This is a genomic window from Pseudomonas sp. CGJS7 (genome assembly GCF_036961695.1).
Genome location: NZ_JBAMDI010000090.1, coordinates 1 through 46,398, shown reverse-complemented (window position 1 = coordinate 46,398; position 46,398 = coordinate 1). Strand labels below are relative to the sequence as shown.

Sequence of the window (46,398 nt, the reverse complement as noted above, 5' to 3'; positions counted from 1 at the left end):
CCGGGCTGGAAGAGCTGTCGGCGCGGGTGCGCGCGGCCTCGGCGGCGCACTGAACCGTACCTACGTATCGGCTACGTACACGCCGATGCGCTTGGGCGATAATGCCCGGATGCCTGTCTGTCCCGTGATCCCGCGCCGCCGTAGTCGTTCCGCCCCGTCCGTCCCGCCGGGCCGGGCCGTGGCCGCGCCGGAGTCCGCTTCGTGCCGATGAACGCCAGCGCGCCAGCGCCGCGCGAGCCGGCCGCCGCCGCGAATTCGGTCAGCGTGGTGCTGTGCGCCTACAACGGCGTGCGCTTCCTGCCCGAACAACTCGACAGCCTGCTCGCCCAGACCCGCCGCCCGGACCGGATCGTCCTGGCCGACGACGCCTCCACCGACGCCACCTGGGCGTTGCTGCAAGCCTTCGCCGAACGCGCCGGCGCGCTCGGCGTCCAGGTCGAGACCCATCGCAACCCGGCCAACCTCGGTTACCTGCGCAATTTCGAAAGCGCCTTGCAGCGCGCGGGCGAGGGCATCGTTTTCCTCAGCGACCAGGACGACGTCTGGCATCCGGACAAGATCGAGCGCTTCCTGGAACAGTTCCAGCGCCGGCCTTCGCTGGGCCTGCTGCACAGCGACTCGCGCCTGGTCGACGCCGACGGCGCCGACCTGGGCGAGCGCATGTTCGGCATCCTCGGCGTATCCGCGGGTGAGCTCGAAGCCTTGCACGGCGGCCGCGGCTTCGAGGTGCTGGTCCGCCGCAACATCGTCACCGGCGCGACCATGGCCGTGCGCCAGGAACTGTTGCGCCACGTGTTTCCGATTCCCGCCAACTGGGTCCACGACGAATGGATCGCGCTGCTGGCCTCGGCCATCGGCGAGATCGACAGCCTGGAATCGCCGTCGATCGACTACCGCCAGCACGGCGCCAACCAGATCGGCGCGCGCCGCCGCACCCTGGCCGAGCGCCTCGGCGGCAGCCGCGAACGCTTGCAGCAGATGCAGGGACTGGTCGGCAAGTTCGAAACCCTGTGCGCCTTCATCGAACGCCACGACCCGCCGATTCCCGCCGACAAGCGCGCGGTGATCGTCGAACGCCTGAACCACCTGCGCCTGCGCCTGGCGATGCCGGGCAACCCGCTTCGGCGCTTGCCGCTGGTGCTGGAAGAATGGCGCCACGGCCGTTACCGACGCTTCGCCAGCGGCACCCGCTCGCTGGTCTGCGACGTGCTGGGGCTGCGCTGATGAGCGCCGCGCAAACCGGCGGCGATGTCTGCGCCGCGATCGTCGCCTATCACCCGCAGATCGAGCTGTTGGATCAAGTGATCGCCGCGGTCCAGCACCAGGTCGGCCGGGTCATGGTGTTCGACAACGCCAGTCCCGGCGAGACCCTGGACCGGTATTTCGAAGCCTTGCGCCAGCGCGGCGTCGAGGTGTTCCGCTCCGACCGCAACGTCGGCCTGGGCAGCGCGATCAACCACGCCGCGCGCGCCGCGCGCGCGGCCGGGTTCGCCCAGATTCTGTTGATGGATCAGGACAGCATCGTCGATCCGGGCATGGTCGAAACCCTGCAGCGGCATCTGCGCGAGTTGCAGGCCCAAGGCCCCGTCGCCGCGGTAGGGCCGCAGTTCCGCGATCAGCGCACCGGCGAAGTCGCGCCGTTCGTGCGGATCGCCTTCCCGATGAACCGCAAGCTGTTCGGCGGGCCGGGGCAGGTGGTGGAATGCGATTTCCTGATCACCTCCGGCACGTTGTTGCCGCTGGAGGTGCTCGATACGGTCGGCGGCATGGACGAAGGCTTGTTCATCGACAACGTCGACGTCGAATGGAGCGCGCGCGCGCGTTATCGCGGCTACGCGCTGTACGGGATCTGCGATGCGCGCATGCAGCACCGGATCGGCGATCTGGTGCCGATCACCGGCCTGCTGCCTTCCTACAAGCGCGTGGTCCACAGCCCGACCCGGCTGTATTACATGATGCGCAACCGGGTGCTGCTGTACCGCCGCGCGGAAGTGCCGCGGCGCTGGGCGGCGCAGGATTTTCCGCGCCTGCTGCTGAAATTCTTCGGCACCGCGGTGTTCCTCAAGCCGCGCCGGGAGTATCTGCGCGCGATGCTGGGCGGGCTGCGCGACGGCATCGCCGGCCGCGACGGCCCGATGCCGCCCAAGCGCCCGCGCGGGGGCTGAGCGCGGCGGCGGCTTTGCCGATCCGGCGATTCGGGCTGAACCAATGCCCAATCGCGGGGTCCGATTCGGCATCGTCCACCCCGGGCGGCGCGGACGCGCCCTGCGGACGCCTGCGCTAGACTTCTCCGCGACTCCCCGTACGGCACCCCTGTGGCCCGAATCGATTACGACGAAGACGAGCACGACGACAGCGACGACCACGGCAGCGCGCCGAGCTGGCGCCGCCGTCTGGTGACCTGGGCCCTGGCCGCGGCCGGTCTGGGCCTGGGCTTCCTGATTCCCTACACGCTCTATCTCAATCACGAAGTCGGCGAACGCTTCGGCCAATTGCAGTGGCAGATTCCCACCCGCGTGTACGCGCGGCCGCTGGAACTCACCGCGGGCCTGGCGCTGGATCCGGCGACGCTGAAGACCGAGCTGGACGCGGCGTCCTACCGCGAAGACGGCGGCGAGCGCCCGGGCACCTACGCCCGCGAAGGCGGCCGCTTCACCATCGCCAGCCGCGGCTTCAACGACGTCGACGGCACCGTGCAACCGCGCCGGATCGAAGCGGTGGTCTCCGGCGGCCGCGTCGCCAGCGTGCGCGACCTGACCACGCGCAAGGCGATCCGGGTCGCGCGCCTGGACCCGGCGCGCATCGCCACCCTGTACGGGCAGAAGCAGGAAGAACGCCGGCTGGTGCGGATCGAAGAAGTGCCCGAGTTGCTGGTCACCGGCCTGCAGGCGGTCGAAGACCGCGACTTCAACAGCCACTTCGGCATCGACATCAGCGGCATGATCCGCGCCGCGTTCAAGAACGTCGCCGCCGGCCGCGCCAAGCAGGGCGCCAGCACCCTGACCCAGCAGCTCGCCCGCAGCGGCCTGCTCGGCATCGGCCAGGAACAAACCCTGACCCGCAAGGGCAAGGAAATCATCTACGCGCTGTTGATCGAGGCGCGTTACGACAAGCGCACGATTCTTGAGGCGTACTTCAACCAGGTGTATCTGGGCCAGCGCGGCTCGCAGGCCATCCACGGCGTCGCCGCGGCCTCGGAGTTCTGGTTCGGCCGCGATCTGCGCGATCTCAACACCGAACAGATCGCGCTGTTGATCGGCATCGTCCGCGGCCCGTCGTATTACGACCCGCGGCGCAATCCCGAGCGCGCCCTGGGTCGGCGCAACTTCGTCCTCGGCGAGATGCTCGAAACCGGGCTGATCAAACAGGAAGAACACGACCGCGCGATCAAGACCCCGCTGGAAATCACCCAGAACCCCGGCAACATCGCCGCCAACCGTTTCCCCGCCTACGTCGATCTGATCCGCCGGCAACTGGCGCGCGACTATCCGGCCGACGCGCTGGCCGGCGCCGGCCTGAGCGTGATGAGCGGCATGTCGCCCTCGGCGCAGGCGCAGGCCGAAGGCGCGGTGACGCGCACGCTCAAGAACCTGGACAACAAGCGCCGCCCGCCGTTGCAGGCCGGTCTGGTGGTCACCGACGTGCACAACGGCGAAGTGGTCGCGGTGGTCGGCGCGCGCGAATTCGCCCAGCACGGTTTCAACCGCGCGGTAGAAGCGCAGCGGCCGGTGGGTTCGCTGCTCAAGCCGTTCGTGTACCTGCTGGCGTTGGCGCGGCCGAGCGAATTCAATCTGTCCTCGTGGGTCGACGATTCGCCGGTGACGGTGAAGCTGGGCCGCGGCCGCAACTGGAATCCCGGCAACTCCGACGGCCGCAGCCACGGCCTGGTGCGGATGATCGATGCGCTGGCGATGTCCTACAACCAGGCCACGGTGCGCATCGGCATGCAGGTCACGCCGGAAAGCGTCGCCGAACTGGTGCAGAAGCTGGCCGGCATCCAGGCGCCGAACAATCCCTCGCTGATTCTCGGCGCGGTCGATCAAAGCCCGTATGCGATGGCGCAGCTGTATCAGTTCCTCGCCTCCGGCGGCGAAGTGCAGCCGCTGCATGCGGTGCGCGGCGTGCTCGGCGCCGACGGCAAGGCGGTCAAGCGCTACGACAAAGAACCCGCGCCGGCGCAGGAAGGCGACGCGATCGCCGCGCGCCTGATCACCATCGCCCTGCAGCACGCGATCACCAACGGCACCGGCCGGCAATTGGTCGGCGACGGCCTCGGCCGCTTGTCGCCCGCCGGCAAGACCGGCACCAGCAACGACGGCCGCGACAGCTGGTTCGCCGGCTGGACTGGCGATCATCTGGCGGTGATCTGGGTCGGCAACGATCAGAACCAGGCCACCGGCCTGTACGGCGGCACCGGCGCGATGCGGGTGTGGTCGGCGATGTTCTCGCGCCTGCCGACCGCCGCGTTGAAGGTCACCGACAAGGGCCTGGACTGGCAGTCGGTGATCGGCACCAACACCACCGACGCCAGCTGCGCCGGCGCGCGCCGCTTCCCGTTCGTCGCCGGCTTCGCCCCGGAATACGCGCCGTGCCCGGCGCCGCAAGCGGAAGCCGAGCAATCCAGCGGCGGTTGGCGCGAGTGGTTCGGCATCGGCAGGGACAAGGACGAACCCGCGCGCGAACCGGCGCCTTCGACCAATCCCCCGTCCCCGGAGCAGTAAGCCATGAACCGCAGTTCCCTCCACGGCGCCGCCGTCCGCGGCGCCGCGCTCGCGGCCTTGACCGTATTGGCCGCGTGCACGGTCGCCCCGCCGCAACCGGCCGCGTTGGCCGAAGCCGCTTTCAACGGCGAAGCCGCGGTCGCCAAGGTCCGCGCCGCCGGCGGCGCGAATGCGCGCGAGCTGGATGTGCAGCCCTTGCGCGACACCCAGGTCGAAGACCTGCGTCAGCGCGCCACCGCATTGGAAAAGACCCGCAAATACGCCGAAGCCGCGGCCGCGCTGGATCAGGCGCTGCAGATCAACGCCTCCGATCCGGCCTTGCTGCAGGAACGCGCCGAAGCCGCGCTGTTGCTGCACCGCCTCGACGATGCCGAGCGTTTCGCTCGCCAGGCCTTCGACGGCGGCTCCAAGGTCGGGCCGTTGTGCCGCCGGCATTGGGCGGCGATCGCGCAAGCGCGGCAAGGCAAGCTCGACGGCGTGCTGGCGGCGATGAAATTGGCCCAGCGCCAGGACCATTACGACGCGCTGGTGCCGCAACGCACCCAGGCGATGGCCGCGCAGAAACAGGCGCAGGCGCAGATCGACACCTGCACCGTGGCCGCGCCGGCGCGTTACTGAGCCCTGCATGGAACCCAGCCGCTTAGGCGTAGCCAGCCGCGCCGCGCTGAGCGAAGGCGGCGATCTGGCCCGCAACATCGCCGCGTTCGCGCCGCGCGCGGCGCAGCAAGAGCTGTCGGTGGCGATCGCCGACGCGTTCGAATCGCGCTCGACCTTGCTCGCCGAAGCCGGCACCGGCACCGGCAAGACCTTCGCCTATCTGGTGCCGGCGCTGCTGTCGGGGCTGAAGACCATCGTCTCCACCGGCACCCGAGCGCTGCAGGATCAGCTGTACCACCGCGACTTGCCGCGGGTGCGCGACGCGCTCGGCGTCGGCCTGAAGACCGCGCTGCTGAAAGGCCGCGCCAATTATCTGTGCAAGTACCGCACCGAACAGGCCAAGGGCGAGCCGCGCTTCACCAGCCGCGAATACGCCGCGCAGTTCCAGCGCATCGTCAGTTGGTCCGGCCGCACCCGCATGGGCGATCTGGCCGAGCTGGAGGCGCTGGCGGAAGATTCGCCGCTGCTGCCGATGGTGACTTCCACCGCCGAGAACTGCCTGGGCAGCGAATGCCCGATGTACGCCGACTGCTTCGTGGTGCAGGCGCGCCAGCGCGCGCAGGCGGCCGATCTGGTGGTGGTGAACCATCACTTGCTGCTGGCCGATCTGGCGCTCAAGCAGGAAGGCTTCGGCGAAATCCTGCCGGGCGCGCAGGCCTTCGTGGTCGACGAGGCGCATCAGCTGCCGGAACTGGCCGGGCAATTTTTCGGCGACGCGATCAGCGCGCGGCCGCTGGTGGAACTGGCCCGCGACGCGGTCGGCGAATGCAAGAACGTCACCGGCGCGCTGGCGAGCCTGCAGGTGCCCGCGCGCGATCTCGAACAAGCCGTGCGCGGGCTGCGCGCGGCGATGGACGATCTGCCGGTGCGCGCCACCCGTCGCCGCGCCGCCGAACTGCCGGCGGTGGAAGCGGCCTTCGACACCCTGGAAGCCGCGTTGCGGGCGATGCAGGCGGCGCTGGAACCGATGCGCGCCGCCGCGCCGGGTTTCGACAGCTGCCATGCCCGCGCCAAGGACTTCGAAACCAAACTGCGGCGCTGGCGCGGCGCGCCGGTCGCGATGGTGGCGCAGGACAGCGAAGACGACGATTTCACCCCCAAGCCGCGCCGCACCGAGGCCGATGCGGCCGCCGAAGCGGAACCAGCGGCGAGTACCGACGAAGCGACGCCGCCCGCGGCGCCCGACAACAGCGTGCTCTGGTACGAACTGACCGCGCGCGGCTTCCGCCTCAGCCGCACCCCGCTGGACGTCGCCGGCCCCTTGGCCGATCACCGCGAACGCTCGCGCGCGGCCTGGGTGTTCACCTCGGCGACCTTGGCGGTCGGCGGGCATTTCCAGCATTACGCGCAGAAACTGGGCTTGAACGAACCTAAGACCCTGCTCGCGCCGAGCCCGTTCGATTGGGCTCATCAAGCCTTGCTGTACCAACCGCCGGGCCTGCCCGATCCGGTGGTGCGCCACTACAACGAGAGCATGGTCGACAAGCTGCGGCCGATCCTGGAAGCCTCCGGCGGCCGCGCGTTCGTGCTGTTCGCCTCGCACCGTGCGCTGCGCGAAGCCGCCGAGCTGTTGAAGGGCGGCCCGTGGCCGCTGTTCGTCCAGGGCGAAGCGCCGCGGCATGTGTTGCTGGAGCGCTTCCGCGCCTCGGGCAACGGCGTGCTGCTGGGCGCGGCCAGTTTCCGCGAAGGCGTGGACGTGGCCGGCGAAGCCTTGAGCGTGGTGGTGATCGACAAACTGCCTTTCGCCGCGCCCGACGACCCGGTGTTCGAAGCGCGCCTGGACGCGATCCGCCGCGGCGGCGGCAACCCGTTCCGCGACGAGCAACTGCCGCAGGCGGTGATCGCGCTCAAACAGGGCGCCGGCCGCCTGATCCGCAGCGAAACCGACCGCGGCGTGCTGGTGCTGTGCGACCCGCGCCTGACCTCCAAGAGCTACGGCAAGACCTTCCTGGACTCGCTGCCGCCGCTGCCGCGCACCCGCCGGATCGAGGCGGTGGCCGATTTCTTCGCCGGACGCCCGGTGGTACTAGAATCGGCGGCATCGGCCGCTGGGTCCGACGACGACTACTACTACCGCTGACAGCGAGGCCGCGGCCATGAGCGAACGCGAAGGTTCCGAACCGTCCCCGACCGACCCGGCGGCGCCCGCGCGCAAACCGCGTGTGCACGGTCTGGGCGGGGTGTTCTTCAAGGCCCGCGATCCGTCGGCGCTGTCGGCGTGGTACGCCCGGCATCTGGACGTGGGCTCGCAAGAGGGCGGTTGCGCGCTGTTCTCGTGGAAACGCGAGGACACCGGCGCCGACGCGTTCACGGTGTGGGCGCCGTTCGCCGAGACCACCGAGTATTTCGAGCCCAGCGACAAGCCCTACATGCTCAATTTCCAAGTCGACGACTTGGCCGCGACCTTGCGCGCGCTGCGCGAAGAAGGGTGTCGGGTGTTGGATCGTTACGAGGAAAGCGAGCAGGGCAAGTTCGGTTATGTGGTCGATCCGGAGGGCGGGTTGATCGAGTTGTGGCAGGCCAATCCGAACGATCCGGCGGTGGTGGGGGAGTGACTCATCGTGCTGAAGCCGAATATCCAGAGACTTCAGCGCCATCCCGCCAGAACGTCATTCCCGCGAAGGCGGGAATCCAAAAACTTCAGCGTCATCCTTCCAGTTCGTCATTCCCGCGAACGCGGGAATCCAGCGACTTCAAACGTTCTCGCACGAAAGGCCCTGGATTCCCGCGTCCGCGGGAATGACGGGCAAAGGCGAAGGCAAAAGCCGCGACCGAATCCATAGTCACGCAACACCCAACGCAACACCAAAACCCCAATGAACCTCCTAGCTTTCGAAACCTCCACCGAAGCCTGCTCCGTCGCCCTGTGGCTGGACGGCGAAGTGCGCGAGCGCCACGAACTCGCCCCGCGCCGCCACGCCGAACTCTCGCTGCCCTGGGCCGAGCAACTGCTGTCGGAGGCCGGAATCAAACGCAGCCAACTCGACGCCATCGCCATCGGCCGCGGCCCCGGCGCCTTCACCGGCGTGCGTCTGGCCATCGCCATCGCCCAAGGCATCGCCTTGGCGTTGGACAAGCCGATCGTGCCGGTGTCGACCCTGGCGGTGCTGGCGATGCGCGCGCACGGCTTGAGCGAGCCCGCGCAAGCAAACGCCCGCGTCTTCGCCGCGATCGACGCGCGCATGGGCGAGGTCTACACCGCCGCGTTCGAACTGCGCGACGGCGACGCGATCGCATTGAGCGAGGAAGCCGTCTTGGCGCCGAACGAGGCGATCGTTCCCGGCCAGGACAACGGCTGGTTCGGCGTCGGCACCGGTTTCGCCGCCGCCGAAGGCGCGTTGGCTCAAGCGCAACGCACCCGCTTTGTCGCCATCGACCCGGCCGCGCTGCCGCACGCCGCCGATCTCGCCCGACTGGCCGCGCTCGCCTATGCGCGCGGCGAAGTGGTCGCGCCCGAACGAGTCGAGCCGGCTTATCTGCGCAACAACGTCGCCCTGACCATAGCCGAACAGATCGCCCTGCGAGCGAAATCGAAATAACCGAAGACTTCCCTCCTTCGGGGCGAACACAATCAAGCGGCAACGGATTGTTGCCTTTTTATTGGTTACGCGGATCGGTTGCTCAGCCGAGCAACACGCAAAGGTCATTTCACGCCGAAGTCGGACAAGGACCAGAACGGCGAATTCATCGGTTGCTTTTCGAGCGCGGCCCAGGAACACTGGCATTTCGAGAACGGCAGCGCTGGATAGATTCGATTCGGCGTCATGCCGAAGTGCTTGCGATGTGCTGCGAGCGATGGCAGGGTTTTTTTGCTCTGAACAGCGTAACGGTCAGTTTGTTGCGCGACGCGATGAGATGCGGGTCAGGTTGATTTGCGAAATCCACGCGGCGAGGGCGGTTGCGGATGCCAATGAATTGGTTGCCTTGGGCGGTGATGGGGTATGTGTTCGCATTCGGTCTGGCGACTCCGATGCTGATGGAGTTGCCGTCCCGGCTGGCTAGCGGACGCATCAATCGCCGCGGCTTCCGCGGCCGCGCGGTCACTCCCGGCATGGGGTTGGGTCTGGTGTTCGCGCTACAGGTGCTCGGCTTCGTTTGTTGGTTCGTGGCTTGCCTTGTGCCGATCATGTTGTCCGCGTCGATGAACCGGTTGTACGCGCCGGCTTTCTGGTTCGGTACGCCGTTCATGCTCGGCGTGATCCTGATCGCGCTGATACGCATTAACAGCAAGCGCCGTCGTCGCCGGTAACGGCGACGGATATTGACCAAAAAATTGCGAAGCGCCATCGAGCGACACGGCCGCCGGGGCAGGTATCGTTGGGAAAGCCGCGCTGAGAAAGTAACGCGACATTCGTCGGCCGCACTCACCAGGAAGGAGAGACCCCGCATGGACACATCGGTAGACACGGCGATCGGATCGCCGAGGCGGCGACATGATTAAGCTGTCGCGCAACCACGCCAATCGCACCGGTGGCGGCGCGGTCGAACGGGTGTTCCGATCGGGCATCCACAACGTGTTGCTGATCGTCGGAGTGCTGTCGCTCGGGTTCTTCGTCTATAACGTCGTGGACGTTTTTTCGTTGCGCTGGGAAGCGCGATTGTTGGATCGGCAACGGGTTTGCGAGCCGCGATACAGGGGCGGCTGCCGGTATCTGTACACGGTGGAGATGGGCGGGCAGACCAAGCACCGATATGCCGTGCCGGGCAATGTCTTCGACGCGGCCGATGAAACCCCGGGCAACTCGATCAGCAAGACTGGCTTGGGCTTCCACTACCAGGTCAATGGCGTTAACAAGACCTGGGGCCTGGCGCCGTACTTCGCCAGATTCGGGCTGCTGGGCGCGCTCCTGATCGGCTTGTGGAGCTGGCATCGCATCGCCGAAATACTGGCGCGGCGGAAAAAGTATCCGCTGACGTAAGCGACCACGGCATCGCCAACGTTCGCGGTGCGCGCCGCAGCGGGCTTACTCGTCGACCAAAGACCCGCCCGGCAAGAAATTCCAGGTCCGGGTCACATGCAGAATGTCCGGATTTTCCTCGGTCTTCGGCAACGGCGGATACGGTTCGGCCAATTTGGCGATGCGGATCGCCGAGGCGTCCAGCAACGCGATGCCGCTGCTGCGCACGATGTCGGCGCGCTCGACGCTACCGTTGCGGCGCACCGCCACGCTGATTACCACTTGCCCGGCCAGATGCCGGCGCCGCGCTTCGTCGGGGTAGTTGAGGTTGCCGACCCGTTCGACCCGGTCGACCCAGCCGCGCAGGTAGCCGGCCCAGGCGTATTCGGTGGTGCTGGCGGAAACGAACTTGCGGGTCGGGCGCTTGGCGTAGCGCTCCGAGCGCATGTGGATCTCGGCGGCCAGCCGGGCCATTTCGATGTCGTGTTCGATCTTGCGTTCGCCCGGCGGCAGCGGCCGCTCGGTCGGGGTCTGGGTGGCGCGGTCGCGCGCGGTCACGGTCTCGCCGCGGGTGCTGCTGACCACCCGCGCGACCGGTTCGGGTTGCGCGGTCGGCGATTGCGCGCGCAGCGCCATCTGGGCCACGCCGGCTTCGGCCTGCGGCGCCGGACCGGACTGGTTGTCGCGCGGGCGGGTGCTCTTGTCGTGCTCGCCGCCGCCCTGGTTGTTGGCCTGGGCCAGGAAGTCGGCCTGCTTGGGCGTCAGCGCGGTCTGGGTCTGGGTCAGGATCACGTCGAGGGTCGGCACCACCGGCGCGGCTTTCTCCAGGGTGTAGCCGACCCCGAGCAGGAAGATGCCGTGCACGACCACCGACAGCACGATGGTGGCGCTGAAGCGCTGCGGCTCGGCCAGGCCGCCGCCGGGCAGGGGAGGCGCCACCGAACTCATGCGGCGCGGGCGGCGGTCAGGCGGGCTTCGATCGCGTCGAACAGCAGGCCGGCGATGTTGAGGCCGAATTGTTCGTCCAGTTCGCGGATGCAGGTCGGGCTGGTGACGTTGAGTTCGGTCATGTAGTCGCCGATCACGTCCAGGCCCACGAACAGCATGCCGCGGCGTTTCATCTCCGGGCCGACCTCGTGGGCGATCCAGCGGTCGCGCTCGCTCAGCGGCCGGCCTTCGCCGCGGCCGCCGGCGGCGAGGTTGCCGCGGAATTCGTCGCCCTGCGGAATCCGCGCCAGGGCGTAGTCCACCGGCACGCCGTCGACCAGCAGGATGCGTTTGTCGCCGTCGCTGATCTGCGGCAGGAACTTCTGCGCCATGACCAGGTGCCGGCCGCCGTCGCCGAGGGTTTCCAGGATCACGTTGAGGTTGGCCTCGCCGGCGCTGGCGCGGAAGATCGAGCGCCCGCCCATCCCGTCCAGCGGCTTGAGCACGGCCTGGCCGTGTTCGTGGACGAAGGCCTTGAGCTCGGCCGCGTCGCGGCTGACCAGGGTGTCGATGCAGCACTGCGGGAACAGCAGCGCGGCCAGCTTCTCGTTGTAGTCGCGCAGGCCCTGCGGGTCGTTGACCACGAACGCGCCGGCGCGCTGGGCGACCGAGAGGATCTGGGTGTCGTGCAGGTACTCGGCGTCGACCGGCGGATCCTTGCGCATCAGGATCACATGCGCAGCGCCGAGCTCGATTTGTGACGAGCCTCCCAATTCGTACCAGCCGGCTTTGTCGTCGCGCACCCGCAGCGACGCCAGATTCGCTACGGCTTTTCCGCCGCGCAGGCTCAAACCGCCGGGTTTGACGTACCACAGCCGATGTCCGCGCCGCTGGCCTTCCAGTAGCATGGCGAAAGTTGAGTCCTTGGCGATCTTGATCGACCCGATCGGGTCCATCACGACGACGATGTCCAACGGCATGGGAACGGAATCCTCAAAGATTGACGTGATGGTAGCAGGCGGGTCGCCGGTATCTGTCATGATGGCGGGGTCGCAAACGGTCGCGCTGCGTCCATTTGCGACACGCAACGAACAAGTCATCGCCACAGGCCTGGGGTGAGGATACGCAGGCCGATGGAAGCGGTCGCCGGCATGATGTGATGTCCGGCAAATGCGCTCCGTGATGGCGATGCGTTGCGTATTCAGTTTCCCGGCACGGAACGCGCGCTTGACAGTCCGCGTGCGGCTTGGAATAAAGACGGCTTCGCAACGCCTGGGGATTCACGGCGTTTGCAATGGGGGATACAAAGAATGCTCGACGAGGTTCGTAGCGGCAGCCTCGATGGTCTCAGGGTCATGGTGATCGACGATTCCAAGACCATCCGTCGAACCGCCGAGACGCTGTTGAAGCGCGAAGGATGCGAGGTGGTCACGGCCATCGACGGATTCGAAGCGTTGGCGAAGATCGCCGATCAGCAGCCGCAGATCATTTTCGTGGATATCATGATGCCGCGTCTGGACGGCTATCAGACCTGTGCGCTCATCAAGAACAATCAGTTGTTCAAGGGCACGCCGGTCATCATGCTTTCGTCCAAGGACGGTCTGTTCGACAAGGCGAGGGGTCGCATCGTCGGCTCCGAGCAATACCTGACCAAGCCTTTTACGCGCGAGGAACTCCTCGACGCGATTCGCAAGCACGTACACGCCTGACCGGGGGGTAGGGCACACCATGGCACGCATCCTGCTTATCGAGGACTCGCCGACGGACACCGCGGTACTGACTCAGCTGTTGCAGCGCAACGGCCATGAAGTTTTCGCCGCGGGCAGCGCCGAGGACGGGATCGAGACCGCCAAGCGGGAACGGCCGGACCTGGTGATGATGGACGTGGTGTTGCCGGGCATGAACGGGTTCCAGGCCACGCGCGCGCTCAGTCGCGATGCGCAGACCAAGGAAATCCCGGTCCTGATCGTCAGCACCAAAGGGATGGAAGCCGATCGCGTCTGGGGCATGCGCCAGGGCGCGCGCGACTACATCGTCAAACCGCCGCGCGAGGACGAGCTGATCGCGCGGATCAAAGAATTGCTGGGTAACTGACACGATGACCCTGAAGACGCCGTTCGATGTGCTGAGCGATTACGAGCGCCGCTCTCTGGCGCACGTACCCGGTCTGCCCGAACAGCTCGATGCGCCCGGCCTGTGGCGCGGCGTGGGCTACCGCATCGGCGGGCGCCGGCTGGCCTCGACCTTCACCGAAGTGGTGGAAATCCTGTCCCTGCCGCAGGTCACCCAGGTGCCCGGCGCGCAGGCCTGGATGCTGGGGCTGGCCAATGTGCGCGGCAGCCTGCTGCCGATCGTCGACCTCAAGCAGTTCCTGGAAGGCGAGCGCACCGTGCTGCACGAAGGCCAGCGCATCCTGCTGGTGCGCCAGCCCGGCGGCGATGTGGCGGTGCTGATCGATGAGCTCTACGGCCAGCGCAGCTTCCACGACCAGCAACAAGTCGGCCTCGACGACGACAGCGCCCAGCGCATGGTCGAAGGCCGTTACGCCCATTTCGTCGATCGCGCCTACCTGATCGACGGCCAGCCCTGGGGCATCTTCAGCCTCGACCGGCTGGCGCGCACTCCCGAATTCCGACAAGCAGCGGCCTGAAGCCGCTCCCTTAATCCAGCACGCAAACGCACGTACACCTGAGGTTTCCGAACCATGAGCACTGTGATGGACAACGCCGGCAAGAGCCGCCTACTGGGCGCCAATACCTGGCTGATCGTGCTGGGCCTATCGGTGTTGGTGTTCGGCCTCAACACAGGCTACGCGACCTGGAAGGCGGCCCGTCTGGGCGGCGCCAGCTCGGCGGCCTCGCGCTTGCAGGTCAACTCGCAGAAGCTCGCGGTGCAAGGCCGCGAAGCGGTCGGCGGCAACAAGGACACCTTCGCCGAGTTCAAGAAGACCAAGGCGGCGATCGACTCCGACATCCAGCAGCTCAACGACAACTTCGGCAGCACCGCCGGCGTGTCCGGCCCGATCGGCGTGGTCAGCAAGAACTGGGAGCCGATGGGCAAGAGCGCCGATCAGGTGATCGCCTCCGAGCAGGCGGTGCTGGCCCTGGCCTTGAACGCCGACAGCTTCTCCGGCCGCGTGCCGCAGCTGCAGGCGCGCCTGGACGAACTGGTCCGGGCGATGTCCGCCTCCGGTTCGCCGTCCTCGCAGGTCTATATCGCCCTGCGCCAGGTGGTGCTGTCGGCGACCATGGCCCGGCGCATCACCGAAATCCGCGCCGGCGGCAGCGGCGCCGGCATGGCCGGCGAAGCGCTCGGCCGCGACGCGATCGTGTTCGGCAACATCCTCACCGGCCTGCGCAAGGGCGACGCCTCCTTCGGCGTCAACGCGCTGTCCAACGGCGGCGCGCTGGCCGCGCTGGGTCAGGCCGAGGCGCTGTGGCTGGAAATGAAGAAGGACCTGGACGCCATCTCCGGCAGCTCCAAGAACCTGTTCCAGGCCCAGGCGGCGGCCGAATCGATCACCGGCGGCTCGGACAAGATGCTGGCCGAGAGCGAATCGCTGTTCAGCGCCTTCACCTCGTTCGGCTCGGTCCGCGACACCAGCGTGTTCGGCAACATCTGGGTCTCGATCATCTCCGGCCTGGCCGCGCTGGTCGCGATCGCCGGCTTGCTGTTCTCGTTGAACTACGCCCAGCAGCGCCGCTACCAGACCACCAAAGAACTCAACGATCGTAACCAGGAAGCCATCATGCGGCTGCTGGACGAAATGGGTTCGCTCGCAGAAGGCGACCTGACGGTAAAGGCGACGGTCACCGAAGACATGACCGGCGCGATCGCCGACTCGATCAACTTCGCCGTCGAGCAGCTGCGCAGCCTGGTGCAGACCATTACCGACACCTCGGTGCAGGTCGCCTCCAGCGCCCAGGAAACCCAGGCCACCGCCATGCATCTGGCCGAGGCCGCCGAACACCAGGCGCAAGAGATCAACTCGGCCTCCGACCGCATCAGCGAAATCGCGGCCTCGATCAACCAGGTGTCGAAGAACTCGGCCGAGTCGGCCGACGTGGCGCAGCGCTCGGTGCAGATCGCGACCAAGGGCGCGGGCGTGGTGCGGCAGACGATTCAAGGCATGGACTCGATTCGCGATCAGATCCAGGAGACCTCCAAGCGAATCAAGCGCCTGGGCGAGAGCTCGCAGGAAATCGGCTCGATCGTCGAACTGATCAACGACATCTCCGAACAGACCAACATCCTGGCGTTGAACGCGGCGATTCAAGCCGCGTCCGCCGGCGAAGCGGGCCGCGGGTTCGCGGTGGTGGCCGACGAAGTGCAACGACTCGCCGAACGCGCGTCCAACGCGACCAAGCGAATCGAGACGTTGGTCCAGACAATTCAGTCCGACACCAACGAAGCTGTGAGCTCGATGGAACAGACGACCTCCGAAGTGGTCGCCGGTGCGCGATTGGCCGAAGACGCCGGTACCGCGCTGGGCGAGATCGAAAAGGTGTCGTCGGATCTGTCGAACCTGATTCAAGGCATTTCCAGCGCGGCCCAGCAGCAGTCCAGCGCGGCCTCGAACATCACCCAGACGATGAACACGATTCAGCAGATCACCTCGCAAACCTCGCAAGGCGCCAATCAAACCGCGGCATCGATTGGAAACCTGGCGCAGTTGGCCGCCGACCTGCGCCGTTCGGTCGCCGACTTCAAGCTGCCGGCCTGAGGGCCGGCGGTGTCGCCGCGGTAAGCGCGGCGGGGTAGGCGATGGACCGGCGGCTGCGAGCGGCCGCTTACAAGCGATGTGTTTTGAAGCGGCCTGCTCTGAACAGCGTGCTCTGAAACAGACTTACGAAAGGGTTGTACCGAGGATGAAGCGTCCGACACATCGCTGGCTGAGCCGAGGACCGCGTCTGCGACGCGGCCGCGTTGAAGCGCGGAGCACGCCATGACCGCCCTGCGCGAAGCCATCGACACCACCACGCTGGGCTGGATCAAGCCCGAGCTGGACGAAACCCTGCGTCAGGCCCGGCAGGAGATCGAGGCGTTCGCCGAAGATCCCGCCGACACCTCGCGCATGCGGGTGTGCGCCAACCATCTGCACCAGGTGCACGGCACCTTGCGCATGGTCGAGCTGTACGCCCCGGCGATGGTCGCCGAGGAAATGGAGCGGCTGGCCCTGGCCCTGCAGCAGGGCGCGGTGCACGACCGCGATGAGGCCTGCGCGGCGCTGATGCGCGGCGTGGTCCTGCTGCCCGACTACCTGGAACGCCTGCAAGGCGGCCATCGCGATATTCCGATCGTATTGCTGCCCTTGCTCAACGAACTGCGCGCCACCCGCGGCGAGTCGGGTCTGAGCGAGAGCGTGCTGTTCGCCCCCAATCTGGACCGTCCGCTGCCGGCGCATCTGCCGCCACCGCTGCCGGTCGGTAGCGGCGGCGGCCGCAACGTCAGCGCGCCGCATCTGGCCTCGCTGCGCGACGCGCTGGCCGCATGGCCGGAAGACGGCGCGCCGGGCAACACCGCGCAATTGGCTTCGGCTATCGACGGCCTGCTCGCCGATGTGGTGCTGGAACCGGTACGGCGCATGCTGTGGGTGGCCTCTTCGGTCGCCCACGCCGTGCGCGACGGCGCGCTGCCGCCCACGCGGGCGCTGCGCCAGGCCTTCGGCGGGGTCGAACGCGAGGCCCGGCAGATGCTGGCCGACGACGGCTTCAGCGCGCCGCGCGGCGAGCCCGCGGCCGAGCCGACCCGGCAACTGCTGTATCACGTCGCCCACAGCGACGGCCGTCATCCGGCCCTGGACGATCTGCGCCAGACCTTCGAACTGGCCGCGCACCTGCCCAGCGAGTCCGAACTCGAACACGCCCGCGGCAGCCTCAGCGGCCGCAACCGCGCGCTGCTCGACACCGTCGCGGCGGCGATCAAGGAAGACTTGCTGCGGGTCAAGGACGCGCTCGACCTGCACCTGCGCACCAACCAGACCGATGTCGGCGAACTGCGTCCGCAGGTCGAGGCGCTGGCCCGGGTCAGCGACACGCTCGGCATGATGGGCCTGGGCATGGCCCGCACCGTGGTGCTGCAGCAACGCGATGCGATGAACGACATCGTCGAAGGCCGCCGCGCCGCCGACGAAGGCACCCTGCTCGATGTCGCCGGCGCGCTGCTGTACGTGGACGCCTCGCTCGACGACCAGGTCTCGCGCCTGGGCCTGCCCGACGACAAGGCCGAAGAAGACCTGCTCGCCGGCGAAGCGCGCAAGGTGCTCGACGTGGTCGCGCGCGAAGCCATCGCCAACTTCGGCGACGCGCGCCAGTCGTTCGTGGCCTTCGTGGAAACCAAATGGGATCACGAGGAACTCACCGAAGTTCCGCGCGTGCTCGATGAAGTCGCCGGCGCCCTGCGCATGATCGAGCTGCCGCTGGCGGCCGATTACCTCACCGGCGTCAAGCGTTACACCGAAGTCGAACTGATCGGCCGCCGCCGCGTGCCCAGCGGTCAGCAGCTCGACACCCTGGCCGATGCCCTGGCCAGCCTGGAGTACTACCTGGAGGCGCTGCGCGAGCAGCGTCCCAACCGCGACGACATCCTCGACATTGCCCGCCAGAGCCTGGAAGTGCTGCGTTACTGGCCGCTGCCGGACGTGGTCCGGGCCGAGCCGCAGGCCGAAGCCGCACAAACCGCCGCCGCGCCGCAGGCGCCGGCCGCGCCCGTGCGCGAAACCGCGGCCGAGGCACCCAAGCCGCCGCAGGTTCCGGTCGCGCCCGATTGGGGGCTGTCGGACATCGAAGTCCACGCCGCGCCGAGCGCGTCGCAGCCGGTCGAGGCCGAACACGGCGCCGCCCAGTACACCTCCGCGTTCGAACCGGAAACCGCGCAAGCCGCGGCGCCGGCCGAATCGGCCGATTTCACCGAGCGCGTCTCCGGCGGTCTGGTCAACACCGCTTTGATGGAGGCGGTGCCGTCCTCGCCGCCGTCGTTCCTGGGCCAGTCGCAACCGGCGCAAGGCGGGTTCGAAACGGTCGACGACATCGACGACGAAGTGCGGGAAATCTTCCTCGAAGAGTTCGAAGAAGAAATCGCCAACCTCGATCAGCTGCTGCCGGCCTGGCGCGAAGCGCCGGACGATCTGGCCCGGGTGCAGCCGGTGCGCCGCGTATTCCACACCCTCAAGGGCAGCGGCCGCCTGGTCGGCGCGCGCACCTTGGGCGAGTTCAGCTGGAAGGTCGAAAACCTGCTCAACCGCGTGCGCGAGCACGGCCGTCCGGCCAGCCCGGAAGTGATCGATCTGATCGAACACGCGCACCGCGCGCTGCCCGGCTTCTACGCCGCGCTGCGCAACGAAGCGCCGCTCAGCGTCGATGTGGCCGGGATAGAAGCCCACGCCGACCTGCTCGCCAGCGGCGAGGAGGCCTTCTATACCGCGCCGGTGCGCAGCGCCGACAGCGCCGCCGAATCCGACGCCGCCCAGGCCGCGGCCGATCGCCCCGTCATCGACGGGCCGTACGTGCCGGCCTCGGTCGATCCGGTACTGCTGGAAATCCTCGACGGCGAAGTGGCCGGCCACCTGGTCACCATCGAAGCCTGGCTCGCCGCCTCGCAGGCCAAGCGTCAGCCGGCCAGCGATCAGCTGCAGCGTTCCATCCACACCTTGAACGGCGCCTTCGCGATGACCGAAGTGCCGGTCATCACCGACGTCACCGGTCCGACCGAAGCCTACGTCAAGCGCCTGCTCGCCAGCGCCGCGCCGGTCAGCGACGAAGGCGTGTCGGCGTTGACCGCGGTCGCCGACGCGATCCGCCGCACCGTCGAGGCGCTGAAGTCGCCGATGCCGCATGTGCCGATGTTCGTCGGTTTGCCCGAACGCATCGCCGCGCTGCGCGACAGCCTGCCCGACGCGCGTTCGCCGATGATCGTGGAAGAGTTCGATATCGAACTCGACGGCGCGGGCGACGGCCAGGATCTGTCCGAACTCACCGCCGCCGAGCTCAGCGCCTTCGAAGGCTACGACCTGCCGCGCGAGAACGAGAGCGTCGGCGCCGAGACCTCGACCCCGGCGTCCAACGAGGAAGCCTTCGAAATCAGCCTGGACGTGCTGCCGGGCGAGTTCGATCCGCGCATGCTCGGCGCGATGGGCTTGAGCGACGCCACGCTCGCCGAACAGGCGCGTGTCGACGCCGAGCGCGTGGCCGCCGAACAGGCCGCCGCCGCGCGCATCGCCGCCGAACAAGCGCAAGCCGAGCGCCTGCAGGCCGAACGCGCGCAAGCCGAACGCGAAGCCGCCGAGCAGGCCGAAGCCGCGCGCATCGCCAGCGAACAGGCCGAAGCCGCGCGCCGCGAAGCCGAACGCCTTGCCGCCGAGCAGGCAGAAGCCGCACGCGTGGAAGCCGAACGCCTTGCCGCCGAGCAAGCTGAAGCCGCGCGCATCGAAGCCGAACGTGTCGCCGCCGAGCAGGCCGAAGCTGCGCGCATCGAAGCCGAACGCCTTGCCGCCGAACAGGCCGAAGCCGCGCGCGTGGAAGCCGAACGCGTTGCCGCCGAGCAGGCGGAAGCCGAACGCATCGAAGCCGAGCGCCTTGCCGCGGAGCAGGCCGAAGCTGCGCGCATCGAAGCCGAACGCGTTGCCGCCGAGCAGGCGGAAGCCGAACGTGTCCAGGCCGAACGCCTTGCCGCGGAGCAGGCCGAAGCCGAGCGCGTGGAAGCCGAGCGTGTCGCCGCGGAACAAGCCGAAGCCGAACGTCTTGCCGCCGAGCAAGCCGAAGCCGAGCGTCTGGAAGCCGAACGCGTCGCAGCGGACGCCGCCGAAGCCGAACGCGTCGCCGCCGAGCAGGCCCAAGCCGAGCGTCTGGCCGCCGAACAAGCCGAAGCCGCGCGCCTGGAAGCCGAGCGCCTGGCCGAAGAAGAGCGCCTGGAATACGAGCGCCTGGAAGCGGAATACGCCGCGCAGGCCGAGGCCGAGCGTCTGGCGGCCGAGCAGGCCGAAGCCGCACGCCTGGCCGCCGAGCAAGCCGAAGCCGAGCGTCTGGCCGCCGAACAGGCTGAAGCCGAGCGCGTCGAAGCCGAGCGCGTGGCCGCCGAACAGGCCGAGGCCGAGCGCCTTGAAGCCGAGCGCGTGGCCGCGGAACAAGCCGAAGCCGAACGCGCCGAAGCCGAACGCCTCGCCGCCGAGCAAGCCGAAGCCGAGCGTGCGCACGCCGAACGCATCGAATCCGAACGCCTCGGCGCCGAATACCTGCAAGCCGCGACCAGCGAGCCGGACGAAATGGTCCAGGCGCACCTGGAGGACGAGGCCGAGCGCGCCGCCGAAGCCGCCGCCGAGGCCGCCTCGCGCGCGCAATCCGCGCCCGCGCCGAGCAGCGCCGTCGCCGGCATTTCCGCCGCGCTCGCGGCGGCCTATGCGCGCGCTTCCAGCGCCGATCCGGATCCGGAAGACACGCTGGACCTGAGCGAGCTCGATCCGGAACTGGTCGACATCTTCGTCGAAGAAGGCGGCGACCTGCTCGACCACTCCGACGGTCTGCTGGCGCAATTGCGCGACGCGCCGACCGAGCGCGAACCGCTGGTCGGCCTGCAGCGCGATCTGCACACGCTCAAGGGCGGTGCGCGCATGGCCGGCATCATGGCCGTGGGCGAACTCGGCCACGTCATGGAATCCTTGCTCGAAGCCGTGGTCGACCATCGGGTCGAACTCGGCCGCGACGGCATCGTCCTGCTCGAACGCGGTTTCGACCGCCTGCACGCGATGGTCACCCGGGTCGGCGCGCGCAAGGCCATCGCCATGCCGCAGGCGCTGATCGCGATGTTCGACGCGCGTTCGCGCGGCGAGACCCTGCCGGGCATGGTCGAAGGCGAAGCCTTGCTGCCGACGTCGGCAGTGTCCGCGCCGGCCGAAGACAGCGGCGCGCTCAAGCCGTTGTCGGCGCCGATCGTCGATCAGCCGTTCCTCGACGAAGACGACATCGGCGTGCGCGCTCCGCAGGAGCAAGTGCGCATCCGCGCCGACCTGCTCGACCGCCTGGTCAACTACGCCGGCGAAGTCGCGATCTACCGCGCCCGCCTGGAACAGCAGTTGGGCGCGTTCCGCGGCGCGATCGCGGAAATGGCGCAGACCAACCTGCGTATGCGCGATCAGCTGCGCCGTCTGGAAATCGAAACCGAAGCGCAGATCATCGCGCGCTACCAGCGCGAGGGCGAATCGGGCGATCAGTCGTTCGATCCGCTGGAACTCGACCGTTTCTCGACCCTGCAGCAGCTCTCGCGCGCGCTGGGCGAATCGGCGGCCGACCAGAACAGCCTGCAGAACACCCTCGACGACCTCACCCGTCAGTACGAAACCCTGCTGCTGCAACAGTCGCGAGTCAGCTCGGAACTGCAGGAAGGCCTCATGCGCACGCGCATGGTGCCGTTCGATACGCTGCTGCCGCGTCTGCGCCGCGTGGTGCGTCAGGCGTCCTCCGAACTGGGCAAGCAAGTCGCGCTCAAGCTGGAAGGCACCCAGGGCGAACTCGACCGCAACGTGCTCGAACGCATGACCGCGCCGCTGGAGCACATGCTCCGCAACGCCGTCGCCCACGGTCTGGAAAAACCCGAGCAGCGCCGCGCCGCCGGCAAGTCCGAAGAAGGCACGGTGCGCATCGCGGTGCGCCGCGAAGGCTCGGAAGTGGTGTTGGAAGTGGCCGACGACGGCGCCGGTCTGGACCGCGCGGCGATCCGTCGCCGCGGCGAAGAGCGCGGCCTGGTCCGCACCGACGCGGTGCTGTCGGAAGCCGATCTCGACACCCTGATCCTGGAACCGGGCTTCTCCACCGCCGACGAAGTCAGCCGCCTGGCCGGCCGCGGCGTCGGCATGGACGTGGTCGCCAGTGAAGTGCGTCAGCTCGGCGGTACGCTCGACATCCATTCCGATCCGGGCAAGGGCGTTCATTTCACCCTGCGCCTGCCGCAGACGCTCGCGGTCACCCAGGCGGTGTTCGTGCGCATCGGCGACATCACCTTCGCCGTGCCGATCGCCTCGGTCCGCGGCGTCGGCCGCCTGTCGCGCGAACTGCTCGACGCCGGCGATGTCGCTTACCGCTACGGCGGCGAGGACTACCACGTCCACGATCTGGGCGTGCTGGTCGGCCACGCGCCGGCCAAGGCCGAAGGCCAGCTGCAAATGCCGCTGCTGCTGATCCGCTCCGGCGATCTGCGCGCCGCGGTCACCATCGACCAGGTCATCGGCAACCGCGAAATCGTGGTCAAGCCGGTCGGTCCGCAGGTGGCGTCGGTGCCGGGCATCTTCGGCGCGACCATCATGGGCGACGGCCGCGTGGTGGTGATCCTGGACATCGCACCGCTGGTGCGTCGCCGCGCCGCGCTGCTGCAGGACTTCAGCCAGAACGTGGCGCCGCCGCCGGCGCCGGTGGAAACCCGCCGGGTGCCGCTGGTGATGGTGGTCGACGACTCGGTGACCATGCGCAAGGTCACCGGCCGCGTGCTGGAACGCCACAACTTCGAAGTCGTGGCGGCGAAGGACGGCATCGACGCGCTCGAACGCATGGCCGAGCGCGTGCCCGACCTGATGCTGCTCGACATCGAAATGCCGCGCATGGACGGCTACGAGTTGGCCACCCAGATGAAGGCCGACCCGCATCTGCGCGACGTGCCGATCGTGATGATCACCTCGCGTACCGGCGAAAAACACCGTCAGCGCGCGTTCGAGATCGGCGTGGAACGCTATCTCGGCAAGCCGTATCAGGAGCCCGAATTGATCCGCAACGTGTTCGAACTGCTTGGAATTTCCCGTAGTCATGGCTGAAGCAGAACGTCGCGTCGTACTGTTGGCGCGGGCCGGCGTGGCCTGCGAGCGTTTGCGCGGCGCGTTGGCCGAGGCCGGCGCGCATCTGGTCCTGGAAGGCGACCCGACCGTGCTCGATCCGGCCGCGCTCGACGCGGCCAATCCCGACGTGGTCGTGGTGGTGCTGGACCCGGCCGCCGAAGACGCGCTGGACCGTTTCGAGAACGTGCTGATCGATCCTTCGATCGAGGTGATCTTCGAAGAGGCCGAACTGGCCGCGTCGCGCGAAGGTTGGGACGCCGCGCGCTGGGCGCGCCACCTCGCCGCCAAGCTCAACCGTCACGGCGATGTGTTGCCGCCCGGGCGCGAGCCCGAGCCGGACGCGGTGCCGGTGCTGGTCGCCGACGGCTTCCAGCGCCCGGCCTCGGACGCCTCGCCGCTGGCGCAGGAACCGGTGTCGCCGGAGATCGAACTCACGCCGCTGCCGCAAACCGCGGCCGCCGACGATTTCGCCGATATCGAGGAAATCGAAGCGATCGAGGCCTTCGAGGCCGAGATCGAACCGGTGCCGGCGCAATCGCCGCGTGCCGACTCGCCGTTGACGTTCGACGCGGTATCGGCCGAACCGGCTTCCGATGTCGCCTCCTTCGCCGCCGCCGAACAGATCGGCGAGTTGGAGCGGGTCGCGCCGATCGGTTCCTCCGGCGACCGCATCCTCACCGATCCCGCTCCGCTGCCGGATGAGGCGCGCGAATTCTTCGCCCGTCAGGCGCTGGGTTCGGTGCCGCTGGGCGAGGCGGAGGTGATCGAAATTCAGGCCTATGCGGCCGACGACGACGTGGAAGAACTCGGCGCCCAGCCGGCGGTGCACGCCGAGCAGGACCAGACCGAGTACGACTTCGCCAACCTGACCCTGGAAGCGGCCGACAGCCAGGCCGCGGTGCCGGGCCAGGCCAAACCGTACTCGGCCGATATCGGTCAATGGGTCCAGGCCGACGTCGCCGACGCCGACCTGCCCGCGCTCGACGACGCCGGTTTGGGCGATCTGGAAATGTGGCGCGCGCCGGCACCGAACCAGGTCCACGAACTGGTCGATCTGGACGCCGCCTTCGCCGCCGAGGGCGCACGCATCGATTTCGACGCGACCCAGCGCGATCCCACGCCGATGGCGCCGATCGAGTTCGACGACGGCCGCCATGGCGTCGGCGCCGAGGTGGTCAAGTTCGAATCGACCTTCGAGTCGAACCTGGATTTCGATCTGCAAAACGAAGACGCGCCCTTGGCCGCGCGCGCACCGGCGGCGCCCGCGCCTTCGGTGCCGGATTGGTCGTTCAGCGACGAAGCCAGTCTGGTCAGCGCCGCCACCGGTCAAAGCGGCGGTCACGGCACCGCACCGCTGGCCAAGCACGATCTGGACGAAATCGAACGCCGTATTTCCGGGCTGGAATTGGTCGACGATCGCCTGCCGGAGAACAACCGCAGCGGCGCGATCCTGGTCCTGGCCGGCATCGGCGGTCCCGACGCGGTGCGCCAGTTGCTCGGCGCGTTGCCGGAGAATTTCCAGCGACCGGTGCTGGTGCAACAGCGCCTGGACGGCGGCCGTTACGACAAGCTGGTCGCGCAGATGCAGCGCGCGACCTCGGTGTTGGTCAAGCTGGCCGAAGTCGGCGCGCGCACCATCGACGGGGTGATCTACATCCTGCCGGCGGGCGTGGGCATCGAGGTGTCCGACAACGGCATCCAGTTCGTCGAAGGCGGCGAGGTGATCGAGGCGTTGCCCGCATCCGACAGCGCGGTGCTGTTGTTCAGCGGCGCCGACCCGGCCCAGGTCGACGCGGCGATGAAGTTGTCCGGCCACGGTGCGCTGGTCGCGGGCCAGGCTCCGGACGGTTGCTACGACGCCGCCGCCGCCAGCGCGGCGATCGCGCGCGGCGCCAGTCAGGGGCAGCCGGCGGAACTGGCGGCCAAGCTGGCGACGCGTTGGGCCAAGCAAAGCCCGCTCTGAGTTTTCGCCGGCAAGGTTCGGCCGAAGCTGGGGCAGGGCGTTTCACTACTCGGCTTCGTCCATCGAAGCCTTCGCAACAAGCCGCGGTCGCCGCGGCGAGGATCCGCGCGATGCCGAACGAAAATCCAATCAGCGACGTTACCGACGGCACTGCGGCCGGCGCCCCGAACGATATCCGCGGCGTGTTGATCCAGGTCGGCGGCGCGCGGCTGTTGCTGCCCAACGCGACCATCGCCGAGGTGTTGTCGTATGCGCCGCCGGCGCCGATCGCGCACGCGCCGCGCTGGTTGCTCGGCGAGATCCGCTGGCGCGGTTGGACCTTGCCGCTGGTCGCATTCGGCGAACTCTCCGGCCTGGCCCGCGAACCCGGCGGCCTGGGCAGCAAGGTGGTCGTGCTCAAGGCGCTCAGCGCCGCTTCGCGCCTGCCGTATTTCGCGCTGCTGACCCAGGGTTTCCCGCGCCTGGTCACGGTGGCCGCCGACAGCCTGACCCTGGAAGGCCGCGAAGGCGACGTGCTGCCGCACGGCGTGCAAGCGCGGGTGAAACTCAACGACGACGCGGCCTTGCTGCCCGACCTGGAAGCGGTCGAGGCGATGATCGGCGAAGCGCTCGCGCAAGCGGCGTGAGTTCGGCGCCCGCGTCCGCGCCGGCCGCGGCGGTCAAGACCGCATCCAAGCGTTACCCCTCGGTCGACGCGCTGCGCGGGCTCACCGTCGCGGCGATGCTGTTGGTCAACGACCCGGGCGACTGGAGCCACGTCTACGCGCCGCTGCTGCATTCGCAGTGGAACGGCTTCACCCCGACCGATCTGGTCTTTCCGATGTTCCTGTTCATCGTCGGCGTGTCGATCGCGCTGGCGATGATGCCGCGGCGCGAGAGCGGCGTGCCCGCCGCCGAGCTGCTGCGCCCGGCGCTGTGGCGCGCGCTGCGCATCGTCGGCCTGGGTCTGTTGCTGCACCTGATCGCGATGTGGGTGCGCGATAGCGACTACCTGCGTGTGCCGGGCGTGTTGCAACGCATCGGCCTGTGCTTCGCCGCTGCGGCGGTGTTGGCGTTGTATCTGCCGGCGCGAGCGCAGTGGGCGGCGTTGGCGGCGCTGCTCGCCGGTTACGGCGCGTTGCTGGCCAGCGGCGGCAGCTATGCCCCATTCGAGAACATCGCCAGCCGCTTCGACACCGCCGTGCTCGGCGCGCACGTCTACCAGATCGATCCGATCAGCGGCCGCGGCCACGACCCGGAAGGTTTGCTGTCGGCGCTAGGCGCGCTGGCTACGACCTTGCTGGGATTGCGCGCCGGCGATTGGCTGCGCCGCGGCCAATTGCGCGCGCTGTGGATCGCCGGCCTGTTGTGCCTGATCGCGGGTTGGGCGGTTTCGTACGTGCAGCCGATCAACAAGAACCTGTGGACGCCCGCGTACGTGCTGTGGGCCGGCGGCTGGTCGTGCTGGATCCTCGCGCTGTTCCACCTGCTGGTCGACCGCAAGGGCTGGCCGCCGCTCGGCCGCGCCTTCGGCGTCAACGCGATCGCCGCCTACGCCGGTTCGGCGTTGCTGTTGTATCTGCTGATGGGCATGGGCTGGCTGGAACCGGTCTATCGGCACGGCTTCGCCGACTGGATGACGCCGAGGTTCGGCCCCTACCTGCCGTCGTTGGCGTTCGCGTTGGCGTTCGTCGCGTTGTGGTGGGGCGTGGTGCGCTGGCTCGACGCGCGCCGGATCTATTTCAAGATCTGAGCGTCGGCGCGATCCGGCCTGGCGCCGCGTGCCTTGTTCCTGCTTGCGGGTGGCCTTGTCGGCCCGAGCGCGGACCGCGGTTATGCGATCCGGGCGATCGCGGCCATGGCCGGGCGCTTGCGCAACTCGCGGGAAAATCGCATCCGCATCGCATTTTTCGCCGGTCAGCCGATCGTTACGGCAAAAAAATACGACGCCATTGGTCGTAGACGCATCCGTCTGAACGCCTGCGCGCTCAAATGGCGCGATTCTCATACCGCAGATAGCTGTCGCTTCGCGAGCCAAGGCACACGCGCTCTACGAACCACCGCGTGACCGCAAGGGTTTCGCGAACTCGAAGTGAATAAGCGGCGCGCCGACCCGCGATTTTTCCCGCCTGCACGAGGTTTCCGCACGTCCTGTGCGGACCGAATGCGCGATGAAAGGCAATTGATGCCTTTTGTGCTGGTCCGATGTGTCACCCGTCTTCGCCGCTCTGGACAGGCCCCGGATGAATGGCAATCTCGCCGCCTGCGCGCCGATCCGTTGGCGAGCGCTATCGCATCGAGCCATCGGCGCGGCCGACGCGTCGCGTCGCGGCCGGCCACGCCGAAGCTCGGACGCAATCGCGGCAGCCGCCGTTTTCGCCGATTCCACCGAGGTAGCCTTCGTGCAGAAACGTACCAACATCCTCCGCAAGTACTCGAGCCTGTTCGCTGCGGTATTCGTGTTCCTGCTGATATCGGCGGGGCTGATCTACGCGTCGCTGTATCAATCCAACCGCTATGCGCAAGCCTCGATGGCGCAGGATCTGTCCGGTTACGCCCGCGCCAACACCCAGTTGGTGTTGCGGCATCTGTTCGAAATCGACCGCGCGCAACGGCAGGGGCAAATGACCCAGCCGGAGAAGCGCAAGTCCCTGCGCGAACGCAGCGAGCTGATCGGTCGCGCATTCCAGGTCTTGCGCGAGGGCGGCAAGGTGCCCGGCCAGGAGAACGTCTACGACGACTACATCGCCGTGGACAGCCCGGAGCGGCGCAAGCAGAACGAACGTCTGCAAACCCTGTGGACCCCCTACGCGCAGTTGCTCAAGCCGATCAACGCGCCCGGCGAACCCAGCCCGGCCGCGCTCGCGGCCGCGCTGGATTACGCCGAAAAGCACAACACCGAGATCCTCGACATCTTGAGCGCAATGCTCAACGAGGCGATGGCCGACGCGGGCAAGGGCATCGTCCAGTTGGCCCGCGCGCAGATGATCGGCGGCGCCTTGATCCTGCTGAACTTCATCTTCCTGGTGGTGTTCGCGTTGCGGCGCCTGGTCGCCGGCGACCGCGCGGTCGAGCAGTCGAACAAGCAGACCGACGACATCCTGCACACCGTGCGCGAAGGCTTGTTCCTGGTGACGCCGGATCTGGGAATCGGCGAGCGCATGTCGCGCTCGTTGCCGCAGATCATGCAGCGCAAAATCGATCCGGGCATGAACCTGATCGAAGTGCTGCGCACGATGGTGACGCCGCAGACCCTGGAGGCCACCCGCGACTATCTGGGCTTGCTGTTCGGAAAACGAGTCAAGGAAAACCTGGTCGCCAGCCTCAACCCGCTTTCGGAAGTGCCGGTGGCGGGCGGCAGCGACGGCCGCGGGCAGCCGCAATCGCGCTATCTGAATTTCCAGTTCAATCGCGTCCAGCAAAGCGAAGACACGGTCTACTTGTTGGTCACCGTGTCCGACGCCTCCGAGCGCGTGCGTCTGACCAACGAGATCGCCGCCGCCAAGACCCGCACCCGCGAGGAAATGGAAGCGCTGCTGCGGGTGCTCAGCCGCGAATCCAGCGAGGTGCGGTTCTTTCTGCACCGGGTCGGCGCGGTGCTGGAACGGATCAACGACGACCTGCGCCAGGCCGCCGCGCGCCGCACCGGCACCGACTACAGCGAGCTGGTCAATGCGATCTTCCGCGACGTCCATTCGCTCAAGAGCGAGGCGGCGGCGCTGAATCTGGAAATGGTCGAGGCGCTGGCGCACAACTTCGAGCTGGATCTGATCCATTTGCGCGACCGCGGCAGCGTCGAGGGCGGCGACATGGTCAAGATGACGGTGCATCTGGACGATATGTTCGAGTGCGTGGCCACCATTCGCGACTTCCTCGACCGCATTTCCGGCAGCCGCGACGCGTCCGCGCCGGCGCCGAGCGCGGCCTCGGCTTCGCAGCGCGCGGTGGAAGGTTGGGGCGCGCTGGCCGAGCGCATCGCTCGCGAGCAGGGCAAACAGGTGAGCCTGGACATGCAGTTGCAGGCCTTCGACCGGCTGCCCGGCGAGACCTTGAACGCGCTGCGCACGGTCGGTCTGCAATTGCTGCGCAACTCGGTGGTGCACGGGATCGAGCCGGCGGCGGAGCGTCTGGCGATCGCCAAGCCGGCGGTCGGCACGATCAGTTTCCGCGCCGAGGACGTGGGCAGCCGCCAGATCGAACTGGTGGTGCGCGACGACGGCCGCGGAATCGACGCCCGCAGAGTGCGCGCGGCGCTGGCCGCATCGGGTCGCTACCCGCCCGATCAGGTCCAGGCATTCAGCGATCGCGAAGCGATCATGAAGATCTTCGAGCCCGGCGTGTCCACCGCCGAAAGCGGCGATCGCGATGCCGGCCACGGTGTCGGCATGGACTTGGTGATGAAACAGGTGCGCTCGATGTCGGGAACGATTTCCCTGGCGACCAAAGTCGGCGCCTACACCGAATTCCGCATCCGCCTGCCGGTGGCCGAACCGCAGCCCGCGGCCGCTTCGTCCGCGCCGGCGGATTCGGGCGACTTCCAACTGACCTTCTGATCGATCTTACCCAGGGCTTACGATGAAGTTACTGATAGTCGACGATTCCAACGTGATTCGTCAGCGCATCGCGCGACTGGCCGGCGATGCGCGGCTGCCCGACCTGGAGATAGTCGGTCAGGCCCGCAACGGCGCCGAGGCCTTGAGCTTGTTCGTCCGCCATCGGCCCAACGTGGTGACGATGGATCTGACCATGCCCGAACTGGGCGGGGTCGAATGCACCGAGCAGATCGCCGCCATCGACGAGAACGTGAACATCCTCGTCGTCTCCGCCCTGAGCGACAAAACCACCGCGATCAGCGCGCTCAAGAAGGGCGCGCGCGGCTTTCTCTACAAACCCTTCACCGACGACCAACTGGTCGAAGCGCTACTGGAGATGCTGCCGTAATGAGCGACCTCAACGAAACCGAGATCAAGGTCTTCATCGACGCGGTGACCAATTACTTCAACCAGCTCACCCAGGAAGCGGCCAGCGTGCGCGGCGCGTTCCTCGACGACAACAGCGGCACGGTGCCGGTGTTCGACTACAGCGGGCAGATCGCGATCAGCGGCCAGTTCCGCGGCACCATCACCGTGTCGGCGCCGCGGGCGATGATTCGCCATCTGCTGTTGGCGCTGAACGAGACCGATCAGTCCGACGCCAATTTGCGCGACACCGTCGGCGAACTGGCCAACACCCTGGCCGGCAACGCGCGCAAGCACTTCGGCGGCGACATGGAAATATCGGTGCCCAAGACCGCGGCCGGGGCGATCGGCAATTCCGGCTCGCGCAAGCGGCCGTACGTGATCATGGTCAGTTGGAAAACCTACAGCGCCTCGCTGGTGGTGGACATCGAGCGACTGGACTGAAGTCCCCGCGGGCGGTCCCGGCGAGGGCGGGTCGTCTTCGTCGCGACGCCGCCAGCCGCGCCGGCGGACCGGGGCGACGTCCGCACGAGGCCGTCTTTCGCGATTGATACAGGTACGGCAAGCGCCGGCGCATCGCGGGGGCGTTGTGCTGTAGCTGGGGCGTGGGCGATCGCCACGCCTGGCGCGCCGGTTCGAAGCGATGGCGCGCGGCGGGCCGCTGTCGAGGGTGCGATCGGTCTTGGCGGTCGGGAGGGGACATGTTGGATGCGGTGGCGACGGCGCGGCACAGATACCTGGGATTGTTCGGCGCGATCGTCGCGGTGGTGGTGTGCGTGGCGATACTCAGCGCCGCGGCGGCGCTGCTGGCCACGCAAACCGCCGGCGATGCCGAGCCGGGCCGATTCGCCCAGCGCGGCTTGTGGATCGTAGTGATCGGCGCGGGGCTCTCGCTGTGTCTGGCGATCGTCTATGCGATCGCCGACCCGCTGCGGCGTCTGCGCGCCGAAGACCAGGCCCAGGCGGCGTGGCGTTCGCGTGCCGAAGACGTGCTGCGTTCGATGCCCGACGGGTTGTTCCTGATCGATGCCAACTTCATCGTTCGCGACCCGGTGTCCCCGGCCTTGCTGCGGGTGATGCAGCGCAAGCTGTGGCCGGGCATGGACCTGATTGAAGTGCTGCGGCCGATGTTGCCGGTCGAAACCTTGGCCGAGCTGCGCAGCTATTTGCGGCTGCTGTTCGGCGAGGCCGGCCGCGAGCGGGTTGCGACGCTGCGCAACCCCTTGGCCGAAGTCGTGTTTCCCGGCCCGCCTTCGCGGCAAATCCAATTGAGTTTCCGGTTCGAACGGATCGAGCGCGATGGCGCCGCCGAGTACCTGCTGGTGGCGGTCGCCGACATCGGCGAGCGCCTGCGTCTGAGCCGGGAACTGGCCGGCGCGAAGCTGCGCTTGCGCGCTCAGATCCAGGGCGTGGTGCGGGCGCTCGGCCGCGACGACGCGCAGATCCGTGCCAGTCTGGATCGCGCCGCGGCGGTGCTGGAGCGGGTCCGCGTCCGCTTGCAGCGTCTGGCCGCCGCCAGCGGCGCGGACGAACGCGACGGTTCATATCGCGCGCTGCTGGTCGACGCGCGCTTGCTCAAGTGCGAGGCCGGCGAGATCGATCTGGACTTGATCGAGACGCCCGCGCATTGCCTGGAGCTGGATCTGGCCGAACTGAGCGAACAGGCCGATTACCGGTTCGAGGATGGGCAGCGCTTGGCCGCGCATGTCGAGCATCTGGCCGAGCGGATCGGCACGATGCGCGAGTTGTTGGCGCAACTGGAAATCAGAGTGCGTGGTGCGAACGGGGCCGGTGCTCGCAAGCTGGCCGATGGCGGCGAACGGACGGGGTCGGTTGCGCCGACGTCGTCTACTTCCGCACCGGTGTCGAAGGACTCCGCGCCGAGTCTCCCGCCGCTTCAGCCTGCTGCCCATCAGGCCGCGAGCCGCGCGACCGACCGCCCAAGCCCAGCCAGTGCGCCCGCGGGACTAGCGGGCGTGCCGCTGTCGATCAGGCCGGTTCCGGTGTTGCCCGAGCCGATCCGGCGCGCGCCGATCGAACCGGTTCTGCGCAAACCGGCGGCGCCGACGCCGAATGCGTTCGCAAGCGGCGTTGCGGATGCGGCAGCGACCTCGGCCACACCGCCGGCGGCAGCGGCCGGACGCGATGCGGATGCGGGCGCTGCGCATGGCGCCGACCCGCGGCGGCCGGACCACGATGAGCCTGCAAACTCGACGGGCTTCCTGGCGCGCATGCAATCGCGCAAGGCGGAGTTGTCGGAGCGAGCGCCGCCCGCGTCCGCGCGGACCGTGGCGGAGCATTCGGGCGGGGCGATGAATTCGAATGCGAACGCGGCGATCGGCAACGCGCGCGACGTCTCAAGACCCGCGGCCCCGAGCGAGGGTCCGGCTCGGGTCGAATCGAACAAGGCCGGCACTAGCCATGCCGCCACGCGCGCGGTAGCGAGGCAGAACGATAGCGCGGTCGCGCGAAAGCCCGACCAGCCCGGTCCGACGCGCGGCGCTCCGCCGGCATCGGTGCCCTGGGGCTATCCGTCGACGATAGCCGCGTCCCCGCCTGTCGAATCGAATTCCAGCAAGGCGCCGCGGACCCAAGTTCAGCCGGAGATCGCGACGGCCGACGCAGCGTCGCCGGAGCGCGATGCCATGCCGTCGTCGTCGACGCCTGGCGCCGCCAGCGCCAGTCCTGGCTCGTTCGAACTGGAAGCCGCGGATTCGTTCGGCCTGACGCCGCTATTGGCGCTGTCCGGCGGCGATACGGCGTTGACCCCGGCCAAGGCGGCGTTCGTCGATTGGGCCGCGCACGCACGGCGTCTGGCCGGTCAGCAGGGCAAGGCGGTGCGGGTGGAAGCGGAGTTGGATTTGTTCGCGCAGTTGCCCGAGTCGAGCACCCGGATACTGCGCGAAGTCGGGCTGGAGCTGGTCGTCAACGCGGTGGTCCATGGCATCGAATCGATGTCGATGCGGCGGCGGGTCGGCAAGGATCCGATCGGCTCGGTCCGGCTGAGCTTGAGCCGCGATGAGTCCGGGTTATGGCAGTTCAGCGTGCGCGACGACGGCCGCGGCATCAACCAAGTGCGCTTGCGCACCGCGTTGTTGCGCGAGGGACGCTACCGCAGCGATGAAGTCGGGCGCATGAGCGAGCGCGAGACGATCCTGAAAGTGTTCGAGTCCGGCGTCAGCACCGCGGTGGCCGACGACGGCAACAGCGGCCGCGGGCTGGGTCTGAGCGCGGTGATGGAACAGCTTCAGGTGTTGAACGCGCGGATGTCGTTGGCGACCTCGCCCGGCAAATCGACCGAGTTCCGAATGCGTTGGAACTAGGCCCGGGCGCTGCGCCGCCGGCGTTCAGGCCAGATCGCCGAAACGCGCCTGCAACGCGGCGATCGCCGCCAGACCCGCGGTTTCGGTGCGCAGAATCCGCGGGCCCAGGCGCAGGCCTTGGAAACCGGCCTCGTGCAATTGCTGGCGGTCCAGCGGCGACCAGCCGCCCTCCGGGCCGATCGCCAACAGCACCGGCGTGCCGGCGTCGGCGGCGAGGGTGGAGAACGCCAGCTCGCCGTCCGGATCCAGGATCAGGCGCAAGCCGCCTGCCGGCAACCCGGCCAATGCCGCGGCCAGCGACAGCGGCGCGGCGACCTCGGGCACGCGCGCGCGGCCGCTCTGCTCGCAGGCCGAGGCGACCACGCTGCGCCAATGCGCCAGACGTTTTTGCGCGCGCGCCTCATCGAGTTTGACCTCGCTGCGCTGCGACCACAGCGGATGCACCGCGCTCACTCCGAGTTCGGTGGCCTTCTGCAGGATCAAATCCATCTTCTCGCCGCGCGCCACGCCTTGCAGCAGCACCAGACGCAGCGGCGATTCGCGGGCGACGTCTTGCGCGGAGTCGATCCGCACCCGCGCTTCGCGCTTGCTCACCGCGCTGATCTTGCCGTGGTAGTCGCGGCCGTCGCCGTTGAACAGCACGCAGGCGTCGCCGACTTCGTGGCGCAGCACCCGGGTGAGATGGGTGGCCGGGCCTTCCGGCAAAACGATCTCGGCGCCGGGCGCCAGATCGGCGTCGACATGGACTCGGGTCAGGCGCATGCGTCGGCCTCCTGCACGGCGTGGTCGATCGCCGCGCGGGTGGTCGCGGCGAGCAGTTGCAAGGCTTCTTCGTCGACGCAGTAGGGCGGTATCCAATACAGGATATCGCCGAGCGGACGCAGCAAGACGCCGCGTTCGAGCGCGGCGCGGTACGCGCGCAGGCCGATCCGCGCGGCCGGATCGAACGGGGTGCGCTTGTCGCCGCCGCGGGTGAGTTCGAAGGCGACGATCATTCCGGCCTGACGCACGTCGGCGACGTGCTGGTGGCCGACGAAGGCCGCGGCGAGTTCGCCCATGCGCGCGGAGGTGGCGCGGTTGCGCGCGATCACGTCGTCGTCGCGGAAAATGTTCAACGTGGCCAGCGCCGCCGCGCACGCCAGCGGGTTGCCGGAATAGCTGTGCGAATGCAGGAAGGCGCGTTCGCGCGAATCGTCGAGGAAGCCGTCGTAGATGTCCTGCGTGGTCAGCACCGCCGCCAGCGGCAACGAGCCGCCGGTCAGGCCCTTGGACAGGCACAGCAGATCGGGCATGACCCCGGATTGTTCGCTCGCGAACATCGTGCCGGTGCGGCCGAAGCCCACCGCGATTTCGTCGGCGATCAGCAGCACGCCGTGCGCGTCGCACAGTTCGCGCGCCAGCTTGAGATACAGCGGGTCGTGCATGCGCATGCCGCCGGCGCATTGCACCCGCGGCTCCAGAATCAGCGCGCAGACTTCATCGGCATGGCGTTCGAGCAGATCGCGCAAAACCTCGGCGGCGCGGCGGGCGTGATCGGCCGGGCTTTCGCCGGGTTCGCACAGGTAGGCGTCGGGCGAGGGCGCGAAGATCGATTCGATCAGCAGCGGCGCATACACCCGCCGATACAGCGGGATATCGCCGACCGCCATCGCGCCGAGGGTTTCGCCGTGGTAGCCGTTTTCCAGGGCGATGAACTTGTTGCGGCCTTCGATGCCGCGGTTGCGGAACCAGTGGAACGCCATCTTCAGCGCGACCTCGACCCCGGCCGAGCCATTGTCGGCGTAGAACACCTTGCTCAGCGGCGCGCGCCCGTCCTGGCGCGGCGCCACCGCCAGCAGGCGCTCGGCCAGTTCGACCGCGGGCGGGTGCGAACAACCGGCCAGGATCACGTGTTCCAGGGTCAGCGCCTGGGTCGCGATGGCCTGGGCGATGCGCGGTTCGGCGTGGCCGAAAATATTGGTCCACCAACTGGAAATCGCATCCAGGTAGCGGCGGCCGTCGTGGCCGATCAGCCACGGGCCGCGGCCGCTGGCGACCGGCAGCAGCGGCAGGGTGTGAGGGTGCTCGCGCATTTGCGTGCAGGGGTGCCAGAGCACCTTCAAGTCGCGTTCGCGCCAGGAGTCCGCCGCGGCGCTGCCCGGCTCTGTTAGCATCTGATGGTCGTGAGTGATCTCTCGCATCCCCCTATTATCGTGCCTTTCCGCTCCTTGCTCATGCCCGGATCGCCCAGGCTCGGACCGCATGCGTTCGGGCCGTTTATGTTTGGTTCGCCGGTCCGCGGGGCGGCGCCATGAGCCGGCGGCTGCCGATCATCCACAGCGTCACCGAGCACGAAGCCGGTCCGTACCGGATGGAACTGCTCGACCTGGAATTCGCCAACGGCGAGCGCCGCCGCTACGAGCGCCTGCACGGCCGCAACCGTGCCGCCGGCCCGGGCGCGGTGATCGTGGTGCCGATGCTCGATGCCGACACCGTGCTGCTGGTGCGCGAATACGCCGCCGGGGTGCACCGCTACGAGCTGGGCCTGGTCAAGGGGCGGATCGACGCGGGCGAGGATGCGATCGAGGCGGCCAATCGCGAGCTCAAGGAGGAGGCCGGTTACGGCGCCCGCTCGCTGACCGTGCTGCGCTCGCTGACCCTGGCGCCCACCTACATGAGCCATCAGGCGCATCTGGTGCTGGCGCGCGACCTGTATCCCGAGCGTCTGCCCGGCGATGAGCCGGAAGAGCTGGAAGTGGTGCCGTTCAAGCTCGACGATCTGCACCAGCTGATCCTGCGCGAGGATTTCTCCGAAGGCCGCAGCATCGCCGCGCTGTTCATCGCCCGCGAATGGCTGCGCAACGGCGAGCCCGCGCCGCCGCCGGCGGGCGCGGTCGACGCGCCGTTGCCGCCATGAGTCTGGTGCAAGGTTTGCAAGACCGCGCGTTGACCGAAGGCGCGATCGAGATCGCGCGCGCCGCGGCCGCGGCCATCCTGCAGGTTTACGACGGCGAGTTCGAAGTCGAACGCAAGGCCGATGCCTCGCCGGTGACCGCGGCCGATCTGGCCGCGCACCATGTGATCCTCGACGGGTTGGCGCGGCTGACCCCCGATATCCCGGTGTTGTCGGAAGAATCCGCCGATGAAGTCGGCACCCGGCAGCGCCGGCAATGGTCGCGCTTGTGGCTGGTCGATCCGCTCGACGGCACCCGCGAATTCGTCAAGCGCAACGGCGAGTTCTCGGTCAATCTGGCTTTGATCGAAGACGGCGTGGCGGTGTTCGGTCTGGTGTTGGCGCCGGTCGGCGGCGCGTTGTGGCACGGCCAGCGCGGTGGCGCGGCCTATCGCCGCGACGGCGACGCGGAAACCCGGATCCAGGCGCAGGTGCCGCCTGCCCAGCCGATGCGGGTGGCCGCCAGCCGCTCGCATCACAGCCAGCGCAGCGACGACTTCATGGTCCGCGCCCATCGCCAGGCGGCCGGCGGCATCCGCATGGTCAGTCTGGGTTCGTCGTTGAAGTTCTGCCGCATCGCCGAAGGCGCGCTGGATCTGTATCCGCGCTTCGGCCCGACCAGCGAATGGGACACCGCGGCCGGCCAGTGCGTGCTGGAGGCGGCCGGCGGCGCGGTGCTGGACCCGCAGGGCCGGCCGTTCCGTTACAACCAACGCGATCATCTGCTCAACGGCGATTTCATCGCCCTGGGCGATCGCGGACTGCCGTGGAAGGAGTGGCGCGATGGCTGAGGTATTGAATCTGCCGCCGGGCATCGCCGGCCTGATCGAGATCATGGCCCGGCTGCGCGACCGCGAACGCGGGTGCCCGTGGGACATCGAACAAACCTTCGCCACGATCGCGCCGTACACGATCGAGGAAGCCTACGAAGTCGCCGATGCGATCGATCGCCAGGATCTGACCGCGCTCAAGGACGAACTCGGCGATCTGCTGTTGCAGGTGGTGTTCCATGCGCGGATGGCGCAGGAACAGAACGAATTCGGGTTCGATGACGTGGTCGGGGCGATCAGCGACAAGATGCTGCGCCGCCACCCGCATGTGTTCGGCGACGCCAGCGTCGAGGACGCCGATGCGCAGACCGCGGCCTGGGAAGAACTCAAGCGGCGCGAACGCGAAGCCTCGGGCGAGGCCGACACTTCGGCCCTGGCCGGGATCGCCCGCGGTTTGCCGGAATGGCAGCGTGCGGTGAAGCTGCAAAAGCGCGCGGCCACGGTCGGTTTCGACTGGCCCGACGCGACGCCGGTGATCGCCAAGCTGCACGAGGAAATCGATGAGGTCCGCGCCGAATTCGATGCGGTCGCCGCCGCCCCCGACGATGCCGCCGCGCGCGACCGGTTGGAGGACGAAATCGGCGATGTGCTGTTCGTCTGCGCCAATCTGGCCCGTCACGCCAAGGTCGATGTCGGCAGCGCCTTGCGCCGGGCCAATCTGAAGTTCGAACGGCGGTTCCGCGCGATGGAGTTGCTGGCCGCGCAAGACGGGCTGGCGCTGGCCGAGGTGCCGCTGGACGGGCAGGACGCGTATTGGAACCAGGCCAAGCGCAACGAACGCGGCGAGTGATCGCATAGCGTCCGGGCGTCGCGCGACGGCGTTCGCGGCGGCTGGCTTCAGCGAACATCGCCGCGCAACGGCCTCGCATCTCGCCGACCGACCCTTCACCGCCGGGAGCCCGTCGTGCTCAAGACTTCGCTGTTGTTCGTGCTGACCGCCGTGGCCGAAATCGTCGGCTGCTATCTGCCTTATCTCTGGCTGCGCAAGGGCGGCAGCATCTGGCTGCTGCTGCCCGCGGCCGCCAGCCTGGCCTTGTTCGCGTGGTTGTTGACCTTGCATCCGACCGCCTCGGGCCGGGTCTATGCGGCTTACGGCGGCGTCTACATCACCGTGGCGATCTTCTGGCTGTGGTGGGTCGACGCGGTGACGCCGACCCGCTGGGATCTGCTCGGCGCCGGGCTGTGTCTGGCCGGAATGGCGGTGATCATGTTTTCGCCGCGGGCGGCCGTCTGAACCCGCGCTTGTGCCGGTGCGGGAGCTGATGGAGGATGCCCGCATTCTCGGAAAGGACACCGAACATGACGATGCGTGCGATCCATCTTGCGGGCCCGCTGTTGTGGCTTGCGTTGGCGGTCACCGCCGGGTGCGGAGGCGATGCGCCTACCGCGTCCTCGCTCGCGCCGGTGCCTGAGCCGAAGCCGGCCGCCGATTTCGTCGTCGTGGTCGGCGAGCGCTTGTCGCTGGAGTCGGTCAGGGACGATAAATCCTTGGACCTGCGCTACAAGGCCCGTTACCGGGTCGAGCAACTCATCCACGGTCGCCACGCCGATCCGACCATCGAATTCGAGCTCTACCGGCACACGGACGAACCGGAGCTGTCGGGTTTCCCGCATGCGCTGCTGTTTCTGCGGCGCGACGGCGATCGCTGGCTGGAAGCGCTGCACTATCCGGTGTTTCGTGCGCGCCAGGGCGGCTGGGCCGGCTGCGCGCCGCGCACCCAGTACGACGCCAAACGGCGCGCGGGCCGGGCCGATGCGCGGCCGGACGTGTTCGCCGAGCAAGCGAGCTTCACTGAGACGCGGATCTGGGCGCGTTCGGCCGAGCCGGTCGTCAGCGACGACTTCCGTCTTCACGGCGACCAGGTGACCTGCCTGACCGGCACCCCGGTGCAAGCCTTGTACGAAGCGAACAAGGACGCGCTGCAATCGCCCGAGCCGTCGCCCGCGCCGTCCGGCGGCGAAGTCGAAGCGCCGGTGGTGCCTGTGGTGCCGGTAGCGCCGCCCGCGGCCTGATCCGACTGTGACGGCTCGGCCCGCCGACTGTCGCGTCGGCGACACTCCAGCGATAGCGCTCGCGGTATGGTGGCCAGCGCAGCCAGGCAAACTCCGGCGCGCCGCCGGAGCCAGGAGACGGACATGAGCAACCGCTTCGCCAGTTTTCGCGAGTTCTATCCGTTCTATCTGAGCGAACACAGCAACCGCACCAGCCGACGGCTGCACTTCATCGGCAGTTGCGGCGTGCTGGCCTTGTTCGCGCTGGCGGTGTTGCAGGCGCGGCCGTGGCTGTTGCTGGCGGCGCTGCTGTGCGGTTACGGCTTCGCCTGGGTCGGGCATTTTTTCTTCGAGAAGAACCGGCCGGCGACGTTCAAATATCCGTTCTATTCCTTCGCCGGCGATTGGGTGATGTTCAAGGACATCCTGACCGGCAAGATCAAGTTCTGAACGTGCCGGCCTGGCTGCCATCGATCCGGGCGCTGGCCGTGGCCGTCGTCTTGGCCGGTTCATCGCTGTCGGCGTCCGCGAGCGTGGCGCTCGGCCCAGGCCCCGATCTGCCGATGCGGCGCTCGGCCTGGCTCGACCAAGCCATGGACAGCAAGACCTGTCCCATCGTCCGCATCCGTCCGTCCACGCCGACGCCGGCCGAAGGCGATGCGGTGATGGCGACGGTGTGGCGCGCGGACGACGAGGATCGTTCCGATCTGGATACCTGGCCGGCCCTGCATATTTCGCTCCACGGTCGCCCGTTGGTGTTGCGCCGTGACAATGGCCGGTCCGCGGTGCAGGCGATGAGCTTGCGCGGCATGGAGTTGAGCTGGGCGGCGCCGGCCGAACGGGTGTCGGCGTATCTGCGTCTGCGGCCGCCCCGGGCTTACATCGAAAACGACGACGGCGGTTGGACGCCGCGTCCGCCCGGACGCGTGCGCGATGAGGACGACGGCAGTACCCGCACGCTGTGGCAAGGGGCGCTGACCGTGCAGGTCGGCGACAACCTGTGGACGGGCGATGTCGAGGTCGAGTCGATCTGCGGGCCCTGATCGGCGATTACGCGCCGCAACCCAAGCCGCGCCTCAATCGAGAAAGATCAACCAAGCCGCCACCACGATCAGCCCGAACCCGGCCCAGTGGTTCCACTTCAGCGGCTCGCCCAGATACCAGGCCGAGAAGCCGGCGAACACCAGCAGGGTGATGACCTCCTGCATGCCCTTGAGCTGCGGCGCCGAATACACCGCGCTGCCCAGCCGGTTTGCCGGCACCTGCAGGCAGTACTCGAACAGGGCGATGCCCCAGCTGACCGCGATGGCCACCGTCAGCGGCGACGACTTGTACTTCAGGTGGCCGTACCAGGCGAAGGTCATGAAGATGTTCGAGCCCAGCAGGAGCAGGATCGGGTACAGGCGGTCGGCAAGCATTCGTTAAGTCCGGAAGGCGTTTTGGCGCTGGAATGGGGCAGCCTAATGCCGGCCTTCACGAGCCGTCCACCTTATCGACGGCAACCTTCACAAAACTGAAGGAGTGGAGGAGGCTGCATGCAGGGTACGAGAGACGGGGGCCTGGTCCTCATCGTCGAAGACAACCGCAATATCTCCGAGATGGTCGGCGAGTACCTGGAAAGCCGCGGCTTCGAGGTCGACTACGCCGCCGATGGCCTCGACGGTTATCGCCTGGCGACCGAGAACAGCTACGACGTGATCGTGCTGGACCTGATGCTGCCGCGCATGGACGGTATCGAGGTCTGCAAGAAGCTGCGCGAAGAAGCCCGCAAGTCCACCCCGGTGCTGATGCTGACCGCGCGCGACACCCTGGATGAGAAGCTCACCGGCCTGAGCGCCGGCGCCGACGACTACCTGACCAAGCCCTTCGCGATCCAGGAACTGGAAGCGCGCCTGCGCGCCCTGATCCGGCGCGAGCGCCGGCAGGTCGGCGGCGAGGTGCTCAAGGTCGCCGATCTGGTGCTCGATCCGGCCAGCCTGCGGGTCACCCGCGGCGGCAGCGAATTGCAGCTTTCGCCGATCGGCCTGCGCCTATTGACCATCCTGATGCGCGAATCGCCGCGAGTGGTCAGCCGTCAGGAAATCGAGCGCGAGATCTGGGGCAACGGTCTGCCCGATTCGGACACCCTGCGCAGCCATCTGTACAACCTGCGCAAGACCATCGATAAGCCGTTCGGCAAACAACTGCTGCACACCGTACAAAGCGCCGGGTATCGCGTGGCGGACATCTCCCAGCCGCCCGACTGACGCCCGCCGACGCCATGCCGCAAGGGTTACCGCGCAAGATCAAGCTTGCGTTCATCCTGCAAGCCTTGATCGGCAGCATCGCCATCACGCTGGGCATTCTCCTGGCGGGCTTGGCGGTGCGTCACGTCGTGCTGGAACAGCGCATGCAGCGCGAGGCCGACGACTACTGGGCCGGCCGCGCGCGCAACCCGAACTACCCGCTGCCGCGCACCTCGACCACCCGCGGCCATTTCGTCCCGGCCGGGGCCAGCGATTCGATCCTGCCCGCGTCGATGCGCGGCGCCGAATCGGGCCTGCACAACCTGCCCGGCGGCGGCCGGGTGGTGCTGGTCGACCGGCGCGAGGGCGGCAGCTTCTACATGGTCTACGCGACCGAGCTGATCGATGAGGCGATCCTGTACACCGGTTTGTTCTCGCTGCTGTTCTCGTTGCTGACCACGTACCTGATTTCCTGGCATACCTACCGGACTTCCAAGCGTCTGGTCTCGCCGGTGAGTTGGCTGGCCAACGTGGTCTCGCAATGGGACCCGCGCGATCCTGACACCAGCCTGATCGAACCGATCAAATTCCCTTACGACCCCGGCAGTGAAGTGCGCCGGTTGTCGAGCGCGCTGAGCGGCCTGGCCGAGCGCGTCAGCGACTTCGTCCAGCGCGAGCGCGATTTCACCCGCGACGCCAGCCACGAACTGCGCACCCCGCTGACCGTGATCCGGGTCGCCACCGATCTGATGCTGGCCGACCCGGACACGCCGCTGCGCGCGCAGCGCTCGCTGCTGCGGGTGCAGCGCGCCGGCCGCGACATGGAAGCGGTGATCGACGCGTTCCTAATCCTGGCGCGCGAATCCGACGTGGAGCCGCAATCGGAAGAATTCGCGGTGCGCGACATCGTCGACAACGAAATGGAGCGGATCCTGCCGCTGCTCAACGGCAAGCCGGTGGAACTGCATCTGTACGACGAAGGCGGCCCGCGCCTGGTCGCGCCGCCGCATGCGCTGGGGGTGATGATCGGCAACCTGCTCAGCAACGCGGTGCGCTTCACCGATCAGGGCCGGATCGACGTGCGCCTGAGCCGCGACAGCATCGAGATCCGCGACACCGGCATCGGCATGTCGGTGGAAACCCTGACCAAGGCGTTCACCCCGTTCTACCGCGCCGATTTCTCCGCCGGCGACGGCAAGGGCATGGGCCTGTCGATCGTGCGCCGGCTCGGCGAACGCTTCGGCTGGCCTGTCACCCTGACCAGCGCGCCGGAGCAGGGCACCACCGCGCTGATCCGTTTCAAGCCCGGCATCCAGGTCGCCGCCGCGACCGCGCCGCTGCCCGCGCCGATCCCGCGCGTGCCCGAGGCCTGAGCCGACGGCGCGCTTGCGCGATCTTGGCGGGCCGATCGGATCCGCGACCCTTTCCCGTCCAGCCGCATCCATCTGCAAGACCGTTATGCCGGATCGGTCGGCAACGCCGCGTTCGCACCGCGGCGGTGAAACTGAACCGTTCGAGCCCGTTGGGAGCGATCTGTCCGCACGGCGTGTCAACCCTGTTCAGCCGTGCGCGTTGGCGCCTGCATAACCTACCGTCCGAGCCCCATGAGCGCAGCCAAGCCGTCTTCGACCGCCCCCAAGTCCCTGCGTCCGCGTAAATCGCCCTGGCCCAAGCGCGCGGTCGTCGCGGTGTTGCTGCTGGCCGCGGCCTGCATCGGCTGGCACTACTACAGCAAGCGCAGCGCCGAGCAGGCGGCCGGCGCCTACCGCACCGCCAAGGTCGAACGCGGCGACATCCGCGTGGCGATCTCGGCCACCGGCGCGCTCTCGGCGATTTCCACCGTCGATGTCGGCAGCCAGATTTCCGGGCAGGTCACCGAGGTGCTGGCCGATTTCAACGATCGGGTCACCAAGGGCCAGGTGATCGCGCGGATCGATCCGAGCACCTATGAGGCGCAGATCGCCCAGGGCACCGCCCAGGTCAACAACGCGCGCGCTTCGCTGGCGACCGCGCAAGCCACCCTGCGCAACGCCGAACTCGACTATCAGCGCAAGAGCGAACTGGTCAAGAACCAGTTGGTCGCGCGCAGCGACGCCGATCTGGCCCGCGCAGCGCGCGATCAGGCCCGCGCGCAACTGGCCGGGGCGGAAGCGCAGATCAACCAACAGATCGCGTCCACCAAGACCTCGCAACTGAATCTGCAACGCACGGTGATCCGCGCGCCGGTCGACGGCGTGGTGCTGACCCGCACGGTCGAACCCGGCCAGACCGTGGCCGCGAGTCTGCAATCGCCGGTGCTGTTCCAGATCGCCGAGGATCTGTCGAAGATGGAAATCGTGCTGGCCATCGACGAGGCCGACATCGGTCAGGTCAAGGCCGGCCAGAGCGTGGACTTCACCGTCGATTCCTTCCCCGACCGCAAATTCCGCGGCAGCGTGCAGCAGGTGCGGCTGTCGGCGACCAACACCAGCAACGTCATCACCTATCCGGTGGTGGTTTCGGTCGACAACCCCGACGGCGTGTTGTTGCCGGGCATGACCGCCAACGCCGAGATCGAAGTCAGCCATCGCGACGACGTGCTGCGGGTCGGCAATGCGGCGCTGCGCTACAAGCCCAACGACGACGATGCGGCCGGCGCCGGCGCTCCGGGCGGCGCCAGCGGCGCGCAACGTGGCGGTCTGGGCAACGATCTGCCGGCGCTGGCCGACAAGCTCAAGCTGGATGCCAATCAGAAGGCGCTGTTCGATACCGCGCTGGCGGAGATGAAGCAACGCACGGCCGCGCGCATGGCCGCGGCGCCGGGCGGCGCCGCGGGCGGTCCGCCCGGTGGCGGCGCGCCGACCATCATCATGGGCGGCCGCGGTCCCGGCGGCGGCAACAATCGCAACAGCAACAACAACCGCAACGGCGGCGCGATGTCGGGCGCGGCGCGCCAGCGCATGCAGGAACGCTTCAACCAGCAGTTCTCCGGCTTCCGCGATGCGCTCAGCCAGGCGCAGCGCAAGCAATGGGACGGCGAGATCGCCGCGCTGGTCAGCGCGCGCCGGGCGCCGTTGTTCAAGCTGGTCGACGGCAAGCCGCAGGCGGTGGTGGTGCGGGTCGGCGTCAGCGACGGCAGCTGGACCGAGGTCTCGGGCAACGTCAAGGAAGGCGACGACATCATCGTCGGCAGCGGGCGCGCGGGCCAATGAATGGCGTTGGCGACAATGCCGCGGGCAAACCCGCGGTGATCCAGACGCACGATCTGGGCAAGGTCTATTCGCCCGGCAGCGAGGCCGAGGTGATCGCCTTGCACGGGGTGGAACTGTCGATCGCGCGCGGCGAATTCGTCGCGATCATGGGGCCGTCGGGTTCGGGCAAGTCCACGCTGATGAATCTGATCGGCTGCCTGGATACGCCGACCTCCGGCGTGTACCTGTGCGACGGCATCGACGTGGCCAGCCTGGACGCTGAGGAGCGCGCGATCCTGCGCCGCGACAAGATCGGTTTCGTGTTCCAGGGCTTCAATCTGCTGCCGCGGATGAGCGCGCTGGAGAACGTGGCGATGCCGATGGGCTACGCCAACGTCCACCGCGGCGAGCGCTTGCAGCGTGCGCAGGCGGCGTTGGAAGCGGTCGGTCTGGGCCAGCGTTCCAATCACCGGCCGAGCGAATTGTCCGGCGGCCAGCAACAGCGCGTGGCGATCGCCCGCGCCTTGATCAACCGCCCGCCGATCCTGCTCGCCGATGAACCCACCGGCGCGCTGGACACCCGCACCGGCGAGGAAATCCTGGCGCTGTTCAAGAGCCTGCAGGCCGACGACCACACCGTGGTGCTGATCACCCACGATCCGGATGTGGCCGCGCACGCGGACCGGACCTTCGTGATGCGCGACGGCGAGTTGCACGAGCAGGAGGCGGGCGCATGAACTTCCTGGAAGTGCTGCGTACCGCGGTGTTCGCTCTGCGCGGCAATTGGTTGCGCAGCGCGCTGACCTCGCTGGGCGTGATCATCGGCATCGCCGCGGTGATCGTGATGGTCTCGGTCGGGCAGGGCACCCAATCGGAAATCGACAAACTGGTTTCGGGCCTGGGTTCCAACCGCCTGGACATCAGCTCCGGCGGCGGTGGCCGCGGCACCGGCGGCGTGCGCTTGAGTTCGTCGAGTTTCTTCACTTTGACCGAGGCCGACGGCGAGTCGATCCGCAGCGAAGTGCCGGAGGTGCAGTACGTCGCCGCGTCCTTGCGCGGCGGCACCCAGGCGGTGTTCGCCGAGAACAACTGGTCGACCCAGTGGCAGGGCGTGCAGGCCGATTTCTTCGACATCAACGGTTGGAGCATCGCCAGCGGTTCGAATTTCGAGACCCGCGATTACGGCAGCGCGGCCAAGTCGGTGATCCTCGGCGAAACCGTGCGCCGCGAGTTGTTCGGCGATGAGGACGCGATCGGCCAGACCATCCGCCTGGGGCGGGTGCCGTTCACCGTGATCGGCACGCTCAAGCCCAAGGGCCAGGGCGGCTTCGGCCAGGACCAGGACGATGTGGTGCTGGTGCCGCTGGAAACCGGGCGCCGCCGTTTGCTCGGCGCGATGGGGTTGCCCAACGGCGCGGTGATGCAGATCGCGGTCGGCGTCGGCCGCGCCGAGGACGTGTCCTACGCGCAGGAGCAAATCGAAGGCCTGCTGCGCCAGCGCCATCGCATCCAGCCCGGCGCCGACGACGACTTCAGCGTGCGCAACATCGCCGAGGTGGTGGCCACGCGCACCCAGACCACCCGGCTGATGTCGCTGCTGCTCGGCGCGGTGGCGACGATTTCGCTGATCGTCGGCGGCATCGGCATCATGAACATCATGTTGGTGTCGGTGACCGAGCGCATCCGCGAGATCGGCCTGCGCATGGCGGTCGGCGCCGGGCCGCGCGACATCCAGCGCCAGTTCCTCGCCGAGGCGATGCTGATCTCGCTGATCGGCGGCGCCTTCGGCATCGCCATCGGCGTGGTCGGCACCATCCTGGTCGGCAAATTCGGCGCCTTGCCGATCGCCTTGAACGGGCAGGTGGTGGCGCTGGCGGCGGGGTTCTCGATCGCGACCGGCTTGTTCTTCGGCTACTACCCGGCGCGCAAGGCCTCCCAGCTCGACCCGATCGAGGCGCTGCGGCAGCAGTAAGCCCGACCGGCGTCCCGCCCGAAGCCCCCTGTAGGA

Annotated in this window: 40 protein-coding genes; 35 read left to right on the top strand and 5 right to left on the bottom strand. The window is 68.1% G+C overall.

Annotation, left to right across the window (positions count from 1 at the left end):
- Positions 1-207: 207 nt before the first annotated feature.
- From V7787_RS36810 to V7787_RS36770, 10 genes are all read left to right on the top strand, one after another.
- Complete coding sequence (locus V7787_RS36810) at positions 208-1,224, top strand: glycosyltransferase family 2 protein (protein WP_336092473.1); 1,017 nt, start codon at positions 208-210, stop codon at positions 1,222-1,224.
- Positions 1,224-2,165: a glycosyltransferase family 2 protein gene (locus V7787_RS36805; RefSeq protein ID WP_336092471.1), complete on the top strand. Its 942-nt coding sequence runs from the start codon at positions 1,224-1,226 to the stop codon at positions 2,163-2,165. The genes V7787_RS36810 and V7787_RS36805 overlap by 1 nt, the downstream gene beginning before the upstream one ends.
- 150 nt (positions 2,166-2,315) lie before the next feature.
- Complete coding sequence (gene mrcB / locus V7787_RS36800) at positions 2,316-4,721, top strand: penicillin-binding protein 1B (RefSeq protein ID WP_336092468.1); 2,406 nt, start codon at positions 2,316-2,318, stop codon at positions 4,719-4,721.
- 3 nt (positions 4,722-4,724) lie between these two features.
- On the top strand, positions 4,725-5,339 hold the full coding sequence (locus V7787_RS36795; protein WP_336092466.1) for a hypothetical protein: 615 nt from the start codon (positions 4,725-4,727) through the stop codon (positions 5,337-5,339).
- 7 nt (positions 5,340-5,346) lie between these two features.
- Complete coding sequence (locus V7787_RS36790; RefSeq protein WP_336092463.1) at positions 5,347-7,458, top strand: ATP-dependent DNA helicase; 2,112 nt, start codon at positions 5,347-5,349, stop codon at positions 7,456-7,458.
- 16 nt (positions 7,459-7,474) lie between these two features.
- Positions 7,475-7,933, top strand: a complete 459-nt coding sequence (locus V7787_RS36785) for a VOC family protein (protein WP_336092460.1) — start codon at positions 7,475-7,477, stop codon at positions 7,931-7,933.
- A gap of 261 nt (positions 7,934-8,194) precedes the next feature.
- Positions 8,195-8,917, top strand: a complete 723-nt coding sequence (gene tsaB / locus V7787_RS36780; RefSeq protein ID WP_336092457.1) for a tRNA (adenosine(37)-N6)-threonylcarbamoyltransferase complex dimerization subunit type 1 TsaB — start codon at positions 8,195-8,197, stop codon at positions 8,915-8,917.
- Between the two features lie 78 nt (positions 8,918-8,995).
- A complete protein-coding gene (locus V7787_RS53210) occupies positions 8,996-9,127 on the top strand; it encodes a DUF7710 domain-containing protein (protein WP_442965348.1) in 132 nt (43 codons plus the stop codon).
- 221 nt (positions 9,128-9,348) lie between these two features.
- Complete coding sequence (locus tag V7787_RS36775) at positions 9,349-9,627, top strand: hypothetical protein (RefSeq protein ID WP_336092454.1); 279 nt, start codon at positions 9,349-9,351, stop codon at positions 9,625-9,627.
- Between the two features lie 184 nt (positions 9,628-9,811).
- Positions 9,812-10,297: a hypothetical protein gene (locus V7787_RS36770; RefSeq protein WP_336092453.1), complete on the top strand. Its 486-nt coding sequence runs from the start codon at positions 9,812-9,814 to the stop codon at positions 10,295-10,297.
- Positions 10,298-10,342: 45 nt separating this feature from the next.
- On the opposite strand, the gene V7787_RS36765 is transcribed toward V7787_RS36770, so the two are convergent.
- Together V7787_RS36765 and gshB are read right to left on the bottom strand one after the other, a co-directional pair.
- On the bottom strand, positions 10,343-11,215 hold the full coding sequence (locus V7787_RS36765) for an energy transducer TonB (RefSeq protein WP_336092452.1): 873 nt from the start codon (positions 11,213-11,215) through the stop codon (positions 10,343-10,345).
- A 5-nt stretch (positions 11,216-11,220) separates the two neighbouring features.
- Positions 11,221-12,183 (bottom strand): glutathione synthase, encoded by a 963-nt coding sequence (gene gshB / locus V7787_RS36760; RefSeq protein WP_336092450.1) that lies wholly within the window; start codon positions 12,181-12,183, stop codon positions 11,221-11,223.
- A 330-nt stretch (positions 12,184-12,513) separates the two neighbouring features.
- Here gshB and pilG point away from each other — a divergent pair, with 330 nt between their 5' ends.
- From pilG to V7787_RS36695, 13 genes are all read left to right on the top strand, one after another.
- Entirely contained in the window at positions 12,514-12,912 is a 399-nt protein-coding gene (gene pilG / locus V7787_RS36755; protein ID WP_031372856.1) for a twitching motility response regulator PilG, read from the top strand.
- A 19-nt stretch (positions 12,913-12,931) separates the two neighbouring features.
- Entirely contained in the window at positions 12,932-13,297 is a 366-nt protein-coding gene (locus tag V7787_RS36750) for a response regulator (protein WP_336092445.1), read from the top strand.
- A gap of 4 nt (positions 13,298-13,301) precedes the next feature.
- Positions 13,302-13,853 (top strand): chemotaxis protein CheW, encoded by a 552-nt coding sequence (locus tag V7787_RS36745; RefSeq protein ID WP_336092443.1) that lies wholly within the window; start codon positions 13,302-13,304, stop codon positions 13,851-13,853.
- Positions 13,854-13,907: 54 nt separating this feature from the next.
- Positions 13,908-15,926, top strand: coding sequence for a methyl-accepting chemotaxis protein (locus tag V7787_RS36740; RefSeq protein WP_336092441.1), 2,019 nt, complete (start codon positions 13,908-13,910; stop codon positions 15,924-15,926).
- 222 nt (positions 15,927-16,148) lie between these two features.
- On the top strand, positions 16,149-22,997 hold the full coding sequence (locus tag V7787_RS36735) for an Hpt domain-containing protein (protein ID WP_336092440.1): 6,849 nt from the start codon (positions 16,149-16,151) through the stop codon (positions 22,995-22,997).
- A complete protein-coding gene (locus tag V7787_RS36730; RefSeq protein WP_336092438.1) occupies positions 22,990-24,981 on the top strand; it encodes a chemotaxis protein CheB in 1,992 nt (663 codons plus the stop codon). The genes V7787_RS36735 and V7787_RS36730 overlap by 8 nt, the downstream gene beginning before the upstream one ends.
- A gap of 110 nt (positions 24,982-25,091) precedes the next feature.
- On the top strand, positions 25,092-25,607 hold the full coding sequence (locus tag V7787_RS36725; protein WP_336092435.1) for a chemotaxis protein CheW: 516 nt from the start codon (positions 25,092-25,094) through the stop codon (positions 25,605-25,607).
- Positions 25,604-26,713 (top strand): acyltransferase family protein, encoded by a 1,110-nt coding sequence (locus V7787_RS36720; RefSeq protein WP_336092433.1) that lies wholly within the window; start codon positions 25,604-25,606, stop codon positions 26,711-26,713. Before V7787_RS36725 ends, V7787_RS36720 begins: the two co-directional genes overlap by 4 nt.
- A gap of 33 nt (positions 26,714-26,746) precedes the next feature.
- On the top strand, positions 26,747-27,028 hold the full coding sequence (locus V7787_RS36715; protein WP_336092432.1) for a hypothetical protein: 282 nt from the start codon (positions 26,747-26,749) through the stop codon (positions 27,026-27,028).
- A gap of 334 nt (positions 27,029-27,362) precedes the next feature.
- Positions 27,363-29,513 (top strand): ATP-binding protein, encoded by a 2,151-nt coding sequence (locus tag V7787_RS36710; protein WP_336092429.1) that lies wholly within the window; start codon positions 27,363-27,365, stop codon positions 29,511-29,513.
- Positions 29,514-29,535: 22 nt separating this feature from the next.
- Complete coding sequence (locus V7787_RS36705; protein WP_336092427.1) at positions 29,536-29,901, top strand: response regulator; 366 nt, start codon at positions 29,536-29,538, stop codon at positions 29,899-29,901.
- The gene (locus V7787_RS36700; RefSeq protein WP_336092426.1) at positions 29,901-30,362 is read left to right on the top strand and encodes a chemotaxis protein CheX; all 462 of its coding nucleotides are present in this window, start codon (positions 29,901-29,903) and stop codon (positions 30,360-30,362) included. The genes V7787_RS36705 and V7787_RS36700 overlap by 1 nt, the downstream gene beginning before the upstream one ends.
- A 545-nt stretch (positions 30,363-30,907) precedes the next feature.
- A complete protein-coding gene (locus V7787_RS36695; RefSeq protein ID WP_336092425.1) occupies positions 30,908-33,241 on the top strand; it encodes an ATP-binding protein in 2,334 nt (777 codons plus the stop codon).
- A gap of 24 nt (positions 33,242-33,265) precedes the next feature.
- On the opposite strand, the gene V7787_RS36690 is transcribed toward V7787_RS36695, so the two are convergent.
- Both V7787_RS36690 and bioA read right to left on the bottom strand, forming a co-directional pair.
- Positions 33,266-34,003 carry a 16S rRNA (uracil(1498)-N(3))-methyltransferase gene (locus V7787_RS36690; protein WP_336092423.1) on the bottom strand — a complete coding sequence of 246 codons (738 nt, stop codon included), beginning with the start codon at positions 34,001-34,003 and terminating at the stop codon, positions 33,266-33,268.
- Complete coding sequence (gene bioA / locus V7787_RS36685; protein ID WP_336092421.1) at positions 33,994-35,394, bottom strand: adenosylmethionine--8-amino-7-oxononanoate transaminase; 1,401 nt, start codon at positions 35,392-35,394, stop codon at positions 33,994-33,996. The genes V7787_RS36690 and bioA overlap by 10 nt, the downstream gene beginning before the upstream one ends.
- A 137-nt stretch (positions 35,395-35,531) precedes the next feature.
- Between bioA and nudE the strand changes: the two genes are divergently transcribed.
- The 7 genes from nudE to V7787_RS36650 all read left to right on the top strand — a co-directional run bounded on the left by nudE (position 35,532) and on the right by V7787_RS36650 (position 40,038).
- Positions 35,532-36,137: an ADP compounds hydrolase NudE gene (gene nudE, locus V7787_RS36680; RefSeq protein ID WP_336092419.1), complete on the top strand. Its 606-nt coding sequence runs from the start codon at positions 35,532-35,534 to the stop codon at positions 36,135-36,137.
- Positions 36,134-36,964 carry a 3'(2'),5'-bisphosphate nucleotidase CysQ gene (gene cysQ, locus V7787_RS36675; RefSeq protein ID WP_336092417.1) on the top strand — a complete coding sequence of 277 codons (831 nt, stop codon included), beginning with the start codon at positions 36,134-36,136 and terminating at the stop codon, positions 36,962-36,964. Before nudE ends, cysQ begins: the two co-directional genes overlap by 4 nt.
- Complete coding sequence (gene mazG / locus V7787_RS36670; RefSeq protein WP_336092416.1) at positions 36,957-37,793, top strand: nucleoside triphosphate pyrophosphohydrolase; 837 nt, start codon at positions 36,957-36,959, stop codon at positions 37,791-37,793. Before cysQ ends, mazG begins: the two co-directional genes overlap by 8 nt.
- 114 nt (positions 37,794-37,907) lie before the next feature.
- On the top strand, positions 37,908-38,237 hold the full coding sequence (locus V7787_RS36665) for a YnfA family protein (protein ID WP_336092415.1): 330 nt from the start codon (positions 37,908-37,910) through the stop codon (positions 38,235-38,237).
- Between the two features lie 65 nt (positions 38,238-38,302).
- The gene (locus V7787_RS36660; RefSeq protein ID WP_336092413.1) at positions 38,303-39,016 is read left to right on the top strand and encodes a hypothetical protein; all 714 of its coding nucleotides are present in this window, start codon (positions 38,303-38,305) and stop codon (positions 39,014-39,016) included.
- A 123-nt stretch (positions 39,017-39,139) separates the two neighbouring features.
- Complete coding sequence (locus V7787_RS36655; protein ID WP_336092412.1) at positions 39,140-39,445, top strand: DUF962 domain-containing protein; 306 nt, start codon at positions 39,140-39,142, stop codon at positions 39,443-39,445.
- A 38-nt stretch (positions 39,446-39,483) separates the two neighbouring features.
- On the top strand, positions 39,484-40,038 hold the full coding sequence (locus V7787_RS36650) for a hypothetical protein (RefSeq protein ID WP_336092410.1): 555 nt from the start codon (positions 39,484-39,486) through the stop codon (positions 40,036-40,038).
- 33 nt (positions 40,039-40,071) lie between these two features.
- Here V7787_RS36650 and V7787_RS36645 read toward each other — a convergent pair whose 3' ends face one another.
- Entirely contained in the window at positions 40,072-40,413 is a 342-nt protein-coding gene (locus V7787_RS36645) for a DMT family protein (protein WP_336092409.1), read from the bottom strand.
- 117 nt (positions 40,414-40,530) lie between these two features.
- Here V7787_RS36645 and V7787_RS36640 point away from each other — a divergent pair, with 117 nt between their 5' ends.
- The 5 genes from V7787_RS36640 to V7787_RS36620 all read left to right on the top strand — a co-directional run bounded on the left by V7787_RS36640 (position 40,531) and on the right by V7787_RS36620 (position 46,362).
- Complete coding sequence (locus tag V7787_RS36640; RefSeq protein ID WP_036112873.1) at positions 40,531-41,241, top strand: response regulator transcription factor; 711 nt, start codon at positions 40,531-40,533, stop codon at positions 41,239-41,241.
- Positions 41,242-41,255: 14 nt separating this feature from the next.
- On the top strand, positions 41,256-42,593 hold the full coding sequence (locus V7787_RS36635; RefSeq protein ID WP_336092408.1) for a sensor histidine kinase: 1,338 nt from the start codon (positions 41,256-41,258) through the stop codon (positions 42,591-42,593).
- Positions 42,594-42,824: 231 nt separating this feature from the next.
- The gene (locus tag V7787_RS36630; RefSeq protein WP_336092407.1) at positions 42,825-44,411 is read left to right on the top strand and encodes an efflux RND transporter periplasmic adaptor subunit; all 1,587 of its coding nucleotides are present in this window, start codon (positions 42,825-42,827) and stop codon (positions 44,409-44,411) included.
- The gene (locus tag V7787_RS36625; protein WP_336092405.1) at positions 44,408-45,127 is read left to right on the top strand and encodes an ABC transporter ATP-binding protein; all 720 of its coding nucleotides are present in this window, start codon (positions 44,408-44,410) and stop codon (positions 45,125-45,127) included. Before V7787_RS36630 ends, V7787_RS36625 begins: the two co-directional genes overlap by 4 nt.
- Entirely contained in the window at positions 45,124-46,362 is a 1,239-nt protein-coding gene (locus V7787_RS36620; protein ID WP_336092403.1) for an ABC transporter permease, read from the top strand. Before V7787_RS36625 ends, V7787_RS36620 begins: the two co-directional genes overlap by 4 nt.
- Positions 46,363-46,398: the final 36 nt, after the last annotated feature.

What these genes read in the sequence shown, in the direction of transcription:
- gshB (WP_336092450.1), bottom strand. Translation starts at nt 12,183, where the DNA reads ATGCCGTTGGACATCGTCGTCGTGATGGACCCGATCGGGTCGATCAAG.
- V7787_RS36740 (WP_336092441.1), top strand. Translation starts at nt 13,908, where the DNA reads ATGAGCACTGTGATGGACAACGCCGGCAAGAGCCGCCTACTGGGCGCC.
- V7787_RS36640 (WP_036112873.1), top strand. Translation starts at nt 40,531, where the DNA reads ATGCAGGGTACGAGAGACGGGGGCCTGGTCCTCATCGTCGAAGACAAC.
- V7787_RS36625 (WP_336092405.1), top strand. Translation starts at nt 44,408, where the DNA reads ATGAATGGCGTTGGCGACAATGCCGCGGGCAAACCCGCGGTGATCCAG.
- V7787_RS36735 (WP_336092440.1), top strand. Translation starts at nt 16,149, where the DNA reads ATGACCGCCCTGCGCGAAGCCATCGACACCACCACGCTGGGCTGGATC.
- V7787_RS36725 (WP_336092435.1), top strand. Translation starts at nt 25,092, where the DNA reads ATGCCGAACGAAAATCCAATCAGCGACGTTACCGACGGCACTGCGGCC.
- V7787_RS36635 (WP_336092408.1), top strand. Translation starts at nt 41,256, where the DNA reads ATGCCGCAAGGGTTACCGCGCAAGATCAAGCTTGCGTTCATCCTGCAA.
- V7787_RS36785 (WP_336092460.1), top strand. Translation starts at nt 7,475, where the DNA reads ATGAGCGAACGCGAAGGTTCCGAACCGTCCCCGACCGACCCGGCGGCG.
- pilG (WP_031372856.1), top strand. Translation starts at nt 12,514, where the DNA reads ATGCTCGACGAGGTTCGTAGCGGCAGCCTCGATGGTCTCAGGGTCATG.
- V7787_RS36750 (WP_336092445.1), top strand. Translation starts at nt 12,932, where the DNA reads ATGGCACGCATCCTGCTTATCGAGGACTCGCCGACGGACACCGCGGTA.
- V7787_RS36730 (WP_336092438.1), top strand. Translation starts at nt 22,990, where the DNA reads ATGGCTGAAGCAGAACGTCGCGTCGTACTGTTGGCGCGGGCCGGCGTG.
- V7787_RS36810 (WP_336092473.1), top strand. Translation starts at nt 208, where the DNA reads ATGAACGCCAGCGCGCCAGCGCCGCGCGAGCCGGCCGCCGCCGCGAAT.
- V7787_RS36645 (WP_336092409.1), bottom strand. Translation starts at nt 40,413, where the DNA reads ATGCTTGCCGACCGCCTGTACCCGATCCTGCTCCTGCTGGGCTCGAAC.
- V7787_RS36745 (WP_336092443.1), top strand. Translation starts at nt 13,302, where the DNA reads ATGACCCTGAAGACGCCGTTCGATGTGCTGAGCGATTACGAGCGCCGC.
- V7787_RS36620 (WP_336092403.1), top strand. Translation starts at nt 45,124, where the DNA reads ATGAACTTCCTGGAAGTGCTGCGTACCGCGGTGTTCGCTCTGCGCGGC.
- V7787_RS36795 (WP_336092466.1), top strand. Translation starts at nt 4,725, where the DNA reads ATGAACCGCAGTTCCCTCCACGGCGCCGCCGTCCGCGGCGCCGCGCTC.
- V7787_RS36775 (WP_336092454.1), top strand. Translation starts at nt 9,349, where the DNA reads ATGCTGATGGAGTTGCCGTCCCGGCTGGCTAGCGGACGCATCAATCGC.
- tsaB (WP_336092457.1), top strand. Translation starts at nt 8,195, where the DNA reads ATGAACCTCCTAGCTTTCGAAACCTCCACCGAAGCCTGCTCCGTCGCC.
- V7787_RS36690 (WP_336092423.1), bottom strand. Translation starts at nt 34,003, where the DNA reads ATGCGCCTGACCCGAGTCCATGTCGACGCCGATCTGGCGCCCGGCGCC.
- V7787_RS36660 (WP_336092413.1), top strand. Translation starts at nt 38,303, where the DNA reads ATGACGATGCGTGCGATCCATCTTGCGGGCCCGCTGTTGTGGCTTGCG.
- V7787_RS36705 (WP_336092427.1), top strand. Translation starts at nt 29,536, where the DNA reads ATGAAGTTACTGATAGTCGACGATTCCAACGTGATTCGTCAGCGCATC.
- V7787_RS36655 (WP_336092412.1), top strand. Translation starts at nt 39,140, where the DNA reads ATGAGCAACCGCTTCGCCAGTTTTCGCGAGTTCTATCCGTTCTATCTG.
- V7787_RS36700 (WP_336092426.1), top strand. Translation starts at nt 29,901, where the DNA reads ATGAGCGACCTCAACGAAACCGAGATCAAGGTCTTCATCGACGCGGTG.
- bioA (WP_336092421.1), bottom strand. Translation starts at nt 35,394, where the DNA reads ATGCTAACAGAGCCGGGCAGCGCCGCGGCGGACTCCTGGCGCGAACGC.
- V7787_RS36630 (WP_336092407.1), top strand. Translation starts at nt 42,825, where the DNA reads ATGAGCGCAGCCAAGCCGTCTTCGACCGCCCCCAAGTCCCTGCGTCCG.
- V7787_RS36770 (WP_336092453.1), top strand. Translation starts at nt 9,812, where the DNA reads ATGATTAAGCTGTCGCGCAACCACGCCAATCGCACCGGTGGCGGCGCG.
- V7787_RS36805 (WP_336092471.1), top strand. Translation starts at nt 1,224, where the DNA reads ATGAGCGCCGCGCAAACCGGCGGCGATGTCTGCGCCGCGATCGTCGCC.
- cysQ (WP_336092417.1), top strand. Translation starts at nt 36,134, where the DNA reads ATGAGTCTGGTGCAAGGTTTGCAAGACCGCGCGTTGACCGAAGGCGCG.
- V7787_RS36790 (WP_336092463.1), top strand. Translation starts at nt 5,347, where the DNA reads ATGGAACCCAGCCGCTTAGGCGTAGCCAGCCGCGCCGCGCTGAGCGAA.
- mazG (WP_336092416.1), top strand. Translation starts at nt 36,957, where the DNA reads ATGGCTGAGGTATTGAATCTGCCGCCGGGCATCGCCGGCCTGATCGAG.
- nudE (WP_336092419.1), top strand. Translation starts at nt 35,532, where the DNA reads ATGAGCCGGCGGCTGCCGATCATCCACAGCGTCACCGAGCACGAAGCC.